General features: G+C 36.2%; 42 protein-coding genes (2 of these 42 running past the window's edge). 23 read left to right on the top strand and 19 right to left on the bottom strand.

Annotation, left to right across the window (positions count from 1 at the left end; translation table 11 throughout):
- Positions 1-630 carry the 5' portion of a VIT1/CCC1 transporter family protein gene (locus tag VB248_RS08555; RefSeq protein WP_323296341.1) on the bottom strand. The gene continues 54 nt to the left of window position 1, outside the view, so only the first 630 of its 684 coding nucleotides appear in the window; it begins with the start codon at positions 628-630; its stop codon lies off the left edge, out of view.
- Between the two features lie 172 nt (positions 631-802).
- A complete protein-coding gene (locus VB248_RS08550; RefSeq protein WP_323296340.1) occupies positions 803-2,248 on the bottom strand; it encodes a POT-type proton-dependent oligopeptide transporter in 1,446 nt (481 codons plus the stop codon).
- Between the two features lie 526 nt (positions 2,249-2,774).
- Between VB248_RS08550 and VB248_RS08545 the strand changes: the two genes are divergently transcribed.
- The 5 genes from VB248_RS08545 to lepB all read left to right on the top strand — a co-directional run bounded on the left by VB248_RS08545 (position 2,775) and on the right by lepB (position 7,540).
- Positions 2,775-3,554, top strand: coding sequence for a ParA family protein (locus VB248_RS08545; protein ID WP_323296339.1), 780 nt, complete (start codon positions 2,775-2,777; stop codon positions 3,552-3,554).
- 60 nt (positions 3,555-3,614) lie between these two features.
- Positions 3,615-4,556, top strand: a complete 942-nt coding sequence (locus VB248_RS08540) for a ParB/RepB/Spo0J family partition protein (RefSeq protein WP_323296338.1) — start codon at positions 3,615-3,617, stop codon at positions 4,554-4,556.
- A 120-nt stretch (positions 4,557-4,676) separates the two neighbouring features.
- Entirely contained in the window at positions 4,677-5,306 is a 630-nt protein-coding gene (locus VB248_RS08535; protein ID WP_323296337.1) for a DUF5683 domain-containing protein, read from the top strand.
- Positions 5,307-5,355: 49 nt separating this feature from the next.
- On the top strand, positions 5,356-6,072 hold the full coding sequence (dapB, locus tag VB248_RS08530) for a 4-hydroxy-tetrahydrodipicolinate reductase (protein WP_323296336.1): 717 nt from the start codon (positions 5,356-5,358) through the stop codon (positions 6,070-6,072).
- A 268-nt stretch (positions 6,073-6,340) separates the two neighbouring features.
- Positions 6,341-7,540, top strand: coding sequence for a signal peptidase I (gene lepB / locus VB248_RS08525; protein WP_323296335.1), 1,200 nt, complete (start codon positions 6,341-6,343; stop codon positions 7,538-7,540).
- Positions 7,541-7,664: 124 nt separating this feature from the next.
- Here lepB and aac(6') read toward each other — a convergent pair whose 3' ends face one another.
- Positions 7,665-8,102 carry an aminoglycoside 6'-N-acetyltransferase gene (aac(6'), locus tag VB248_RS08520; RefSeq protein ID WP_323296334.1) on the bottom strand — a complete coding sequence of 146 codons (438 nt, stop codon included), beginning with the start codon at positions 8,100-8,102 and terminating at the stop codon, positions 7,665-7,667.
- Between the two features lie 156 nt (positions 8,103-8,258).
- Positions 8,259-9,161 (bottom strand): 1-aminocyclopropane-1-carboxylate deaminase/D-cysteine desulfhydrase, encoded by a 903-nt coding sequence (locus tag VB248_RS08515; RefSeq protein WP_323296333.1) that lies wholly within the window; start codon positions 9,159-9,161, stop codon positions 8,259-8,261.
- A 40-nt stretch (positions 9,162-9,201) separates the two neighbouring features.
- Here VB248_RS08515 and VB248_RS08510 point away from each other — a divergent pair, with 40 nt between their 5' ends.
- The 3 genes from VB248_RS08510 to VB248_RS08500 all read left to right on the top strand — a co-directional run bounded on the left by VB248_RS08510 (position 9,202) and on the right by VB248_RS08500 (position 15,031).
- Positions 9,202-10,221, top strand: a complete 1,020-nt coding sequence (locus VB248_RS08510) for an RluA family pseudouridine synthase (protein WP_323296332.1) — start codon at positions 9,202-9,204, stop codon at positions 10,219-10,221.
- A gap of 252 nt (positions 10,222-10,473) precedes the next feature.
- Entirely contained in the window at positions 10,474-10,923 is a 450-nt protein-coding gene (locus tag VB248_RS08505) for a GNAT family N-acetyltransferase (protein ID WP_323296331.1), read from the top strand.
- A gap of 337 nt (positions 10,924-11,260) precedes the next feature.
- The gene (locus tag VB248_RS08500) at positions 11,261-15,031 is read left to right on the top strand and encodes a hydantoinase B/oxoprolinase family protein (protein WP_323296330.1); all 3,771 of its coding nucleotides are present in this window, start codon (positions 11,261-11,263) and stop codon (positions 15,029-15,031) included.
- A 113-nt stretch (positions 15,032-15,144) separates the two neighbouring features.
- Here VB248_RS08500 and VB248_RS08495 read toward each other — a convergent pair whose 3' ends face one another.
- Positions 15,145-16,161, bottom strand: coding sequence for a GntR family transcriptional regulator (locus VB248_RS08495; RefSeq protein ID WP_323296329.1), 1,017 nt, complete (start codon positions 16,159-16,161; stop codon positions 15,145-15,147).
- Positions 16,162-16,762: 601 nt separating this feature from the next.
- On the opposite strand from VB248_RS08495, the gene VB248_RS08490 reads away from it, so the two are divergent.
- From VB248_RS08490 to VB248_RS08460, 7 genes are all read left to right on the top strand, one after another.
- Positions 16,763-17,086 (top strand): hypothetical protein, encoded by a 324-nt coding sequence (locus tag VB248_RS08490; RefSeq protein WP_323296328.1) that lies wholly within the window; start codon positions 16,763-16,765, stop codon positions 17,084-17,086.
- A 310-nt stretch (positions 17,087-17,396) separates the two neighbouring features.
- On the top strand, positions 17,397-19,892 hold the full coding sequence (locus VB248_RS08485; RefSeq protein WP_323296327.1) for a YbcC family protein: 2,496 nt from the start codon (positions 17,397-17,399) through the stop codon (positions 19,890-19,892).
- A 9-nt stretch (positions 19,893-19,901) separates the two neighbouring features.
- Positions 19,902-21,770, top strand: coding sequence for a proton-conducting transporter transmembrane domain-containing protein (locus tag VB248_RS08480; protein ID WP_323296326.1), 1,869 nt, complete (start codon positions 19,902-19,904; stop codon positions 21,768-21,770).
- 63 nt (positions 21,771-21,833) lie between these two features.
- On the top strand, positions 21,834-23,420 hold the full coding sequence (locus tag VB248_RS08475; RefSeq protein ID WP_323296325.1) for a SulP family inorganic anion transporter: 1,587 nt from the start codon (positions 21,834-21,836) through the stop codon (positions 23,418-23,420).
- 77 nt (positions 23,421-23,497) lie between these two features.
- A complete protein-coding gene (locus tag VB248_RS08470; RefSeq protein ID WP_323296324.1) occupies positions 23,498-24,817 on the top strand; it encodes a hypothetical protein in 1,320 nt (439 codons plus the stop codon).
- Between the two features lie 334 nt (positions 24,818-25,151).
- Positions 25,152-25,484 (top strand): hypothetical protein, encoded by a 333-nt coding sequence (locus VB248_RS08465; RefSeq protein WP_323296323.1) that lies wholly within the window; start codon positions 25,152-25,154, stop codon positions 25,482-25,484.
- 126 nt (positions 25,485-25,610) lie between these two features.
- Positions 25,611-27,203, top strand: coding sequence for a SulP family inorganic anion transporter (locus VB248_RS08460; RefSeq protein WP_323296322.1), 1,593 nt, complete (start codon positions 25,611-25,613; stop codon positions 27,201-27,203).
- A gap of 41 nt (positions 27,204-27,244) precedes the next feature.
- Here the strand turns inward: VB248_RS08460 and VB248_RS08455 are convergent, their stop codons facing one another.
- Positions 27,245-27,697, bottom strand: a complete 453-nt coding sequence (locus VB248_RS08455) for a MarR family winged helix-turn-helix transcriptional regulator (protein ID WP_323296321.1) — start codon at positions 27,695-27,697, stop codon at positions 27,245-27,247.
- Between the two features lie 99 nt (positions 27,698-27,796).
- Positions 27,797-30,892 carry a lantibiotic dehydratase gene (locus VB248_RS08450; protein WP_323296320.1) on the bottom strand — a complete coding sequence of 1,032 codons (3,096 nt, stop codon included), beginning with the start codon at positions 30,890-30,892 and terminating at the stop codon, positions 27,797-27,799.
- Positions 30,893-31,163: 271 nt separating this feature from the next.
- On the opposite strand from VB248_RS08450, the gene VB248_RS08445 reads away from it, so the two are divergent.
- Positions 31,164-33,668, top strand: a complete 2,505-nt coding sequence (locus tag VB248_RS08445) for a cation-translocating P-type ATPase (RefSeq protein ID WP_323296319.1) — start codon at positions 31,164-31,166, stop codon at positions 33,666-33,668.
- A gap of 155 nt (positions 33,669-33,823) precedes the next feature.
- On the opposite strand, the gene sufB is transcribed toward VB248_RS08445, so the two are convergent.
- The 5 genes from sufB to VB248_RS08420 form a co-directional block, all read right to left on the bottom strand.
- Complete coding sequence (sufB, locus tag VB248_RS08440; RefSeq protein ID WP_323296318.1) at positions 33,824-35,272, bottom strand: Fe-S cluster assembly protein SufB; 1,449 nt, start codon at positions 35,270-35,272, stop codon at positions 33,824-33,826.
- 128 nt (positions 35,273-35,400) lie between these two features.
- Positions 35,401-35,871, bottom strand: a complete 471-nt coding sequence (locus tag VB248_RS08435) for an Lrp/AsnC ligand binding domain-containing protein (protein ID WP_323296393.1) — start codon at positions 35,869-35,871, stop codon at positions 35,401-35,403.
- A gap of 641 nt (positions 35,872-36,512) precedes the next feature.
- Complete coding sequence (locus VB248_RS08430) at positions 36,513-37,835, bottom strand: DEAD/DEAH box helicase (RefSeq protein WP_323296317.1); 1,323 nt, start codon at positions 37,833-37,835, stop codon at positions 36,513-36,515.
- Between the two features lie 278 nt (positions 37,836-38,113).
- Entirely contained in the window at positions 38,114-39,838 is a 1,725-nt protein-coding gene (locus tag VB248_RS08425; RefSeq protein ID WP_323296316.1) for a GMC family oxidoreductase, read from the bottom strand.
- Between the two features lie 106 nt (positions 39,839-39,944).
- On the bottom strand, positions 39,945-40,493 hold the full coding sequence (locus tag VB248_RS08420) for a gluconate 2-dehydrogenase subunit 3 family protein (RefSeq protein ID WP_323296315.1): 549 nt from the start codon (positions 40,491-40,493) through the stop codon (positions 39,945-39,947).
- A gap of 253 nt (positions 40,494-40,746) precedes the next feature.
- On the opposite strand from VB248_RS08420, the gene VB248_RS08415 reads away from it, so the two are divergent.
- Together VB248_RS08415 and VB248_RS08410 are read left to right on the top strand one after the other, a co-directional pair.
- Entirely contained in the window at positions 40,747-41,703 is a 957-nt protein-coding gene (locus VB248_RS08415) for a hypothetical protein (protein ID WP_323296314.1), read from the top strand.
- A 122-nt stretch (positions 41,704-41,825) separates the two neighbouring features.
- Entirely contained in the window at positions 41,826-42,665 is an 840-nt protein-coding gene (locus VB248_RS08410; protein ID WP_323296313.1) for an SDR family oxidoreductase, read from the top strand.
- A 127-nt stretch (positions 42,666-42,792) separates the two neighbouring features.
- Here the strand turns inward: VB248_RS08410 and VB248_RS08405 are convergent, their stop codons facing one another.
- Both VB248_RS08405 and VB248_RS08400 read right to left on the bottom strand, forming a co-directional pair.
- Positions 42,793-43,494 (bottom strand): SDR family oxidoreductase, encoded by a 702-nt coding sequence (locus VB248_RS08405; RefSeq protein ID WP_323296312.1) that lies wholly within the window; start codon positions 43,492-43,494, stop codon positions 42,793-42,795.
- A gap of 469 nt (positions 43,495-43,963) precedes the next feature.
- On the bottom strand, positions 43,964-45,487 hold the full coding sequence (locus tag VB248_RS08400; protein WP_323296311.1) for an APC family permease: 1,524 nt from the start codon (positions 45,485-45,487) through the stop codon (positions 43,964-43,966).
- An 87-nt stretch (positions 45,488-45,574) separates the two neighbouring features.
- Here VB248_RS08400 and VB248_RS08395 point away from each other — a divergent pair, with 87 nt between their 5' ends.
- Entirely contained in the window at positions 45,575-45,847 is a 273-nt protein-coding gene (locus tag VB248_RS08395) for a hypothetical protein (RefSeq protein WP_323296310.1), read from the top strand.
- A 109-nt stretch (positions 45,848-45,956) separates the two neighbouring features.
- Here the strand turns inward: VB248_RS08395 and VB248_RS08390 are convergent, their stop codons facing one another.
- Positions 45,957-46,385, bottom strand: coding sequence for a hypothetical protein (locus VB248_RS08390; RefSeq protein ID WP_323296309.1), 429 nt, complete (start codon positions 46,383-46,385; stop codon positions 45,957-45,959).
- A 760-nt stretch (positions 46,386-47,145) separates the two neighbouring features.
- Here VB248_RS08390 and VB248_RS08385 point away from each other — a divergent pair.
- Positions 47,146-48,891 carry a WD40 repeat domain-containing protein gene (locus VB248_RS08385; RefSeq protein ID WP_323296308.1) on the top strand — a complete coding sequence of 582 codons (1,746 nt, stop codon included), beginning with the start codon at positions 47,146-47,148 and terminating at the stop codon, positions 48,889-48,891.
- A 387-nt stretch (positions 48,892-49,278) separates the two neighbouring features.
- On the opposite strand, the gene VB248_RS08380 is transcribed toward VB248_RS08385, so the two are convergent.
- From VB248_RS08380 to VB248_RS08370, 3 genes are all read right to left on the bottom strand, one after another.
- Positions 49,279-49,752, bottom strand: coding sequence for a hypothetical protein (locus tag VB248_RS08380; protein ID WP_323296307.1), 474 nt, complete (start codon positions 49,750-49,752; stop codon positions 49,279-49,281).
- Positions 49,753-49,968: 216 nt separating this feature from the next.
- Positions 49,969-50,616: a Uma2 family endonuclease gene (locus tag VB248_RS08375; protein ID WP_323296306.1), complete on the bottom strand. Its 648-nt coding sequence runs from the start codon at positions 50,614-50,616 to the stop codon at positions 49,969-49,971.
- 66 nt (positions 50,617-50,682) lie between these two features.
- Positions 50,683-53,109 carry a zinc-dependent metalloprotease gene (locus VB248_RS08370; protein WP_323296305.1) on the bottom strand — a complete coding sequence of 809 codons (2,427 nt, stop codon included), beginning with the start codon at positions 53,107-53,109 and terminating at the stop codon, positions 50,683-50,685.
- A 260-nt stretch (positions 53,110-53,369) separates the two neighbouring features.
- On the opposite strand from VB248_RS08370, the gene VB248_RS08365 reads away from it, so the two are divergent.
- From VB248_RS08365 to VB248_RS08355, 3 genes are all read left to right on the top strand, one after another.
- The gene (locus VB248_RS08365; protein WP_323296304.1) at positions 53,370-54,278 is read left to right on the top strand and encodes an EamA family transporter; all 909 of its coding nucleotides are present in this window, start codon (positions 53,370-53,372) and stop codon (positions 54,276-54,278) included.
- A gap of 50 nt (positions 54,279-54,328) precedes the next feature.
- On the top strand, positions 54,329-55,243 hold the full coding sequence (locus VB248_RS08360; RefSeq protein WP_323296303.1) for an alpha/beta hydrolase: 915 nt from the start codon (positions 54,329-54,331) through the stop codon (positions 55,241-55,243).
- Between the two features lie 250 nt (positions 55,244-55,493).
- On the top strand, positions 55,494-57,368 hold the full coding sequence (locus VB248_RS08355) for a beta-galactosidase (RefSeq protein ID WP_323296302.1): 1,875 nt from the start codon (positions 55,494-55,496) through the stop codon (positions 57,366-57,368).
- A 54-nt stretch (positions 57,369-57,422) separates the two neighbouring features.
- Here the strand turns inward: VB248_RS08355 and VB248_RS08350 are convergent, their stop codons facing one another.
- On the bottom strand, positions 57,423-57,671 hold the 3' portion of the coding sequence (locus VB248_RS08350) for a RidA family protein (protein WP_323296301.1). 264 nt of this gene lie beyond the right edge of the window; 249 of the gene's 513 nt are visible here — the last part of the coding sequence; its start codon lies off the right edge, out of view; the stop codon is at positions 57,423-57,425.

The following is a 57,671-nucleotide window of genomic DNA, read 5'->3' as shown; positions in this document are numbered from 1 at the left end:
GATAAGCGTTACTTTGATAGCACCTGTTAATGGATTTTGTCCTGTTACTTTACTTTTGAAGAAGCCAAAAACAAAAAGCGTTATTAAAGTTACGATGATAGAATAGAGTAATCCCTGATGTGCATCTTCTACAAAAAAATAAGGGGCAAGCGGAATAATTCCACCAACTATATAAGCAACCCCAATCGTTAAAGCCGAATCTCTTGCACGATTGATGTCTGGTTTTTCTAAACCTAATTCAAATTTCATCATAAAATCCACCCATTTCTTTTTGTCTTTAGCGAGGGCTTCAACGATTAATTCTTGAGAGGCTTCATCCAAACCATAATCGGCAAATACTTCTCTTACTTCTTCTTTTTCTCTTTCAGGTACTCGCTCTACTTCGTCGTATTCTCTTTTTAATTCTGCTTCGTAATGTTCAACCTCTGTTTGTCCAGCCAAATAGCCACCCAAGCCCATGGCAATTGAACCTGCCACAATTTCAGCAATTCCTGCGGTAGTAATGATAGAAGTATTACTTACCGCACCAGACAAACCTGCTGCTAAGGCAAAAGGTACAGTAAGCCCGTCTGACATCCCAATGACGATGTCTTTAATAAAATCGGAGCTTTCTAAGTGTTGTTCTTCCATAATTTTAAGTTTTAAATAGCTATCAGCTTTGAGCTGTGAGCTTTGAGCTGTGAGCTACGAGCTATGAGCTATGAGCTACGAGCTATGAGCCTTGAGTTTTGATAGTGATATTAAGAAATAAAAATATAAATAAAAAGCTCAAGGCTCACTGCTCAAAGCTCATAACTCACAGCTACTCCGCCACTCCCACATATCGAGTTTCTTTTAATCTTGAAGCAATTGAAATATAAATTAAAAACGAAATAAACATCAATGCTGTAAAGAACCAATAATATTTAGCTCCGTCTAATTGTGCAAAGAAACCTTTGTTGGCAATGTTCTCGTTGATCAGCGATACCGCTAAGTTACCAATTGAAACGGTTGAATAAAAAATAGCCGTCATGGTTGATTTCATTGATTTCGGAGAATTTGTATAAGCATACTCCAAACCAGTGATTGAAACCAAAATCTCGCCCCATGCCAAAACCAAGTACGCTAATACTTGCCACCATACAGAAGGTTTTCCGCCTGCATCAATTTTTTCTTGGATTAAAGCAATGATTAAAAATGATAAAGCAGTAAGAAGAAAACCAACACCTAAACGACGTAATGGCGTAGTTTTAATGCCCAATTTCTCGAAGAAAGGATATACAAAATAAGTAAATACAGGAATAAAACTTACTAAGAAGAAAGGATTAAATACTTGTACTTGTTCTGGTAAAAACGAAAATCCTAAACCAGAGTTTAAATCTAATTTTTGTGCTTGAAGTACCCATTCAGATAAATTTTGGTCCCACAAAGCCCAGAAAATAGGAATAAAAGAAAATACAATAATCAAACGATAAACGGCTTTTACATCTTCTACTTTTTGTGGGTCGTAGTTTGCTTTTGCAACATCAAGCCAGTGTTCTCCTTTTTGTTTTTTGCCCATATTTACCAAAGCATTGAAAGAAATAAAGACAAAGTTATTTTTATTGATGCCCATTGGTGGTACTCTAACGTATTTTTTTCTGCCCGAAAAGAAAATAATCGTTGCCAAAGCCATTAAAATACCCGGAATACCAAAAGCCCATCCTGCACCATATTTATCGTAAACAATAGGAATCAATAGATTTGACAATACAGAACCAGCATTGATTGAGAAGTAAAACCAACCATAAACTTTCGACATAAAATGCTCGTTGGTTTTATCAAATTGGTCGCCAACATTGGCTGAAACATTGGATTTGATACCGCCAGCACCAGCCGCAATGACCGTCATCCCCAGTGAAAACAAAGCCAGATTGGTATCAAACATTGCCAACATTAAATGCCCAAAACAGTATAAAATAGATACATATAAAATCACTTTGTATTTTCCGAAAAACCAGTCAGCCGCAAGTCCACCCAAAATAGGCATAATATACGCCAAGGCAACAAACATGTGTACTTTCTGGTTCGACTGTGCCTCAGCGGTTTGTTGAAGTAGCGGATTTAGCGTTGGATTGAAGAACTGTGCAATCAAAAAGGTTGGAAGGATAGAACGCATCCCATAAAAACTAAAGCGTTCGGCGGCTTCGTTACCGATGATATACGGAACAGCTTTGGGATAGCTATTCGATTTTTGTACTACTTCCGAATCAGTGGAGTTTGATGTCATAAAAATAATTTTGTTAATCAGGAATGTGAATGAAATGTAAAAAAAATGTTAAGATTATTACTCTCAAAATTATGCTAAAATACATTTTTAAGCTTTGATAAACAATTCCTTCTTTCAGTATTTATTCCGTACTTACCAAATAATATTGCACTATATTGCTATATTTTATCAGAATTGAGCTTTTTCATTGTCTTAATCCAATGTTAAGACAGCTATTAAAAAACATTATTCACTAAAAGTATTCCGTAAAAAATCCTAATAAAGTTGGATTAATATAGGTAGAAATACGATAAATTGTAATTCGTGAAACATTTTGTGGAACACCCTTTGCTTATATGGTCGGAAAGGACGATATTTGAAGTCTGTTATTTGAGGTATTGGTAATTCGGAATTAGACCGTATGAATTAATAATGAGTATTCGCCCCAAATTAGTTGTATTTTGGAAGATGAATACTTTCAGTTTTCAGAGTATTCTATTTGCTATTACTTATTTACTAAAAAAACGTAACTCAGAAAAAGTCCAAGATGGGGAAAATAATTGCCATAGCCAACCAAAAAGGAGGAGTTGGAAAAACGACAACCACTATCAACTTGGCGGCAAGTTTGGCCGCTCTCGAATTCAGAACGCTCATCGTTGATGCCGACCCGCAAGCCAACTCTACTTCGGGTTTAGGATTCAACCCTAAAGAAATCGAAAATTCAATTTATGAATGTATGGTTGATGGCGTGAATGTGCAAGATATTATTATTGCCACAGACTTGCCTTACCTTCATATCATTCCTTCACACATCGACTTGGTGGGTGCTGAAATTGAAATGATTAATTTGCGTGATCGTGAACAAAAAATGAAAGAATCATTGAATACGATTATCGACAATTATGATTTTATCATTATCGACTGTTCGCCTTCTTTGGGTTTGATTACCATCAACGCTCTTACAGCAGCCGATTCTGTAATTATTCCAGTGCAATGTGAATACTTCGCCTTGGAAGGTTTAGGGAAATTGTTGAATACCGTAAAAATTATTCAATCAAGACTAAACACCAATTTGGCTATCGAAGGAATTCTTTTGACCATGTACGATTTGAGAGTTCGTTTATCCAACCAAGTAGTAGCAGAAGTAACGGCACATTTCCATAATATGGTTTTCAATACCATCATTCCAAGAAATATCCGTCTTTCAGAATCGCCAAGTTTTGGAGTACCCGCCATTGCCCACGACTCTGAAAGTAAAGGTGCAATCAGTTATCTGAATCTCGCTCGTGAGGTTTTGGCAAAAAATGGATACGTCACACAGGAGTAGATTTTTCTTTTAGGGCTTGTCCTATTTCCGAAAAATCTGTTCTTTATCACCATAGAAGCAATGAGTAAAGTAGAAATTCCCGCTGTAAAAAAACGTGTCGGACTTGGTAGAGGCTTAGGGGCTTTATTGCAAGATTCTGACGAAGTAAACAATGTCCAAAGCAGACCTCCTGCTGCACCGATGGAGCGTCCGAACAGATTAGAACAAATCAGTTCGATGAATGAAATTTCGGTTGATTTAATTGAAACCAACCCTTATCAACCTCGTACACATTTTGATGAAGAAGCACTGAACGAATTAGCGGATTCGATTAGAATTCAAGGGATTATTCAGCCGATTACGGTGCGTCAGCTTGCTCCGAATAAATTCCAACTTATTTCTGGAGAACGCCGTTTACAGGCTTCAAAAAGAGCTGGGCTCAAAAGTATTCCTGCGTATGTTCGTACTGCCGACGACCAGCAAATGTTGGAAATGGCATTAATCGAAAACATTCAGCGTGAAAATTTGAATGCTATCGAAATCGCTTTAAGTTACCAACGTTTGATAACCGAATGTTCTTTGAAACAAGAAGAATTGGGCGATAGAGTAGGAAAAAACCGTACCACAGTAAACAATTATATACGTTTACTAAAATTACCAGATGTAATTCAAGTGGCTTTGAGAGATACAAAAATCTCGATGGGACACGCCAGAGCCATCATCAATATTCCTGACAGAGAACAACAATTAGAAATTTTTCAGAAAACCATTGCCGATGATTGGTCGGTAAGAAAAGTAGAAGAAGCTGTACGTGAATTGTCGAATGCTTCATTGGTAAATTCAGCCAAAAAAGCAGCAGGCGGAGGCGTAAAGCAAGAAATCAGAAGTTTACAATTTCGTTTACAAGCCTATTTTGGGGCAAAAGTTACCGTAAAAGCAGACGACAAAGGCAAGGGCGAAATAAAAATACCGTTTACTTCGCAAGAAGAATTAGATAAAATTTTATTGGCAATTAAAGCTTAATTGAGATGACTTACAATGAATGTGAGAATTCATTGTAAGTCATTGCTCTTAAAAAATCTTAATTACCCTTCACCAGACGGAATATTAGCGGTAATTTTGCGTTGAAGTTGAAAACTTAAAATGAAGAAATTACTCGTATTATTATTTTTTTGTACAGGATTTTCAGTAGAAAGTCAGGCTCAGGTACTTCAAAAAAAGGCTGTTGAAAGTTTAAAAGATACTTTAGTAAGCAAAATAGCAAAAATAGATTCAGTAAAGAAACCCTATAAAATTATTCCAAGATTAGCCACTCTTCACTCATTAATGGTGCCGGGCTGGGGGCAAATTTACAACAGACAATATTGGAAATTGCCATTGGTTTATGGCGGTTTTGCTGTGAATATTTACTATATTATTACCAATCAAAAAAGATATACTTATTATAAACAGCAGTATATCAGCAACTTTCAAGTAACAAGCCCGCCATCGAGTGCAGAAATCTACCTTTACGGAGATACCAGCGGTATTCCAAGGGAATATACTTCTGCCCAACTCAATACAATCGTGAACGGTTACAGAAGAAATAGAGACGGCTCGTATCTATTTTTGGCAGTTGTTTGGGCTGCAAATATCATTGATGCAAACGTGACGGCTCACTTAAAGACTTTTGATTTGACAGACGATATTTCGCTGAAAATTCAACCAACACTTACAAGTCCTGATATGATGAATGCCGTTTATGGTGCTAAATTAACCTTTGCTTTTAAGTAAAATTCCTCTGGGAATATTCAATTATACAATCATTTTATTTGAAAATTTTATGAATATCGTATTACTCGGTTATGGCAAAATGGGAAAGGTTATTGAGAAAATTGCCTTAGACCGAGGGCATCAAATTGTTGCTCGCATTGACGTAAATAATCGTCAAGATTTTGACGCTCTTACTCTTTCACAAGTAGATGCTGTGATTGAATTTAGTCATCCTTCATCTGCTTTTCAAAATGTAAAAGCTTGTCTTGAAAAAGGTTTTCCTGTGGTTTGTGGTACAACTGGCTGGCTTGAAAATAAACCAGAAGTAGAAGCTTTGGCAATTGAAAAAGGCGGAGCATTTTTCTGGTCTTCTAATTATTCAGTAGGAGTAAATATCTTTTTCCAATTGAATAAAATGTTGGCAAAACTTATCAATCCGCAAAAACAATACACTGTTTCTACCACAGAAATACATCATACAGAAAAGAAAGATTCACCGTCTGGTACAGCCATTACTATTGCCGAAGGTTTAATCGAAAACCTTGATGGAAAAGAAAAATGGATAAATAATGAAATTCCAGCCGAAAACGAAGTAGCGATTTGGTCGGCTCGTGAAGGCAAAGTACCAGGAACACATATTGTAAAATACATTTCAGACATCGACCAAATCGAAATTTCACACGTAGCTCACGGTCGTCAAGGCTTTGCTTTGGGAGCAGTTTTAGCTGCCGAATGGATTGTAGGCAAAAAAGGCGTTTTCGGAATGGACGATTTGTTGGCTTTATAGCTTTGAGCGACGAGCTATGAGCTAACAGCTGTGAGTTATGAGCATTGAGCTATGAGTTTTTAAAAGTCAAATGTCATTGCTGAAATCTTAAAGCTCACTGCTCAAAGCTTACGAGTTATAAGCAGTGAACTATGAGCTTTTTAAAAGTCAAATGTCATTGCTGAAATCTTAAAGCTCATAGCTCACAGCTCATTTCTCACAGCTAAATTTGTAATTCTTTTTTCAACCTTACGACTAATCACTGGAAAACATTTCCACGCAATACAAAATGTCAGAAAAAACACAACCTAAACAAAAATCAGCTTTCCGTGAATGGATAGATTCCGTAGCTTTTGCGGTAGTAGCTGCCACTTTAATTCGTTTCTTCTTTTTTGAAGCATACACGATTCCAACGCCTTCTATGGAAAGCTCATTGATGGTTGGCGATTTTCTTTTTGTAAGTAAACTACATTACGGCGTTCGTACTCCTAAAACACCTTTGCAAGTACCACTTACGCATCAGAAAATTTGGGGAACAGATATTCCTTCGTACTTACGTTGGTTAGATTTACCGATTAAACGTCTGCCTGGTTTTTCAGAAGTAAAACAAGGTGATGCGGTTGTTTTTAACGTGCCAAATTATACTCCAGATGGTGATGCTCCCGTTGATTTAAGAACTTACTATATCAAGCGTTGTATCGGTACGCCAGGCAAAACTTTGGAAATCAGAGATACGCAAGTATATATTGATGGTAAACCAATGGAAAATCCTGCCAAATTACAACAGAAGTATTTGTTGTATGCCAAACAAGATTTACAGACTTTGAGTGAATCTGAAATCGGTACTTTTGAAGAAATGGGAATCGTGAATGGCGTAGATGCTACGGGAAGTGCCAATGAGAATATTTCTCTTCCGATGGGTAGCGACGAAATCAGTTGCCTTGATTCTACCAAAGGAAATTTTGTATATGTAGTAAATACTTATCAAAGCAATATTGATGAGTTGAAAAAGAAAAGCTGGGTAATAGATATTAAAAAAGTATCTATGGCTAAAAATACCAGCGAAAGCCCTGATAGCTATACCAACGACGGTGCTTCTACGCCAATGTTTGGTACTTCATATCACTGGAATAGAGATAATTTTGGGCCATTATTGATTCCGAAAGAAGGAATGACCATTAAGTTGGACTCTGGTAATGTTGATAAATATAAGTACATCATCAAATATTACGAAGGAAATAAAAATGTTGTAATTGATGGTCACAGAATTATGATTGATGGAAAAACAATCACTTCTTATACTTTCAAACAAGATTATTACTTTATGATGGGAGATAACCGTCACCATTCAGCGGATTCACGCTATTGGGGCTTTGTTCCTGCTGACCACGTTGTAGGTAAAGCTGTATTTATTTGGATGTCGCTTGACCCTAACAAATCATTCCTCAGTAAGATTCGTTGGAGTAGAATTTTCAGATTCGTAAACTAAGCATTTCTAATATATTGTTTTATACAAAAAGGGTTTAAAATACTGTTATCGGTATTTTAAACCCTTTTTGCATAATCAATAGTGAAAATACATGACTAAATGCTGGATGAAAATTGACTATTGATTAAAGATTTTTCACAAAACATACAATTCGATTTACTTCTTCAAAACCTGCTTTTTTATGAAAATCTATGGCTTTGGTGTTGTTCAGTTCGGTGTCTGATGCGAGTTGAGAACATCCCTTTTGTTTCGCCCAAAGTTCTGCCACGTTTATCAATTGTTTCCCGAATCCTTCACGCTGATAGGCAGCTTTTATATATAAAGCCTCAATGTAGGCAACAGGTAAATCGTCTGTTCCTTCAACATAATCATGTCGAAGGGTCAGGTGAATAAATCCGATATAAGTATTGTTTTCTTGTAAAAGATAGCAAATTTCATCATCAGCCTCAATGATATTTTTATAGGCTTCATACTCCTCTTCAAAATCACATTCAGTCCAAAATTCTAAAACAAGTTCAGTTAAATCTGTAAGATTATCCTGTGAAAGCTCTTCGATTTGCATAGTTTAGTATTTTATTAATGATGGTTTGAATGACCGAGAATAAGACAAGTAACGACAAGCCTAAGAGAATGTGAACGGTACATTTCAAAAATAGCCGTGATTTTTGGATAATTGATTAGACCAAAATCACGACTATTTTAATATTAATTATTGCTTCTACGAAGCATAACTTAACACAAAATTTTCTCGAAGTTCTTCACATCTTCCTTGTAACCCACCCGTATGTACGGCTACAATATTTGTGTTTCGAGGAAAATATCCTTTTTTGATTAAATCATAAATGCCAAACATCATTTTTCCTGTATAAACTTGCTCAAGTTGAATACTTGGGTTTCTCTCTTCAAAAGCTCTAATAAAAGAAATGAGTTCGGGCGTGGTTTTGGCATATCCGTCGAAATGGTACTGTTCGTTGAGTTCAAAATCTTTTTCAAAAGGCAAAATCTTTTCAATTTGTCCTTTCAATAAGCCTTTTCCTTTTAAAGAAGCAAAGCCAATGGCTTTAGAATTGCCTCTCAAGCCACTAACGATACCTGCCAACGTTCCGCCAGTACCAACTGCACTACAAACAAAATCGGGCTTGATTACCTCATAGATTTCATCCATCATTTCATTTACGCCTTTGATGGCTAAATGGTTAGTGCCGCCTTCGGGCAATACATAATACTTATCGCCGTACTGTTTGGTAAGTTTGTTCCTGAAACTGTAGTCCAGACGAGTGACGAAAATTAACTCCATTCCTTGTTCATGGGCAAACCTTAGCGTAGGGTTTGAGTACGGAGTAAGTTCATCACCTCTGATAATTCCGACGGTCTTGAAGCCAAATTCTTTTCCTGCGGCAGCGGTCGCATAAATGTGATTTGAATAAGCTCCACCGAAGGTCAGTAGTTTGTCATAACCCTGCAATCGGGCTTCGATGAGATTGAATTTTAACTTCCTCCATTTGTTCCCAGTGACTTCTGGATGGATTAAATCATCTCTTTTGAGATACAAATTTACACCATAAGGCGTAAGCAATGGGTCTTTTATTAATTCTAAAGGCGAGTGGGGTAATTGAAACATGGCGGTATTTGTTTAATTTTAGGTTTTTAATACCAAATATATGCAAGAAATAGAAGACGAAGAAGAAGAATTGTACCAACATCACCGTATAGAGGTGGACAAAGGACAAAGTTTACTGCGGATTGATAAATATTTAATGTCGAAACTGCAAAACGCTTCTCGCAATAAAATTCAGGATGCCATTGAGTCTGGGGCGGTGCGAGTGAACGATGTTATCATTAAAGCCAATTATAAAGTAAAACCTTTTGATATTATTACGGTTCTGTTGCCAGAACCGCCACGCAATACTGAAATTATTCCTCAGAATATTCCTTTAGATATTATTTACGAGGACGACGAATTGTTGGTAGTAAATAAACCTGCTGGAATGGTAGTACATCCTGCACATGGAAATTGGGAAGGTACTTTAGTAAATGCTTTGTTGTACCATTTCAAAAATTTGCCAACACATCGCAACGGCGAGATTCGTCCCGGTTTGGTGCATCGTATTGATAAAGATACTTCGGGTTTATTGGTAATTGCTAAAACTGATACAGCCATGACGCATTTAGCCAAACAGTTTTTCGACCACAGTATCGAGCGTACCTATAATGCTTTGATTTGGGGTGAACCAAAATCTGACGAAGGTACTATCACTGGACACGTAGGAAGAAGTTTGAAAGACCGCAAAATTATGACTGTTTTCCCAAATGGTGAAATGGGGAAAGAAGCCGTAACGCATTATAAAGTTTTAAAAAACCTGCGTTATGTGTCCTTAGTACAATGTAATTTAGAAACGGGTAGAACACACCAAATCAGGGTACATTTCAAACATATTGGTCATCCTTTGTTTAATGATATTACTTATGGTGGCGATAGAATTTTGCGTGGAACGGTTTTCTCGAAGTATGAACAATTTGTAAATAATTGTTTTAAAATTTGTCCGAGACAAGCCCTTCATGCCAAATCTTTGGGTTTTATACATCCCAAAACGGGAGAATTTTTACAATTCGATACCGAACTTCCCGAAGAAATGCAACAAGTAATTCAGAAATGGGATACTTATGTGAATAATGAGTAAGATGAGTTAAGAATTAGTAGTTTACGAGGAATTTTAAATGGCTGATTTAGGATTTCAGATGTCGGTTTTCGGTTTTTTAAAAAGAATGTCATTATATAAAATTTCCGAAATCCAAAATTCAAAATAGCTTTTACAATTTTTAATACTAATGGTGAAGATTTTGATTGGTAGTTTATGAAATATAAAAAATACTAATCACTTTTTACTAATTACTATTTAAGGCGATTTTTCATTTTAAAAAATTATATACTGATGTCAGTTATTATCAGAAAAGGTGTTCGTGAAGACGTACCTGTGATGTTTGAGTTGATTAAAGAATTAGCCCTTTATGAAAAAGCTCCAGATGAAGTAACCAATACCGTTGAGCAAATGTATATTGACGGTTTTGGCGAAAATCCAATTTTTGGTTCAATCGTAGCCGAGTATGAAGGTGAAGTAGTAGGAATGGCTTTATATTATTATCGCTATTCTACTTGGAAAGGCAAGCGTTTGTATTTAGAAGATTTGATAGTTTCTGAAAAAATGCGTGGCAAAGGTATGGGCGAAAAGCTTTTAGAAGCCATAATCCAACAAGGAAAAGACGACGCTTGTACAGGAATCATGTGGCAAGTATTAGATTGGAACGAGTCTGCCATTAATTTCTACAAAAAATTCGGAACAAGAATGGATGGAGAATGGATTAATGTGCATTTAGATTTTTGATTTTTTGGGACTTTAGGACTGGAGGACTTGAAGACTTTAGGTTTTGAGATTTTATGACTGAAGGACTTGAAGACTTTAGGATTTTTGGACTTTAGGACTTGGAGGGGCTGATATTCAGATGCTCCTATAATATGAGTTAATCCAAATACAGTTTAGTACTCTTAAAACTCTCTGTTTCTAGAATCTTAAAGTAGTAAAATCTCAAAATCTTTAAGTCTCAAAATACTAAAGTCTTCTAATCATAAAGTCCTAAAGTCCAAAAATCTTCAAGTCTTTAACTCCTAAAGTCCTCCAGTCCTAAAGTCTTTAAGTCCAAAAATCCTAAAGTCTTCTAAAAATGCAAAAAACCTACAAAATTTCAATAGATACTGGTGGCACTTTTACTGATTGTGTTGCTACTGATAACGACAGACTGGATTATCGTTACAAAATCTTGTCGAACAGTTCTTTGCGTGGAGAAATCGTTGAACAATTAAGTCCAGTTTTGTTCAAAGTAAAAGCCGCTTGGTTTCTCAAAAGAGATATTCTCAAAGGCTATACTTTACAAATTCTGAATGATACTTTTCAAGCAAAAGTATTGTCCTTTGAAGTCGAGACAAATCTATTAAGTATCGATACTCCTTTGCCCGAAAGGTTTCACAAGCAAGTATTAAGCTTTTCCCTCACTGCCTTTGAAGAAGCCCCCGTTTTAGGTGCAAGATTAATTACGCAAACAGGATTAGCCGAAACCTTTCCGCCAATTCAAATGAGAATTGGTTCTACCAAAGGCACAAATGCTCTTTTGGAGCAAAAAGGAGCAAAGACCGCTTTTTTTGTAACTGAAGGATTTAAAGATTTATTGGTGATTGGCAATCAGTCTCGACCAGATATTTTTGCTTTGAATATCCTTCGTCCCGAACCATTGTATAGCGAAGTAATCAGCGTAAAAGAGCAGATAGATAAAGACGGGAAAGTCATTAAAGCCATAGATACTTCATCGCTTGAAAGCCAAGCCCAAAGATTACTGAATGAAGGATTTACGGCTGTTGCCGTTTGTTTCAAAAATGCTTATCGCAATGATATTCATGAAAAAACAGCACAAGCCATACTCGGTAAATATTTTCAATTCATCAATATTTCTACTGAATTAAGTAAGCAAATCAAATTTTTGAATCGGGCAGAAACTACGGTAGTAAACGCCTATCTTTCGCCGATTATCAAAACTTATATTCAAAACATCAGTTCGCAAATTCCTGACAAGCATTTTAAAGTAATGACCAGTGCAGGAAGTTTGGTGAATGCCCATCATTTTCATCCTAAAGATAGTTTGTTTTCTGGACCAGCAGGGGGCGTAGTAGGTGCGTCTGTGATTGCCAAAGCGACAGGTTTTCAGAAAATCATCACCTTTGATATGGGTGGAACAAGTACAGACGTAGCTCGCTATGATGGAAATTTCGATTATCAATTTTCTCAAAAAATTGGTAACGCACAGATTTTCAGTCCTTCGCTGGCTATTGAAACGGTTGCCGCAGGCGGAGGTTCAATTTGTTCTTATGATGGCTTCAAACTAAGTGTTGGCCCAGAAAGTGCGGGTTCAATGCCCGGCCCAGCTTGTTATGGTGCTGGTGGCGAACTGACGATTACCGATGTAAATTTATTATTAGGTCGATTAGACATTCAACAATTTAGTATTCCTGTTTTTCCGATTAAAGCCGAACAAAAATTAGCGGAATTACTCGATAGCATTAGCTTGAAAACTGGGAAAAAAGTAGCTAAAGAAGAAATCTTGGAAGGCTTACGAGCCATTGCCAACGAAAAAATGGCTGAGACCGTTCGTAAGATTTCCATCGCCAAAGGCTACGCTCTTGATGATTACGCCTTAGTCGCTTTTGGTGGAGCTGGCGGTTTACACGCTTGCGGAATTGCTAATTTGTTGAACATCAATACTATTTTATTACCGAAAGATGCTGGCTTACTTTCAGCATTCGGTATTTCAAAAGCTCATGTAGAACGTTTTGCAGAAGTATCTATTCTTGAAATTTTTACAGAAAACTTGTCAGAAACTTTAGCTCAATCTTTCAAAAAAGCTGAAGAAGAAGTAATGCTACAATTAGAAAATGATGGCATCGAACGTTCTAATATTCATTTCAAAAATCATTATTTGTACTTGCGTTTCAAAGGTCAAGATTCAAGTATTGAAATAGAATGGCAGGGTTTTGACGAAGTTTTGGAGGCTTTTAAAAGTAAGTATAAAGCAATTTTTGGACATTGGATTGAAAGCAGAGCCATCGAAGTTGAAAGTATTAGAGTAATTGCCAGCGAGCAATCAGAGGAAGAAGAAAACTTTTTAAGTGAAAACATAGAAGTTTATCAGCCCGAAGCATCCCATTTTGTGAAGGCTTATTTCAATCAACAATGGGAAATGGTGCCTGTTTATTTAAGAGAAAATTTACAAGCGGGTGCAGTGATAAATGGTTTTGCTTTATTACTCGACCGTTTCAGTACGACCGTAATAGAACAAGGTTGGGAATTGACCGTAGATGCCAAAGGCACGGCAATTATTCAGAAAGAAAGCGAAAATTTACTTTCGCTCGAAATCAATAATCAGGAAACTCAGCTTGAATTATTTACCAATCGTTTCATGTCTATTGCCGAAAATATGGGTGTTTTATTGCAAAGAACCGCCCTTTCGGTGAATGTAAAAGAACGCTTAGATTTCTCTTGTGCTTTGTTAGATGCCCAAGGCGAACTCATTGCCAACGCTCCTCATATTCCAGTGCATTTGGGTAGTTTGGGTGTATGTGTGCGAAGTGTTTTGAAACAAATTGATATTCAGGAAGGCGACGTAGTTATCACCAATCATCCTAAATTTGGCGGTTCACATTTACCTGATGTTACTTTGATTTCTTCGGTTTATAGTGCTGAAAAACAATTGATTGGCTATGTGGTAAACCGTTGTCATCATTCCGAAATTGGCGGAATTCGTCCTGCTTCAATGCCACCTTATTCCAAGAATTTAGCCGAAGAAGGAGTCGTGATTTCGCCGATGTATTTAGTGAAAAATGGCGAAATACAGTGGAACAGTATCACAGAGATTTTGACCAATGCTACTTTTCCAACTCGTGCCTTAGAAGAAAATTTAGCCGATTTGAATGCAGCTTTAGCCGCAAATCGTAATGGCGAAGAAGCCTTACAAGCTTTAGTAAAAGAACACGGATTGGAAAAAGTACATTTTTATATGAATCGTTTGAAGACTTATTCTGAAAGTAGAATGAGAGAAAAACTTCAACAATTTGGTAGAGGTGTCTATAAAGCTGAGGAGTTTTTGGATAATAATGCCCCTTTGAAAGTACAAGTAAGCATTGAAGAAAATCACTGCACAATTGATTTTACAGGAAGTGCCAACACCGATTCTGGGAATCTAAACGCCAATATTGCCATCGTGAATTCTGTGGTAATTTATGTTTTGAGATTATTACTCAACGAAAAAATACCTTTGAACGACGGTATTTTAAAAGCCGTTGAGTTAATCATCCCAGAAAAATCTATTTTGAATCCTGAGTATTCAGATAATCCAGCGGAATGTCCTGCGGTAGTTGGTGGCAATGTAGAATTGAGTCAACGCCTAACCGATACTTTGCTAAAAGCTTTTGGCATTGTAGCCAGTTCGCAAGGAACGATGAATAATTTCTTATTTGGCAATGCTAACTTTGGCTATTACGAAACAATTTGTGGCGGTAGTGGGGCAGGAGAGGGCTTCAATGGTACTTCTGGGGTTCATACGCACATGACCAATACTCGCATTACCGATGCTGAAATTATGGAATTGCGTTATCCTGTTTACTTAAACCGTTTTGAAATTCGAGAAGATTCTGCGGGAGAAGGTAAGTACAAAGGAGGTGAGGGAATTATCAGAGAAGTAACTTTTCTGGAAGAAGTAGAAATTTCTTTGCTTCGTCAGCATTTAAAAACCCAACCTTATGGTATCAAAGGCGGAAAAGCTGGACAAGCAGGAAAACATATTTTGAACAGAAAAGACGGTACTTCTACAACCGATAATGAAGTAACTGCCAAAACGGGCGATAAGCTTACGATTTGGACACCTGGCGGAGGTGGTTTTGGAAATTAAAATAAAAAAAGTATTTCCAAAGGCTTGAAATAGTTGTTTGGAAATACTTTTTTTAATGCAAATAACTGATAATTAGGATTTTGAAGTACTAATCACCAATCACTATTTACTAACTACAATGAATTCCTTTTAATAAAATAACTTTTATTCACAAATCGACCTTTTTGTCTTGAGAGAATCATTTGTGCTGCTCGTTTTCCCATCAGTGAAAAATCATTTGAAATTACTGAAACGCCTTCTGCCAAAATTTCTTTGATTGGCGTATCATCATACGAAATCAGACCAATGTCTTGGCCCAGTTTCCATCCTTTTTTATTCGCCCAATTGATGAATCGCACTAAATCATTTTCTCTGAAAACTAAATAGGCATGGTCTTTTTGGAGGTGTTCTTCTTCTTCTAAATCTGAAATAATTTCATAAGCAATTTGATTTTCGTTACAAAACTTTTCAAAACCCTGAATAATTCCCACAGGAGTATATTGGAAACTTTTGCTACTGAGTACCAACGAAAAGGTTTCATATTTTTGAACCAAAGGCTTTGCTTCGTTCAGTCCTGAGTAAATATTTTTCTTGAAATCTTGACACAAGATTGAGTAATCTGAACCAAAACTTGGCACGTCGATGTCTAAAATTAACAGTTTTTCTTTAGGTATTTTTTGTAAAATATTACTTACATCTTCGTTGAAATGGGGCATTACTACGTAATAATTATATGAACCTAAGTGGTTGATAATTAAGTTTTCAAATACTTTGAAATTGTGATGATGAAAGAAAATGTTTACAGAAACATCTTCGCCCAACTCATTTACTAAATTATCGTACAAAATTTCTTTATAAGGTGTAAGGGCATCAAATAAAACAAATATGTTGAGCTGGCTACGAGTATCAGTATTCGATACATAAAAGCCTTTGCCATGATGTGAAGTAATAATTCCTTTTTCCCTAAGCTCGTCATAAGCTTTTGCCACCGTCATACGTGCCATGCCAAAGGTTTGTGAAACCTCGTTGATAGAAGGCAATTGTTTCCCTTTTACTAACTCACCTTCTTCAATAGCATTAATGATGTATTCAATAAGTTGTTGGAATTTAGGCTTGCTGGAGTTTGCTTCAATAGCAATAATGTTTTTCATTGACTATGGTGATAATATTGAGGTAATTACAGCAAATTAACAATAATTTTTTTCACAGCTAACATTCTCAACTTCTTTTTGATAATTTGGTTCAAAAAAAAATAAAAAAATTTTGAAACGATTTTTTTTTAATTAAATTTGTATCAACTTTAATTAGCATAGTATAGCATTGTTCTGGTTTATCCCAAAAATCATTCTTGCTCAACGATATTTGATAGCCCAAACCAACAAGTTGGTTAATGCTTTAAGTTTTTTGTTTATAAAAATGGTTAATGGTGTACAGTGTCTGTCGGAGACATAAACTTGTCTCCGCAGGCAATTGTCTTTAATCAAATGCCTTTCTTTAGTCTTTTATCTCTGAATATTTAACATATAGAAACTACTTGGATGCCAAGTAGTTTTTTTTTGCTTTAGATTGTCTTATTGATATTTTAATAAAATTTTACATAAATCAAAGAATTGTTTAATTTATGTAAAATAATTTATATAAAATTAGTGTTATTTCAATATGAAAATCATAAATTGGCACAGTTATCTTCCGTGCCAGTTCAGATTAACAAAGAATAGTTATATGAGGTTTTTCAAAATACTTTTTTTGTTGTTGCTTATAAGCTTCAAATTCATTGCTTCGCCAGTGAGTCTTGGAAGAAATTTGCACGACTTGAATAGCAAAAAGTATTTTTTCAAACAAGCACTCGAAAACTCTAAAACTCAATTATTTGGAACAGAGTTTAGCGAAAGCGAAGAAACTAATGAAGATACCAAAGACCTTGATGTTATTGTAAAAGTAGGTCTTGCCTTCAGTATCTTTTTTTCATTTCATGCCTTATTATTACGTTTAACGTATTTACCTTCTTGGGCTTTTTCTTCAAAAAGTCATTCTTGTCAGCAACTTTTTGTGTTGTTTCTTAATTTTCGTATCTGATATTCTTGGCCGTGTTCATCATTGATGATGATTGCGATGTTGCTTTTCTGGCTGTCGTAGCTACTCTTCGTTGCGTTGCTCAAAATTTGAGGTTTTTTGCTACGCTCTTTACAAATTCCAAAAACAATCAATAAAAAAATATTAAATCAAGCCACTGAGTCTGATGTAGATTTTGCTATGCACTGAATCTTCGTATGGCGAGTACTTGATGATTTGAATGTATGAACTTTTGCCCAAAACTTGTTTCAAGTTTCAGCGAATCGTTTGTACACAATTTTGCGGTAGTCTTAATTAAAATTATAGTACTTGTATGAAACCACATAATTCATCTTTCGATGAGCATGAAATTCTCCATGAACTAAAGCATTTTTTACCGGCACAAGCTCCGTTAAAAGACTTTGTTCATCACAACACGCTTCATGCTTTTCAACATCTTAAATTTTATAAAGCTATTGTTAAGGCTTCTAAGATTTTTGGCTATAAAGTATTCCTGACTTTAGACGAGTTTAGGGAACTTTATCAAACTAAAAAAATTGATGACAAGGTCTTAGACCGCATGATTATTCAACGTAAAGGAGTACATGCACTCGACGAGTGGAAAGAAAAAGTGCTTAATCATGAATATGATACTTATAATACTCCAAGAATTGGTTTGTTGAGAGCCAACTGGAAAAAAGTACATCATATTGATATGGATTTGTTGGTGCATCCTATTTTGTTTAGAATCCTTTGTAGTTTTCTCGACCAAGGAATTTCAATCTGGAGTTTCCCCAACATTCATAAAGGTTTCTTGGCTTCTATCAGAGAAATGGAACGTAATACGTTTACAAGTTTCTTTAAAACAGAAAGAGCCAGAGAATTACTTTTGAAAGGACACTGTAAAATTGAAGATTTACTGAAAATATTAGTGGGCAATGAGGCTCTGTTTAAACAATATTTATTCGACCAACAATTTGCACATCAAGGTTGGTCGGGGATGGTTTCAGTGGTTGAAGATGCTCCGCAAACTTTGTTGGATCGTAAACATATTTCAACCCATGATTTAATCATTTTTGAATTATTGCTTGAAATTGATGCTCTTGATTATAAGTTCGGGCAAAACTGGGCACCTTTAGGAGCAACTTTTCATGAAAAAATGCCAGATATTTTTGCAGAAGTACATGAAACAGAATTGAGCCAAGTACTGATGATGTGGCAAGATGCTTTTGAGTGGACTTATTACGACCAAGTATTGAAAGGTTTGAAAGTAGAGAAAACACCAAAAGCACAGCCGAAGTCAAAGAGTTTTCAGGCTTTATTTTGTATTGACGACCGTGAATGTTCAATTCGTAGGTATCTTGAAAAAATAGATGAAAACTGTGAGACTTTTGGTACACCCGGCTTTTTTGGAATTGAATTTTACTATCAGCCAGAACACGCCAATTCTTATACCAAGCAATGTCCAGCACCTGTTACGCCAAAGTATTTAATTAAGGAAGTAGGGACAAAGCAAAAAATCAATAAAGACGCACACTTTACCAAACATACGCATTCATTGGTAAGAGGCTGGTTGATTTCGCAAACACTTGGTTTCTGGTCGGCGTTTCGTTTGTTCGTAAATATTTTTAAACCTTCGATGAGTGCTGCGTCGGTGTCTTCATTCAAACACATGGATAAGCATTCGACTCTTACAGTTGAACATACACACGAAGACCACCGCAAAGATGGTTTACAAGTAGGTTTTACGGTAGAAGAGATGGCTCAACGTATCGAAGCACTGCTTAGAAGTATTGGTTTGGTAAAAGATTTTGCTCCTATCGTTTATGTAGTAGGTCATGGAGCAAGTAGTGTAAACAACACACATTATGCTGGTTATGACTGCGGAGCTTGTTGTGGGCGTCCTGGTTCTGTTAATGCACGAGTAGCCAGTTATATGGCAAATCATAAAGGCGTAAGAGCCATTTTAGCTAAAAATGGCATTGTTATTCCAGATGAAACCCAGTTTGTAGGAGCATTGCACGATACTACTCGTGATGAAATTGAGTTTTACGACGAGCAAATTCTTTCACAGAAAAATGCAGCCGACCATTTGATAAATGAAAAAATCTTTATGGAAGGTTTGGATTTGAACGCTAAAGAACGCTCAAGAAGATTCGAGTCGATTGATACTTCATTAGACCTTCAAAAAGTACATGATAAAATTCGTCTTCGTTCGGTTTCATTGTTTGAACCAAGACCAGAATTAAATCATGCTACCAATGCTATTTGTATTGTTGGAAGAAGAGAATTATCGAAAGATTTATTCTTGGACAGAAGAGCCTTCATGAATTCTTATAATTATAAAGTTGACCTCGATGGCAAGTACTTGTTTAATATTTTAAAAGCAGCTGCACCAGTTTGTGGAGGTATCAATTTGGAATATTATTTCTCAAGAGTAGATAATCAGAAATTAGGAGCAGGAACTAAACTTCCCCATAACGTAATGGGCTTGTTTGGAGTAGCCAACGGAATTGATGGTGACTTGCGTCCGGGTTTACCAAGTCAAATGATTGAAGTACACGACCCAATTCGTATGCTTTTCATTGTTGAACATTTCCCAGAAGTAGTGTTAGAAACAATTCAGAGAGCTCCAGAAACTTATGAATGGTTCAGTAACGAATGGGTGCATTTGGTGGCTGTAAATCCTGAAACTCAAGAATTATTCACTTTCAAAGATGGCAGGTTTGTGCACTATCACCCACTTCGAGAAAGTATTGAAGCAATGGCTGAATTAGAGCCTTTATTCGAAACACATCAAGAAAATATTCCAGTTTATTTAATCAAATAAGAATACAATATGACTCAGATACTTCAAATTTTTATTCTTATACCCGTCATAGGTTTTATTATAAGTTTATTAATTCCTGCTAAAAAGGAAGGCGTACTTTCGTGGGTGGCATTCTCGACAGTAGGGCTATATTTATTATTTTTTATTACTTTTTTAGGCTTTTGGTTTGTGGACGGACATCCTACACTCAACCTCAAGGAAATTGTACTTTTCAAATCAAAAGAATATGAATTCTTGATAGACTTTTGCTTTGATAAAATTACGGTGGTGTACTTATTAGTTGGTGCTTTTCTTACTTTCTTAGTAACGATTTACAGCCGTTATTATCTTCACCGTGAGAAAGGCTACAAACGTTTTTTCAATACCATTTTGTTTTTCTATATCGGCTTCAACATCGCTATTTTATCAGGCAATTTTGAAACTTTATTTATCGGTTGGGAAATTTTGGGTATTTCATCCTTCTTATTGATTGCCTTTTACAGAGACAGATATTTACCTGTAAAAAATGCTATCAAAGTATTTTCGGTGTATAGAATTGGCGATATTGGTTTGATACTTGCCATGTGGGCGAGCCACCATTTATTTCACGAGAATATCACTTTCTTGAAATTATTGAATGATGAATTAGTAAGCGAGCATTTGCAAAACCACAGTTTTATCGGTGTCTTTATTTCATTGATGATTTTGGTAGCGGCTTCTGCCAAATCTGCTCAATTACCTTTTTCATCTTGGTTGCCGAGAGCAATGGAAGGTCCAACGCCATCAAGTGCTATTTTCTATGGCTCTTTATCGGTGCATTTAGGCGTATTCTTATTGTTAAGAACTTTTCCTTTCTGGGAACATCAAACTTCAGTTAGAGTACTAATTGCTTTATTAGGTTTATCAACCAGTATTGTAGCTTCTACCATTGCCAGAGTACAGTCTTCTGTAAAAAGTCAGATTGCTTATGCTTCAATCGCCCAAATTGGTCTGATTTTCATTGAAGTATCCGCAGGTTTTGAAGTATTAGCATTGTTTCACTTTGCAGGAAATGCATTCTTGAGAACTTACCAATTATTGGTTTCTCCTTCGGTGGTGAGTTATATGATTCGTGAGCAATTCTACAATTATGTACCTCGTCCGCAAACTATTGAAGATTCATTTCCTAAAAAAATAGAGTACTCTATTTATGTAATGAGTTTGAAAGAATGGAATTTAGACTTATTCATGGATTACATCGTTTGGATTCCACTCAAAAAAGTAGGTAGAAAGTTAGACTTCCTTACGGTAAATAAATTGCTGCTACTTTTTATTCCTGCCTATGTCATTGCTTTTGTTTTGCTGTTCAATCAAGGCAGTTTAACGCCTTTGTTGCATCAATATTTACCGAGTTCATTTGCTTTGATTGGCTTGGTAATGGTTTTGAAATCTTTTTCGGAAAGAAAAAGCCCAAGAATGAGCTGGCTTTTAATATTGATGAATCACTTTTGGATTGCCTTAGCGATTTCTTTCAATGAACATTTCCAAACAGAAGAAGCTATTTTTTATCTCAGCGGAATCGTCATTATGGGTTTGATTGGCTATTTAACTTTAGGTCGATTAGTTTCTTTAGAAGGAAGCGTTGACTTGAATGGTTTTAGTGGTCATGCTTACGAGCATCCAAAATTGGCGATGGTGTTTTTGTGGGCTTGTTTAGGTGTAACGGGTTTCCCAATTACTTCTACTTTTATTGGCGAAGACTTAATCTTTAGTCATATCCACGAAGACCAAATTTTCCTTGCCTTCTTTATTTCATCAAGTTTCATTATTGGTGGTATTTCAGTGATTCGACTTTATGCTCGAATTTTTCTTGGGCCACACATCAAAACGTATCACGAAATTCCTTATAAATCTTCATAGCATACCAATTAGTCATTTAATCCCTAAAAATTATAACGTATTCAAAGTACAAACATTAAAAAAATGGAAGCAAATAATAAATTAAAGACTCCACTTGATGGGTTAGCAGGCTTGAAAGAGAATTTCTCTACGGATGCAGTATCAGGCTTTATTGTATTCCTTTTAGCACTTCCGCTAAGTTTAGGAATTGCCAAAGCTTCTGAGTTTCCCCCAATTATGGGTTTAGTTTCCGCAATTATTGGAGGTATCGTAGTCAGTTTCTTGATGGGTTCAAGATTAACAATCAAAGGTCCTGCGGCAGGTTTAATTGTAATTGTGGCAGGTGCTGTTAATGAATTTGGTGGAGGCGAAACGGGCTGGCATTTAGCTTTAGGTGCAATGGTAGTAGCAGGTTTAGTACAGATAGTATTTGGTGTATTAAAACTTGGAAAATTAGCCGATTTCTTTCCACTTTCAGCAATTCACGGAATGTTGGCTGCGATTGGTTTAATCATTATCGCTAAACAAATTCCAGTATTATTAGATGTTGCTCCAGCAATGACAAAAGGAAAAGGGCCGCTTGAATTAATTGCTTCTATTCCCACTTTCATTGCTAATCTCGACCCTAAAGCCACAGCCATTGGTGTTGTTTGTTTAGCCATTATGCTTTGTTGGCCAATGATTAAAAATCCAATTATCAAGAAAATTCCTGCTCCTTTAGTAGTATTAATTATAGCGATTCCGGCTGAATTAGCGATGGATTTTCAAACTACTGAACCTGCTTACGCTTTAGTACACATTGGTAATTTGTTAGAAAATATTAAAATCAATGTTGATTTTGGAGGATTTGCTCAAACAGGCTTGTTTATAAAATACGTAGTGATGTTTGCTTTGGTGGGTACTTTAGAGTCTTTGCTTACCGTAAAAGCGATTGATATGTTAGATCCATACCGTCGTAAATCGGATGCTAACAAAGATTTAATAGCCGTAGGTGTTGGTAATACTTTAGCCGCTATTTTGGGTGGTTTACCAATGATTTCAGAAGTAGCTCGTAGTTCGTCGAATGTGAATAATGGTGCAAAAACACGTTGGGCAAACTTTTTCCACGGATTTTTCATTTTAGGTTTCGTTTTGTTAGCCTCACATTTAATTGAATTAATTCCGAATACAGCTTTAGCGGCTATGTTGATTACTGTGGGTATTAAATTGGCTCATCCAAAAGAGTTTGTACATACTTTCAATATTGGTAAAGAACAATTATCAATCTTTTTGATTACGATTTTCTTTACTTTATACGAAGATTTATTGGTAGGTATTGGTGCTGGTATTGCTTTGAAAATCATCATTCACTTGTTCAATGGTTTACCGCTTAGCTCATTATTCAAAGCTCCAACATTGGTTTCTTTTGAAGGAGATGAGTACTTGGTAGAAATCGACAAATCGGCGGTTTTCACTAACTACTTGGGCATTAAATCTAAATTGGATGCTATTCCTTCTGGATTTAATGTGACGATTGATTTGAAAAATACAAAAATAGTTGACCACTCTGTAATGGAAAACTTACACCATTTCGAGCATGACTATGTTGAAAATGGCGGTACAGTAAAAATTATAGGACTCGACGAGCATAAGCCTGTTTCTTCACATAAATTGGCGGCAAGAAAAGTTTAAGCTTGATACTCATTTTAGATTAATCATACAGAGTAGTCAATTGATTACTCTGTATCTCCAACATTCTCAGAATTTCCATGAAGAAAATACTTTTTCTCGTGGGTGGTCTTTTATTGTCCATCACGAGCTATACACAGACTTATAAAGACGGAAAATTTTATCTTAATCAAGACGGTTCACAATTTTTAAAAATGACTTTGATGAACCAAACTTGGCTACGCCACAATGAAAACAATCCTGGTTCAACAACCAACGGTTTTGATAAACCTTCTACTACTGATATCGGGATTCGTCGTTTGAGATTGCAATTGTTCGGGCAAATTTCCGACCGTACTTATATCTATTTACAGATTGGGCAAAACAATTTTAATGCTTTATCTGACCGCAAGCAGGGATTTTTTATCCATGATGCCCTTGGTGAATTTGCAGTGGTAAAAAATAAATTATCATTTGGTGGAGGTTTGACAGGTTGGAGTGGATTAGCTCGTTTTGCGGCAGCGGCTGTTGGTGGACAGTTGGGCGTAGATGCACCTTTGTATCAACAAGCAACTAATGACGTAACTGACCAATTTTTGAGAAAACTGAGCGTATATGCCAAAGGGAAACTCGGGGCTTTTGATTATCGTGTAGCGATTTCTGACCCAATGGCTATTCAAAAATCGGCAGGTTTTAATGCAGCTACGGCTTTGACGAAAAACTCAAACTTTTCGACAATGCCTCCTAAATTCCAAACACAAGGATATTTTCAGTATCAGTTTTGGGATAAAGAATCGAACATGAATCCCTATATGGTTGGTACATATCTGGGAACAAAGAAAGTATTCAATGTTGGGGCTGGCTTTATTTATCAGCCAGATGCCATGTGGCATTTAGCGGATAACGGAAAAGATACACTGAAAACTGCGATGACTTTACTGGCGGTAGATGTCTTTTATGATGCACCCATCAACAAAGAAAAAGGTACAGCTTTGAGTGCTTACGCAGCTTTTACTGATTACAATTTTGGTAAAAATTATATCAGAGAAAGTGGTCCTTTGAACCCTTCAACAGGGAATGCCAATGCCTCAGTAATGAATGGTGCTGGAAACAATGCCCCATTGTATGGCACAGGACAAACTTTGTATGGACAAGTAGGTTACAAAATGGCGAATAACTTAATGGGCAAAGCAGGTACTTTAATGCCCTACGCCAGTGTTCAATATTCGAATTATGAAAAACTCTCTGATGCAATGCTGTTTTATGATGCGGGGATAAACTGGCTATTATCAGGGCATACTTCTAAACTTACTTTGGCTTATCAGAGCCGACCTATTTTTACAAGTAATGCTGCTGGCGAGTATCACGCAACAGATAGAAAAGGAGGAGTAATCTTACAATATCAGGTGTTTTTTAATTAAGATATTACTAACACACCTTAATTTTTTAGTTTGTATGTGGTTTAATATTGGATTGGGTTGTCGGCTTCGGCAGCCCAATTTTGTTTATTTTATACTATCTTTACATTCACTGTTGGTTATTTTTTCTGCAAATCAATTAGTTAATTTTTGAATACGACGTTCAGTAGCTCTCTTACACACTTTTATTAAATTCATAATGTATAGATGTTTATCACTTTTTTTATAAAAACTTTTATTTAAAAGTGATAATTTCGGAAAGTCAATCTGTAATTGATTTTTAACAATGAATCCTAAAGCACACTTTCATATTTTTTTGCAAACAATTTGTTTGGTCTTGACCTTACACATAGTGGCTTTGAGTGTGGGAGGGAATGATTATTTACGCCTATTTTCTTCAAAAATTAAATTGACGAACGTAATCAGCAAAGTTGAAAACGAGCAAGATTCAGACACAAGCGATAACCTTCCTGAACTTGATAATGACGACGATTATCCAACTTTAGGGATAGTTTTACCTTTACAAGTATTTGAAAAATACCTTTTAGCGAATATTAGTCATCTACATTCTTCTATTTCTCTTTTCTCGGATTACTCCACCAAAATACTATTGGGTTTTTCTGACGTGATTTTACAACCCCCAAAAGTGACAAGCTGTTTTCTTTCCTAAAAAATTATTGATTTAATGGCAAATTATGTATTACGAACTTTAGTTTGTAATGGTAAAATATTGTATATCAGTATTTTATATTTTGCTATTCTCAAATCTTATTTATTTTCTGTTTCCAAAAAAATCATGTATAAACTAAAATATTATCAATTGTCTTTACTAAAAACAGATTGGAAATCTGGAATTTCCGTGTTTTTAGTAGCCTTACCGCTTTGTTTAGGAATTGCTTTGGCTTCTGGTGCACCGCTTTTTGCGGGCTTATTATCTGGAATCATCGCAGGAATCGTTGTTACTCTTTTGTCTGGCTCTGAAATTTCAGTGAGTGGACCAGCCGCAGGGCTTACTGTAATTGTGGCAACAGCTATCAAAGATTTAGGTTCATATCAAGGTTTTTTAGTAGCGGTAATTTTGGCAGGATTTTTACAAATTGCCTTGGGATATCTGAAAGCAGGCAGATTTAGTGCTTACTTTCCTGAGAGTGTTATTAAAGGAATGTTGGTAGCGATAGGTATGGTAATTATCCTCAAGCAAATTCCTCACGCCTTAGGCGACGATCAAGACTATGAAGGCGAGTTTGAGTTTGAACAAAGTTCTGATAATCAGAATACCATTACTGAATTAATTCGTTCGGTAATTGATTTCAACGATGGAGCTGTTTTAATTGCTATTACTTGTTTGGCTTTATTGATTGTATGGGATTTTGCCTCTAAAAAAAATATTACTTTTTTCAAGCTATTTCCATCAAGTTTAGCCGCCGTTTTGATGGGAGTAGGCATCAATGAATTATATAAACTTTATGCTCCTACTTTATATTTAGGCAATTCACCGATTCACATGGTGTCGATTCCTATTTTCAAGAATTTAAATGATTTCAGCAAAGCATTGGTTTTTCCTGATTTTTCATTTTTAACCAATCCTCAAATTTATAGCATTGCCATTACACTGGCAGTTGTGGCAAGTTTAGAATCCTTACTCAGCCTCGAAGCAGGCGATAGCATCGACCCACAAAAAAGAATTTCTTCATCTGATAAAGAATTAATTGCTCAAGGAGTAGGCAATACTTTGGCTGGCTTTTTAGGAGGCTTGCCTGTTACTTCGGTCGTTGTGCGTACTTCTGCCAATGTTTATTCTGGGGCAAAAACAAGAATGTCGTCTTTGGTACATGGATTTTTATTACTTGCCTCAGTGTTTCTGATTCCAAGCTTGATGAATAAAATTCCTTTATCAGCCTTGGCCGCCATTTTATTAATGGTAGGCTATAAATTAGCCAAGCCTTCTATTTTCTTTAAAGTTTACAAAGAAGGTTACGACCAATATATTCCTTTTGCTGTTACGGTACTTGTCATTATCTTCAAAGACCTACTTTTTGGCATCTTTATCGGTACTTTTGTAGGTTTACTTTTTGTGGTTTTTACCAATTTCCGCTCAGTAATTTCTGTTGTTCGTGATGGAAATAATGTACTGATAAAATTTAATAAGGATATTTCTTTCCTGAATAAACCCAGAATCAAGAATATTTTGATGGATTTGAAAGAAGGTGATGATGTTTTTATTGATGGCTCAAGAGCAAACTTTATCGACCACGATATTTATACCATGCTTTACGATTTCAAACGAAGTTCAAAAGCCAGAGGTATTGAACTTACTTTCAAAAAAGTAAACCGAAAAATACAAGGCGACATCAATCAGTATGAAGCAGATGTAGAAACACTGCATTAGACAGTAAAAAGGCTTGCTTATTCAAACGAATAGGCAAGCCTTTATTTCCCAGATGAAACGTTTAGATAAATAGAATCAAGAATTCTTACGAAAGTTTTATAATCTTCGTCCGATAAATCGCCCCAACCTTGTCGGCGTACTTCTACGACAATGGGATATGTTTCTTCAAATTTTTCACGACCAGCGTCAGTGAGTATAATGTTGAAGCGTCTGCGGTCATTTACTGCCATTTTACGTTCAGCCAGTCCTTTTTTGACCAATAAATCAATAATTCTGGTAACAGTCGGAGCATCCTTAACGGTCATTTCTGCCAGTTCATTTTGGCTAATTCCTTCTGTTTCATGTCTTTTCAAGTGGTCGAGCAAAACCCATTGGTCAACAGTTAAATCAATATTTGAAGCATCTAATTTTTTTTGAAGATTTTGACGAATCTTTTTGATGGTGGTGTCTATTTTGAAAAAATACGCTCTATTATCAGCAGGATTTGTCGTCATAAATATTGAATAAAAAATGTTAAGTACATTAGTTGTTTTAGCAATTGTTAGTATTCAAATTTACAACAAAAAAAATCAAAAAATTAGATTCTCTCTTCTCTATATTTTATGTGGGGTTTTAGTTTTTGCGATACTTGCTTGGTAAAAACGATACATAAAATCATAAATCAATAATTCATGGAATCTTTGATTATCAGCGATGGCTCTATTGATAGAAAGATGGATTTGCGATGATACAAAAGCCAATAATTCCCTATCATTTTTTTGTACTTTTATTTGCTCGATACTCTTGGCGGTTTGAGTCGATTTGAATGCTAAAATCTCAGAGAAAACTTGGTGTTCTGCTGAATTGTTATCTAAAATGGACTCAATATTTTTTCTATTTTCTCTGAAACGTTTGTCAATTTGGAGTTTTAATGATTTATCTACTTTAAATTCTTGGCTAAAACTTTCTTTCAAAAACTTCATTAAGTCCAATTTTTGAAGTAAAGTAAAACCAAAGTCATCCAGAAAAGTATCAATAAGTTGTATCGCAAATTGCCAGCGAAGATGCTCTCGCTCGTCGCCCCAACTTTGCTCAAGCATACTGATAACCGCCAAACTATCTTGAAAGAAAATATCTTCGGCATACTCAATCGCTTCAATGCCGTAGCGTTCAATTTCTCTTTGATAAGTATCAAATTGTGTTTTCCAGATAATATTTTCTTGTTCAAAAGCTTCGATACTTTCTTTTAAAGCTAAGATTACTTTTCCAATTTCTGTTTGATTGACGAGATGCAATCTCAAACGAATGTGTTTTTCAGGGTCGAGGTAGCGAATGAAAAACCATTTATCTATCAGATTTTCTTCTAATAAATTTTCTAAAACAGGTTTGATGCTTTGTGCTAAAATATCATCAGCCGTTTTTGTGCCAGCGTAAAATTTGAGATAAATCCATTCCGAACCTAATGAAAAATTTCTTTCAACAGAAGTTTCTGTACTGTTAGTTTTATCAAAAACTTTTCCTTCATAAACTGTTTTTTTATTCAGCAAAGACGCAATAAACTGATTACAAAAAGGCATTCCCTGTTCGTCTCGAATGATTGCTTTTTCTGGGAAGAACAAGTACTCTTTTAGCTCAATTTTTTCACGATTTTTAATGGCATCCAACCAAGTTTGAATACTCAAAAGATTGTCGGAATCAACCAATAATTCATTGTCAAAGTCAGCTAAAACAAAGCGTTTGGGAAGATTCCATTTTTCTTTAAATTTCTCAAAATCAGCTATTAAACTTTCTTTTTTGCTGCTTAGAAGATGTCTGAAATCTTCTTTTTCAAAGTGCCAAGTAGCGGCTTCTAAAATGATTTTTTTATAAGTAAGTCTGGGTGAAAATTTAATTTTTGGGACAATATTTTGCCAATTAAATTTCAATTGACAGTTTAATCCTTGTTGCTGTAAATCACATAAAAAATGATAAATCGGTAAAGTATCAGCAGAGTAATTATGAGCATTACTAAGTCGTGGAATGATTTCTTTATTGAGTTTTTTTGAACGTAAAACAATGCGATTTTCGATGCTATCTACCGATACTAAAATGTCGTCTAAAGTAATTTGTTGCTTTTTAGGTAGCGAAGATTTTGCCAAATAAGGAATCTCAAAAGACCAAAAAGCAGGATGTAAAAGGATATTCCCAATTCTATTTTCTGGTAAATGAATTACTTCAGCGAAAACAACATTAGGGTTTAAGGCTTGTTCTTTCTGGGTAATTTCATTTACCAAAGCTTTTACATTTTCGTCGGCATGAGCGAATCTTCCCAAAGCACTTACGGCATTTGAACCGCCAACATTTTCGAGATAAATCGCCAAATTTTCATCACCTGTCAATCTGAAACTCAATGAAATTGAAGTGGGTGTTTTGATATTTTTTTGTGCAAAAGCTCTCAGCGTTTTTTCGGATAAACTTACTTCATAGCTATTTTTTTTGAAAGCGTTCAGCCATTCTTGCAATAAGTACTGTTGAAATGGGTTTAGTGACCAAGAAATACTTTGATTCTCATCTTGGGAAAATACAAAACCATCAGCCAAAGGAGTATTATGTTTTTTTCCCGTTTCACCATAGCCGATTCCCGTTTCTGTGTCTAATGCCAATAAAATAGGTACTTCTTGGTTTTGGTATCGTTGCGTAAATTTTTGGATAAAATGCTCTTGGTTTTTATTTGGAGTGGCTTCACTCAAAGGAATCAACAACTCCAATATTTCTTGTAATTGTTCTTGTAATTCAATTTGAAGTGTATTTTGCTGAAAAACTTTTACCAAATCTGTTTGAAACAATTTTCCTTCATCAATCGGAATTGTAAATTGCTCAAGGGTTTTGATAATCTTTTGATAAGCATTAATCTCATTAATTTTTTGATTATCAATTGTTTGTAATTGTGCCATGATACTTTCGAGAATACTTGAAAATGTATCATCAGCTTCTATTTTCTTTAAAGTATTAATTACATCTTGAACAAATGAAGTACTGGTGATGGCAGGTTCGAGCTCATGAATCATCAATTGAGCATCAATTAATTGAACAATAAAATCTTCGGCTTCTTCTTCTGTAATGTCCTCATCAATCAATTGCGGAATAATTTCTTCAATTTTAGCTCCATTTTTACAAGCCTCCAATACCAAAGCAATGTACTCTGAATACTCAAAAGCTGAAAGTTGATGCGTTCTTTTTCCATCTAAATACTTATATTCAACATAGCGAATTTCTGAACCAATTTGATAAATACTTGAGTTGGGAAAGAAAAGTAATTGCTTTTTAATAGCTGGAATTTCTGCCAAAAACTGGGCTAAAGCTCCTGCAAAGTGCATATCCAAACGAGTACTTCTCTGTATATCGGTACTTAGTATCAATTCCGTTTTTTCATCCCAATTCACTACGGCACAGCCTGCAAACATCCCAAAAGGCGTACATCTGCTACTCATTCGACTGTAATACTTCGTTAGCGAAAAAATGATTTTTTGTACTTTTTTAGGGTCGTTGATAGCACCTTGTTCCCACAATTTTGCTTCATGAAAAAGTAGGGGAGAAGCCAAGTAAAGAGCCTCCGCAAAGGGCGGATGTGCCATCATGTTTTTTAGAAACGATTCCGAAATATTATCAGCAAAGGGTAGGGCGGGAGTTCTGACAATCAGTTTTTTCAGAAATTGATATGTATTCGACATTAATTGAGACGCTAATTGGTTTGACGGTTTTCCAAAATTAACCTTTAAAGCGGAAAATTGTATCTTTAAATGTTGGGTTTCCATGATTTTCTATTCATGATGAGCCTAAAACACTTAACATCAGTTATGTTTATGAGTTTACTCATAAATACCCAAGCCTTTCAAAAGTATCTTGTGGTTGTAAATTTTTAAAAGTATATTTAAGTATTGTCCTCAGTATTTTTCACTTCTAATTTACGATTCACGCAAGCTTCCCTAAATTATTGAAAATATGCAAGCAAATAATTTTGATGTTAGAGGTTTAACTTCAGAACAAGTACAAAAAGCCAGAGATAAGTACGGAATCAATCAGCTAAAGTACAAACAAGTAAATGGTATTTGGCACGACATCGTAAGTTTGGCACAAGAACCGATGATTATTTTGCTGTTGGTAGCAGCGGCTATTTATTTAATCGGTGGCAATATTGGTGATGCTATTTTTCTGGCTTTCGCCATCGTTTTTGAAGTAGCGATTTCATTGTATCAAGATTCCAGAAGTCGAGATGCTTTAAGCAAATTGAAGGAGTTTTCGCAGCCTAATTGTAAAGTCATTCGTGACGGTGAAGTACAAGAAATTAAAAGTGAAGAATTAGTCATTGGCGACAGCGTGATGCTTGAAGAAGGTTCTTCGATTCCGGCCGATGCTGAAATCGTTTATTCCAATGATTTTTCGGTAAACGAATCTATTTTAACAGGAGAATCTTTGGCAGTATTAAAGTTTTCCTTGAAAGAAAACAATCAGATTTTTAAAGGAACAGCCGTGGCAAGTGGCATGGCAATAGCAACGGTAACAGCGATAGGAAACGAAACCAAGCTTGGGAAAATCGGGAAAAGTTTGGAAAGTATCGAAGAAGAAAAAACACCTTTAGAATTACAAATCAACAATTTTGTAAAGAAAATGGTGATTATCGGTGCGGTTGTTTTCATTATTGTTTGGCTGATAAATTACCTGCACACACATTCGGTTTTAGATAGTTTGCTAAAATCGCTAACGCTTGCGATGAGTATCATGCCAGAAGAAATTCCTGTGGCTTTTACTACTTTCATGGCTTTGGGGGCTTGGCGTTTAATGAAACTGGGCATTGTAGTGAAGCAAATGAAAACCGTTGAAACCTTGGGAAGTGCTACGGTAATTTGTACTGATAAAACAGGCACGATAACTGAAAACAAAATGACTTTGGCTAAACTGTTTGTACTCAGTACGCAAAAAACTTCTAATCCTGATGATAACGACCAGTTGAACGACGAGGAAAGAGACCTGATAAGTGTAGCAATGTGGGCAAGTGAACCTATTCCCTTCGACCCAATGGAAATAGCTTTACACGATGCTTATACCAAATTGATTGATAATGATATTCGCCCACAATTTCAATTAATTCATGAATATCCTTTAGGAGGCAAACCGCCGATGATGACCCACATTCATCAAGACCAATCGGGTAAGCGTATTATTGCCGCCAAAGGAGCTTTAGAAGCCATGATAGAAGCTTCTAATCCCTTGAATCATGAGGAAAAACAACAACTTGAGCAAGCCGTTGAAAATTTCTCGAAAGAAGGTTATCGAATTTTAGGCGTAGCCGAAGCAGATTTTATTGGTGATGACTTTCCAGAAGCTCAACAAGATTTCCCTTTTACTTTGAAAGGAATTGTTGCATTTTACGACCCACCGAAAGCCAACATCGAAAAAGTATTGAATGATTTTTACAAAGCAGGCATTACCGTAAAAATTGTTACGGGCGACAATGCAGCTACAACTGCTGCCATTGCCAAACAAATTGGTTTCAAAGGCTATGATAAAAGTATTACAGGCGATGAATTGATGAAACTTTCTGATGAAGACTTGCAAAAAGAAGTAAGCAAGATTCAAGTATTTACTCGGATGTATCCAGAAGCGAAGCTTAGAATTATCAATGCTCTGAAAAAGAACAACGAAATTGTAGCCATGACTGGCGATGGCGTAAATGACGGCCCAGCCTTGAAAGCTGCTCACATCGGTATTGCAATGGGCAAAAAAGGTACTGAAATTGCTAAAGAAGCGGCATCTTTGATTTTGTTGGAAGACGATTTATCGAAAATGGTAGAAGCAGTGGCAATGGGCAGAAAAATCTATACAAATCTCAAAAAAGCCATTCAGTACATCATTTCAATTCATATTCCTATCATCCTTACGGTGTTTATTCCTTTGGCTTTGGGCTGGTTGTACCCGAATATTTTTTCACCAGTTCATGTAATTTTCTTAGAATTAATCATGGGGCCTACTTGTTCGATTATTTATGAAAACGAACCACTTGAAAAAAATCTGATGACCAAAAAGCCTCGTCCTGTAACCGATACTTTTTTTAGTTGGAAAGAACTCGCTACCAGTATTGTTCAAGGTTTAGTCATTACTTTAGGAACGCTTTCGGTGTATCAATATGCTGTTGCTCAAGGTTTTGATGAAGCCATTACTCGAACGATGGTTTTCACCGTACTGATAGCAGCTAATATTTTATTGACTTTGGTGAACCGTTCTTTTTACTATTCAATTTTTACAACGATTCAATATAAAAATAATTTAGTGGTTTTAATCATCGGTTTAACGATGCTTTTGATGGCAATACTTCTTTTTGTTGAGCCTTTAACACATTTTTTTGGTTTTGAAATGTTGAATCTAAGCCAAATTTCGATAGCTATACTAACAGGATTTGTGAGTGTAATTTGGTATGAAGTAGTGAAAGGAATAAAACGTTTGAAGTAAACTTGAGAAGTTCATAAACAAAAAAGCTACTGTGTGAACAGTAGCTTTTTTGTTTTTTCTATTTGAAAAATGATGTCAATATAATTTGAATGATGAGTGATTTAAACTGAAGTTTAAATCACTCATCATTCAAAACTCAAAATACCTCATTCAAATTATCCAACTGAACCTTCTAATGAAACAGCTAAAAGTTTTTGAGCTTCCACTGCAAATTCCATTGGTAATTGGTTCAATACTTCTTTAGCATAACCGTTTACAATTAAAGCAACGGCTGCTTCGGTAGAAATACCACGTTGGTTACAGTAGAACAATTGGTCTTCACCAATTTTAGAAGTAGTAGCTTCATGTTCTACGGTAGCAGTTTTATTTTTTACTTCAATGTATGGGAAAGTATGAGCTCCGCAACGGTCGCCCATCAGCAAAGAATCACATTGCGAGAAGTTACGAGCGTTGTCAGCACGTTTCATTACTTCTACTAATCCACGATATGAATTCTGAGATTTTCCTGCTGAAATACCTTTAGAAACAATTCTTGACTTGGTATTTTTCCCAATATGCACCATTTTAGTACCTGTATCGGCTTGTTGCATATTGTTGGTAACAGCTACTGAATAAAATTCTCCGATTGAATTATCTCCCTTCAAAATTACAGAAGGATATTTCCAAGTAATTGCTGAACCAGTTTCTACTTGTGTCCAAGAAATTTTAGAATTTGCACCGTCACAAATACCACGTTTTGTTACGAAGTTATAAATTCCGCCTTTTCCTTCTTTATCGCCCGGATACCAGTTTTGTACTGTTGAATACTTCACTTCTGCATCTGCATGAGCAAAAATTTCAACTACCGCTGCGTGTAATTGGTTTTCGTCACGCTGAGGGGCAGTACAACCTTCTAAGTAACTTACATAAGAACCTTCGTCAGCTACAATCAAAGTACGTTCAAACTGACCAGTACCTGCGGCATTGATACGGAAATAAGTAGAAAGTTCCATTGGGCAACGAACACCCTTTGGAATATAACAGAAAGAACCATCAGTAAATACAGCGGCGTTGAGGGCTGAAAAGAAATTATCTTTTACTGGCACAACTGAACCTAAGTATTTTTTAATTAATTCTGGATGTTCTTGAATTGCTTCAGACATCGAGCAGAAGATGATTCCTCTTTTTGCTAAATCTGCTTTGAAAGTAGTTGCTACCGAAACCGAGTCAATAACGGCATCAACTGCCACGTTTGACAAACGTTTTTGTTCGTTTAATGAAATACCTAATTTCTCGAAAGTACGACGCAACTCTGGGTCAATATCATCTAAAGATTCTAATACTTTCGCTTGTTTAGGAGCTGAATAATATTTTATTGCTTGATAATCAACAGGTTGGTAATGAACATTCGACCACTTCGGTTCTTCCATCGTCACCCAAGTACGATAAGCACTTAGGCGTAAATCTAACATCCATTCTGGTTCGTTTTTCTTTTTAGAAATGAGTCGAATCACATCTTCGCTCAAACCTGCTGGTACTTCGTCTGTCTCGAAATGACTTTCAAAACCATATTTGTACTCCGAGGAGGTTACTTCCTCTAATATATCAATTTCTTCTTTTGCCATTGCTTTAAGTAGTAATTATCTTACAAAAATAAACCAAAAACTTGAAGAAAAGTTCTGTTGTTTAGAATTTTTCTAAAAAGGGTACACAAATCTTCAATGATTGAGGCTTCTGCCAAGCTCAGATTTTACTATTTTATTCCAAAAGGAACAGAACGGTTTACAGTTTCTTCTAATGAAATAAATGTTTCCGTTCTCTGAATCCCCTGTACTTTCTGAATTTTATCATGTAGTACTTCTCTCAAGTGAACAGTATCTCTACAAACAATTTTGGCAAAAATGGAATAAATCCCCGTTGTATAATTAATACTCACCACTTCTGGAATTTTCATTAAATGTTCCGCTACTTCTGCGTACAGCGAACTTTTATCTAAATAAATCCCCAAAAATGCAGAAATATCCCAGCCTAACTTTGTATGGTCAATTACTAATTGCGAACCCTTTACTATACCCGCCTGTTCCATTTTTCCCATTCTAACATGAACAGTACCGCCAGAAACATTAATTTTTTTACCAATTTCTGTATATGGAGTAGTAGCATCAAGCATCAAAAGCCCTAAAATTTTCAAATCTGTTTCATCAATTTCTACATTTTTTTCCATGTCATAAGTATTTAAACTCAATAAAGATTTAAATTTTTTCAAAAAAAGATACTTTTAAAAAGTAATTATTAACAATATTGTAATATTAATAACGTGAAATTAAAAATAATGTAAATTTTTAGTTTTTTTTATGTAAAATTTGCAAAACATTTTAAAACCTTATAACTTTGCATTGTCAAGTTGAAAGAAACACAATGACAACCACACTGTAGGGTGATGAAATTTGGCAGACGTACCCTCCTGTCTCGGGGGTGGTGAACATGAAATAAAGTAAGTGTAATGCCCATCGCAAGATGGACTGGGGTTGACCACCAGACTTTGTACTTTACCTAATCACACCGTGGAGGTTCGAATCCTTCTCCTACAGCCAATTATTTGATTTTTTTGAGAATAAATTGCTTGTTGAAGCGAAAATTATTATTACCTTTATTCTCAGATTATCAAATTGACTACAAGATATCAAGTAGTTTTATTTGGTTTTTAGTTTGTTGATGAAGTGTAATTCAAAAAAGCAGTCTTTGTAAGTCTGCTTTTTTTGTTTTTTATATTACCTCAAAACAATTTTTTTAAAAGTGACTGATAAAAAACTAAGGAGTTTTCTCTAAGTATTTGCTATCAATCACTTTTGGGGTTTTTCGGGTTTAATCACGCTTTCTGTAAGCTCTTCCGTACTTCTTTTTCATTTCTTCAGCGTGATTTCTTCTTACATTCACTTTTTTATTTTTTTCTGATTTCTCATGAAAGGCAGCTCCAGCGTCTTCTCTTTTTGGTGCTTTCACTTGAATCGTTTTCATGGCTACTCGCTCTACTTCTTCAGGCAAAATTTTTGTTGAAAGTTCTACTTCTTCGGGTAAAGCAAGCAATGGAATCTGATAATTCATCAAATTTTCGATGGTATTGAGGTATTCCTTTTCTTTTTCAATAACAAACGAAATCGCTATGCCTTTTCTTTCTTTTCGCCCTGTTCTTCCTATTCTGTGAATATAATTTTGTGGAGTTTCGGGTAAATCGAAATTAATTACATGACTAACTTCTGCTACATCCAAACCTCTGGCAATTATATCGGTAGCAATGAGTACTCTGCATTCGCCTGAATGAAATTTATTTACACTGTCAAAACGGTGTTTTTGAGCTTTATTCGAGTGAATGACGGCAATTGTGTCATTTTGTTCTGGATTCATTTGCTCGTACAAAACATCTGCTAAGTGTTTGGTTGATACAAAAACCAATACTTTGCTCATGCTTTCATCCTTTTCCAAGAGTAAATTCAAGAAATTAACTTTGGTGAAAAAATTCGGTACTTCGTAGTAAGATTGACTGATATTTTCGAGTGGAGTACCAACTGGTGTAGCTTCAACTCTTATTGGACTATTGAAATAGTCTTCAATTAATTGTTCTACTTCTTCGTTGAGTGTAGCAGAGAAAAGTAAATTTTGTCTTCGCTGAGGCAATCTTTCAAAAACGTGTTTCAATTGAGCTCTGAATCCGAGATTTAACATTTCATCAAATTCATCAATTACTAATTTTTTTACAGATTTGCCAGAAAAAGCACCTACCGAGATTAAATCCACTAATCTGCCGGGAGTTGCTACTAAAATATCTGCTCCTTCTAATAAATCTGCTACTTGTTGTTTGGTATTTACGCCACCATATACGCCCAAAACTTTATAACTCATGTAAGTCAAGAGTTTTTGAGCTTCTTCAACAATTTGAACAACCAATTCACGAGTTGGCACAATGATGACTAATTGTGGTTCTCTTTCTTTAGAAAACTTCATTTGGCGAATACAAGGCAATAAATAAGCGTAGGTTTTGCCTGTACCTGTTTGTGCAATTCCGCAAACATCTTTCCCCGACATTACCACAGAAAATACTTTTTCTTGGATAGCCGTTGGTGAAGTAAAGCCCAAATCGTCGAGGGCGTTTAATAACTGTTTATTTAAATTTAATTCTTCAAAAGTCATAATTCATCTTAATTATTCTACAAAGGTAGTTTGAAACTTTATGAAAGATAAATTAAAGGAGAAATATCGTATTGAGCTTTCGGCGTTTAACAAGATTTTTATTTACTTTACGCTGAGGAGTATGTGAAAAATAACAGTCCTTATCGGAAAATTCACAATTCATCACTCATAACTCTTACTTACTAAAGCAAAAAGTCCTCAATTAATTAAAATTGAGGACTTTTTGCTTATTCTAATTGTTTTCTGAAATCCAAAATCAGACATCAGAAATCAAAAATCTATTTCAAATCACCTTTTTTCAAAGCATCAACTGCGAAAGCTGCGGCTCTTGCAGTAAGTGCCATGTAGGTAAGTGAAGGGTTTACGCAAGAAGCAGAAGTCATAGCAGCACCATCTGTAACGAATACGTTTTCAGCACCCCAAACTTGGTTATTTTTATTTAAAACAGAGTTTTTAGCATCTGTACCCATACGAGCAGTACCCATTTCGTGAATACCGATACCCAAGTGTTTAGATTGGTCGTCGTAAGGACTAACGTTTTTGAAACCAGCTCTTTCCAACATTTCTGCGGCGTCGTTTTTCATATCAACACGCATTTTCAATTCGTTGTCACCATAAGCAGCGTCAAAAACAAATAATGGCATACCCCATTTGTCTTTTTGGTTAGGGTCAAGTGTCATTCTGTTTTCTGGATTTGGAATTACTTCACCAAAACCACCGATATTGAATGTCCATTTGCCCGGATAGCTTAATGAATCTTTGAATTCAGCACCAACACCAATTTCGCCAGCACCACGTCCCCAATCTTCACGAGAACCGCCACCTTGATAACCGAATCCACGAACATAATCACGTTTGTCAGAACCCCAGTTACGGTATCTTGGAATGTAAATACCATTTGCACGACGACCGTAGTAATAATCGTCTTCCATTCCTTCAAATTCACCAGAAGCACCTACTGCCAAGTGGTGGTCCATGATGTTACGTCCTAATTGGTCTGATTCGTTACCCAAACCATTTGGATGGCGTTTTGATTTTGAATTTAGAAGAATACCTGTTGATGGGAATGCAGAAGCATTTAAGAAAATGATTTTTGCAAAGTACTCAATAGATTGTAAAGTATTTTGGTCAACTACTCTTACACCTACGGCTTTACCTAAATTATCGTCAAAGATTATTTCTTGAACGATAGCGTCTGGACGAAGTGTAAGATTTCCAGTTTTTACAGCAGCAGGAAGTGTTGAAGACTGAGTTGAGAAATACCCACCATAAGGACAGCCCATCATACAACGGTTACGGAATTGGCACTGCGAACGACCCAAATCATAAGCAATTTTAGATTCACCTGTTAAGTGTGCAGTACGTCCCATAATTACGTGACGAGTACCAAATTCTTTTTCAATTCTTTTTTTGAATTCCTTTTCCAAGGCATTCATATTCATTGCTGGCAAGTAAAAATCACTGTGCGGCAATACGTCTAAATTATCTTTATTTCCGCTGATACCTGCAAATTTCTCAACGTGGTCGTACCAAGGAGCTAAATCTTTGTAACGAATAGGCCAGTCTGTACCAATACCTTCTTTAGCGTTTGCTTCAAAGTCGGCTTCATTCCAACGATATGACTGACGACCCCACATAACAGAACGTCCGCCAACGTGGTATCCACGAATCCAGTCGATTGGCTTTTTCTCGATAATTGGATTGTCTTTATCGTTTTCAAACATATCTCTCCAAGGTTCATTTACTGTATAACCAGTACGAACGCCAATGAAATATTCTTCAGCCGATTTGTTATCAACTCTACCACGGTGAGGGAATTCCCACGGAGCTTTGGTAGCGTTGTGATAATCCTGAATATGTTTGAGGTCACGACCTCTTTCGAGCATGATAACTTTTAAACCTTTTTCTGTTAATTCTTTGGCAGCCCAACCGCCTGATATTCCTGAGCCAACAACGATGGCATCGTAGGTATTTGCTTTAGTTCCTTTTCCTGTAATTTCCACTTTCGTATGAATTTGTAATTGAGTGAATGATGAATTAGTGATTTTGATAAGTAAGCGATACTTAATTCACTAATACGGTTTTGTAAATGTCAATGAGTAAAATGTATTAGCTCATTGCCCAAGCTTTCTGACCTTTCTGTAATTTAATAGGTTCATACTTGCCCGGTACTTCCAAAAACTCTAATGCTTTAGTAGCACCAGGTTCAGAGGTAAAGTAACCTAAAACCGTTAAGTCTTTCATGATTTTCCAAAATTCAGAGCGTTCTTTGGCAGCGTCTTCAGCTTTGATTAAAGCTAATTTTTGAGCAGGAGTCGCTTTAGCAAAATCAGTACCATTTGCTTTTTCTGAATCTTCATTCAATTTGTCCAAGCCAGCAAAAAAAGCTTTTTGTTGTTCTTCTTTGAAGCAATCTTTCAACATCATTTGAATAAATTCAGGTACTTTAGCTTCAATGGCACCGGGAGTTGATGTTTTTGGTAGAATAATCTCAGCAATTTCTGCCAACATCGAACTTTGTTCTTCAGAGAAGCTGAGTGCAGTACCTTCTGAACCAGCACCAGACTTACAACCTTCTAAAACTGTTGCCAGTGTACTTGCCGAAAGGATTCCTCCCATCATCAAAGCCACTCTGGCAATTGCGTCTCTTCTTTTCATGTATATCTAAATTTTTGTTTACAATTCAGTTAATTCGTAAAATTACATTTATATCGTAGATTCTTGTATTTTTTTTTGACAAACTGCAAAAATCAAACCATGTAAAACAGTATAGTACTCTTTTTGCCAAATAAAATTGGGTTTTGATACTTCTAATACAGGGTATCCGCATTAAAAATAACTTAAAAACGTCTTTAAGGCTTGTTTGTTTTATTTTTATGTAGCTTCTTGCAACGAAAAAAAATATCCAACAATGAAAATTAAGTTAATATTGATTCTTTTCTGTTTGACATTCTCTTTTGGAATCAACGCACAGAAGAAAAAACCAGCCAAGAAAGCTCCAAATGCCAAAGTAGCTAAAATTGATTCTACCGAACTTCTTAACAAAAACCAACTCAAAGCAGGTATCAGTCAAGCAAAAGACGTTTTGGAGGCAAGTCTCAACCCTAAAGACCAAACTGCTAACCAAAATGGTGAAAAAAGATTTTATGATGCTTACAAACTCTTTTTGCGTGCTGGTGACGAATTGTTTTTAGAACATTCTTCTACTGCTTTTAGAGTAATGTTGAGCCTAAAAACACCTGCTAAAGACAAGCAAGAACTTAGTTACGACTCTCAGCCATTTCAAGGAAATAGTTTCAATAAATTTCATTACGTTGCCCCAGTAACGGGTACTTATACTTTGTTGGCGACTTCAATGGACGCTGGACAGTTGGGTAAGTACAGAATCGAGAAAACTATTACAACGGCCAATGCCATTGAAGCTGATTTAGACCCTGCTTTTGCCAAGCAATTCAAAGCATTGGTAGCGGCAAGAAAAGATAATTTCAAGAGTATCACGGGTGAAAAATTAAAAACTGACAAGAAAGAAGTTAAAAAAGATAAAACCGCTGGCGTAGAACGTTTTAAAACTTCTTTTGAATTAGTGGCTGGAAAACCTGCTCAGATTATCCAAGAAAATGCAGGACAAGCTTCTAATTTTAAAACGGTTTTATTTGAAACTGAAAATGAGGAGGAGGCAAAAACGTATTTTGAGCAACTGAAAAAACAGATTCAAGTACTTTCAAGAAATTGGACTGAACAAAGTAATACGGATGTGGCTTATAGCTCATCGTCGGATACTGATTTTATTACTTTAAAAGTAAACACCATTCCGCCTGCGAAGAAAAAACAAAAACCTCTTTTTCAGGTTGAATTTGTCTATAATTAATCCTTGATTTTTGAATTATAAGTATCAAACTTGCGTTTTGGTATTACTGATGGCATGAATAAAAACTGTTTGTTTTTTCATGCCATTTTTTATACAACATAAAACCTGAAAATACATTCACTATGCAAACAGCTTTGATAACAGGGGCAAACTCTGGCATTGGTTTGGCTACGGCAAAGGCTTTGGTTCTTGAAAAATTTGAATTGATTTTATTAGTTAGAAGTAAGGAAAAAGCAGACGCTACGTTGAGCGAAATTTTAAAAGTTGCCCCAAACACAAAAATTGACTTTTTCTTGGCAGATTTATCTGACTTAGCTTCGGTGAAAAAAGCTGCCGAAGAGATAAAAGCCAAGTACGAAAAAATCGACCGCTTGATTAACAATGCTGGTTACTCGCCTGTGGGAATTTATTTTACCAAAGATGGTTACGAGAAATCATTTGTGGCAAATCATTTAGGACATTTTGTGCTGACTTTGAATCTGATTGATTTACTCAAAAAATCTCCTGAAAGTAGAGTCATCAATGTGTCTTCTGCGGCTCATGCTTTAGGAAAAGTAGAGCGTCTTTTTCAGAAAAACAATACAAAGCTGTCTGACATGGGGGCTTATGGCGATGGAAAATTAGCCAATATTTTATTCACCAAAGGTTTGGCAAAGTATTACAAAGATTCTTCGATAACGGCTTACAGTCTGCATCCGGGCGTGGTGAAATCCAATTTCGGAAGTGATATGAACGGATTATTGAAAGTAGGTTTTGCTTTAGCTCGTCCGTTTATGATTTCGGTAGAAAAAGGTGCGGCTACTTCCATCTATTTAGCAACGACAGATTTACAGGATTTAAGATTCAGAAATGGCTATTACTTCACCAAATCAAAACCAGCTTCTACGCTAAACAATGGTATCACACCCGAAAGTATAGAGTGGTTTTGGGAGAAAAGTTTGGAAGCGGTTAAGGAGATATGAGTTTTGAAATATGAATTATTTAAACCTTCTTCTTATAAGGTATGGATTATTTCACCAACTAAGAAGAAGGTTTAAAATGGGTTTACTAAAATATTCACAACTCACTCATTCACTCAATCACAATTAATTAAGCTGGCATCGTTGGGCGGACTTCTATTTTACTTGGTAAAGTTCTTGCTGGCATTTTGATTAAATCTGCTACAATTTGCCCAATGTCTTCTGGTTGAATTTTCCACGCATCTTTTTCAGAAGGCGTATGTCCGTTGAAATGTGTCGCTACCGAACCTGGCATTACGGTTGTTACTTTGATGCCGTCTTTTCTTAAATCCATCATGATAGCTTGCGAAAAACCTACTACACCAAATTTGCTTGCATTGTATGCACCGCCGTTCGCAAAGAAATTTGTTCCTGCCAAGCTTGAAATCGTGATAAAATATCCTTTTGTTTCTTTCAAAGCAGTGTAAGACGCTTTGATGCTATTGAAAGTACCTGTTAGGTTGATGTCAATGGTTTCTTGCCATTGTTCAGCAGTCAGGTCTTGAATAGGAGCGAAGTGTCCGACACCAGCGTTGGCAATCACATAGTCTAAGTGTCCCCAAGTTGCGATGATTTTCTCTACCGCATTGGTCTGTGAAGCCAAGTTTCTTACATCTGATTCAATGCCAATGGCAAATCCTTCATTGATTTTATTCAATTCAGCAGCGGCTTCGTCGGCACTAGTTTGTGTACGACTGGTAATTGCTACTTTGATTCCTTCTTTGATGAGTACTTCGGCAATGCCGTATCCGATTCCTTTTGAACCTCCTGTGATAAGAGCAACTTTTGTCATGTTGATAAAATTTAAAATAAGTATCACGGATTTCCAATCCGTATTTAGTGCTGACGGATTGGAAATCCCTTGTACATTCAACCTCTGTACTGGTGAAAAAGTTTCTTAGCGAGTAGGTTGCTCAAGATGAATAATAGGATGGAACAAATAAACATGAGTCATCCCGAATTTTTCTTAAAATAGAGACTTACATAAAGTTCAAACAGGATAGCCTCGGAGAGGCAAAATATCGGTAGGAGAAACATTTATGGTAAAACATCCCCTTCAAGCCCCATCGGGGCGGAATATTTCGCCCCGATGGGGCTTGAAGGGGATAAAACAAGACATATCTACCGATATAGTGTTCCTAACGGAACTATAATCAAACAAAAAAGCGGTCAAAATTAGTTTTTCGACCGCTTTTTTGTGATTTTAAAATTCGGAATGACTCATGTTTAATGCTTTTCTACGGATTGGAAATCCGTGGTACTTATTTTTTCTTTTTCCATAAATAGAAAACAGGAATACCTAAAGCTACAATGCCAACGCCTGCCCATGAAGGAATAGGTTTGTAAATCAATAAATTGATACAAAGACCAGCCGCAAACAAAAGATAAATCGCTGGAATGACTGGATAACCAAAAGCTTTGTAAGGTCTTTGTGCATTCGGTTGTTTTTTACGCAAAACAAAAACCCCGAAAATCGTAAGGATATAAAATACCAAAATGGCAAAAACTGTATAGTCTAACAAATCGCCATAAGTACCACTCAAACACAATAAACAAGCCCATCCGCACTGAATCCATAATGAAAATGCAGGTACTCCTTTTCTATTAAGTTCGCCCGCTTTTTTAAAGAAAAGTCCGTCTTTCGCCATCGCATAATAGACTCTCGCTCCTGATAAAATGATACCATTATTACAGCCAAAAGTTGAAATCATAATAAAAATAGCCATGATGATAGTCGCAGGATTTCCGAAAATCATCTCTGCGGCTGCCGTTCCTACTCGGTCGTTGGTAGCAAACATAATTCCTCTTGAAAGCGTATCTTCCGCATTCGGATGTCCTTGCACAGGCAAAAGCATCAAGTAAGCAACGTTAGCCAAAATGTATAAAGCACTTACCGTTAGTGTTCCGTACAATAAACTTAATGGAATATCACGCTTTGGGTTTTTCATTTCACCTGCCGTGTAAGTAACGTTATTCCAAGCCGAAGAAGAAAACAAAGGACCAATCAAAGCCAAGCCCATTGCCGACCATAAACCTATGCCCGACAAGTATTCGTAATCCATGATTTTGCCGTTTTCCCAAATAATTTTTACGGGACTCCAGAAATCAATAGAATTGATTGCCCACATTCCTTTTTTAGGGTCTGAACCCACGATGATTCCGACAACAGCCAAGCCCAATAAAGCTCCGATTTTGGTAACTGTAAAAACTAATTGTACCAATTTTGCATTTTTTACGCCTTGTACATTTACAAAAGTCAACAATAAAATGAGGGCGATAGCTAATAATTGTTGCGTATCAAAAAATAAGAATTGGTGTTTTTCGTCAGTGCCAATAATATCAGGCAATAAAACGCCTGTGTATTTAGCAAAAGCCACGGCTACGGCAGCGATAGTACCCGTTTCGATAACCAAGAAGGTTGTCCAGCCAAAAAGAAAACCCGTTAAAGAATTATAAGCTTCACGGAGGTAAACATATTGTCCGCCAGCGTTGGGCATCATGCCAGCCAACTCGCCATAAGACAAAGCCGAAATCAGTGTGATAACGCCAGTAATTCCCCAAGCGAGCAATAAATAACCGGGAGAACCTAAATTTCGAGTAACATCTGCGGAAACGATAAAAATACCAGAGCCAATCATAGAGCCAATGACAATCATAGTAGCATCCAATAGACTAAGTTCTTTTTTAAGTTCCTGTGAAGTAGTGGGAGAAGTATTTTTTTCCATTAAGGATTGATTGGTTTTTTGGTTGATTAACAAACTTAACGAAAGAAGGCTTGATTTCAAAATTTGATTTTCTGCCTTTGAGCGAGACGCTCTTTTTTCTTTTGGGTAGTAGGAGAACCTACTACCAGTGGCGGGTACTCAGATTTCTTGAGCTTCAATACAGGTTGGGCGAGCTGTTACTCCGATTTTCTGGGCTTCAATACAGGTTGGGGGAGCTATTACTCCGATTTTCTGAGCTTAAATACAGGTTGGGCGAGCTATTACTCCGATTTTCTGGGCTTCAATACAGGTTTGGCGGGCTGTTACTCCGATTTCTTGAGCTTCAATACAGGTTGGGTGAGTTGTTACTCAGATTTTCTGGGCTTCAATACAGTTTGTGTGAGTTGTTACTCCGATTTTCTGAGCTTCAATACGGTTTAGCGAACTGGTCGTAGAAATGCTTTGCTTAATCTACGATTAGTTGTGAACCAAACAAAAACGCCCAATCTTTAACCTAAAGATTGGGCGTTTTTGTTTATTATCAATTAGCTTATTGTTTACATCCGCTATAATCTACCGTAAAAACGTAGTTTTTATCGCTCAAACGTTTTATATTAGGATTGTTTACATGGTCAGGTTTGTAAGACGCTCCCGTACCTAAGTCAACAGCAACGCCCACCAATCCCCAAGAAATTAGACTTAGAACAAAGTTCCCAGTTCTAAAGGTATTATTAAATGTTTGAGTTTGAGGAGGACAACCTTCTTGTTTCAATTCAACGTTTAGAGGTCTGTTTCTTGGAAAAAGCCCTGTGGCTTCACCATTACCTAATTTTTGTCCATCTACATAAATTTCAGCATTGGCATGGTCTTTTGCCACTATTTGTGCTTGGTATTTACTACCCCCAAACATTACGCCACAGCTATTAAGCAATACAACACAGGCTCCCATAGAAAGGAATAGAGTAAGTTTTTTTTTCATGATTGAATTTTGATTGAAGTAATAGAATTTTCATTTGTAAGACAATTACATTTATTGATTCCCTATACACAAGTGACAAAAAATGCTTTACAAACGCAATTTATTCAATAAATTCAGTTTATCACCTCTTATTAGTGTTAAATTATCTGTTCCCAAGGGTACATATTTTCAAGCATTATGGTATTAATACAATCCAATTTACGACAGTGAACGTAACAAAATACAACTTACTGTTATTATGGAATTTGTATTTACGTGCCATAGGATTAAAAAGTTGAACTGTTTTTTGGTGGGCGAGCGAGACGCTCTTTTTCTTTTGGGTCGTAGGAACGCTTCGCTTAACCTACGACCAGTGGGGGAGCGAGACGCTCTTTTTTCTTTTGGGTCGTAGGAACGCTTTGCTTAACCTACGACCAGTGGGAGACATTGTGCTAAAGGTTAGCTAATACTGTCAAGCTTTTTTAGGATGGGACAGGAAAAACCTACGACCAGTTCCAGCAATCATTAACACAGAATTGGGTGATAGAAAACACTCTCTCTATCATTCCTTGTTTTGTCTTTGCAGGCTGCAATTAAATTGATTATAATTGAGTTATTTCTTATATTGTCGAATCATTCTATTTCATTAATCCTAAAAATTCAAATGATATTATACAATAAGTTTATGAATCTACGAATTCTATTATTATCCTTTTACATCTGTTGCCATTTTCTGAGCCATGCCCAAGACCCTGTAGGAGCCAGAAGATTTACCAATCAGATGCTACATAATGATTTAATTAGCTCTGTTGCTTTTAGCCCCAATGGCAAACAGATGCTAAGTGGGAGTTGGAATAATTTAGTTAAACTATGGGATGTACAAACAGGTAAAGAGATAAGAACCTTCATCGGACATACTGGATGGAGGCTATGTTGGGTAGGTTTTAGTCCAAATGGAAAGCAAGTACTGAGTTGTGGTGGGGATAAGACCCTTAAACTATGGGATATACAATCAGGGAAATTGATAAGAACCTTCATTGGACATACTGACTGGGTAACTTCTGGAGCCTTTAGCCCCAATGGTAAGCAGATATTGAGTGGTAGTAATGATAAAACTATTAAACTCTGGGACGTACAAACAGGGAAAGCGATAAAAACTTTTTTAGGGCATAGTGAACATATTCAATCAGTCGCTTTTAGCCCCAACGGGAAGCAGATACTAAGTGGTTGTAATGACAATACTATTAAACTGTGGGATGTACAAACAGGTAAAGAGATAAAGACCTTTACAGGGCATAGTTATCTTGTTGGCTCGGTTACTTTTAGCCCCGATGGTAAGCAGATACTGAGTGGTAGTAATGATAAAACTATTAAACTCTGGGATATACAAACAGGGAAGGAATTAAGAACCTTTACAGAACATGGAGATTTAGTCCTCTCTGTTACTTTTAGTCCCAATGGTAAAAATATCCTGAGTGCCAGTAGTGATAATACCGTTAAACTCTGGGATGTACAAACAGGGAAAGCAATAAAAACCTTTGTAGGACATAGTAGTGATGTTAGCTCTGTTGTTTTTAGTCCAGATGGCAAACAAGTGTTGAGTGGGGGCTATGATAAAATCATGAAGCTGTGGGATGTACAAACAGGTAAAGAGATAAGAACTTCACTAGGGCATAATGATGGTGTTGAATGCATGAGTTTTAGCCCTGATGATAAGTATCTGTTGACAGGAAGTTATGACAATACCGTTAAACTCTGGGACGTACAAACATGGAAAGAAATAATGACTTTTTCAGGACATACTGCTTATGTAAAATCGGTGAGTATTAGTCCTGATGGCAGACAAGCGCTGAGTGGATCTTGTGATAATACCCTTAAACTTTGGGATATAAAAACAGGGAAAGAAATTAAGACATTTATTGGTCATAAAGATTGTGTAAATTCGGTTGCTTTTAGCTCTGATGGCAAGTATGGACTAAGTAGTAGTACTGATTTTACTCTTAAACTTTGGGATATACAAACTGGGAAAGAGGTAAGAACCTTTACCAAGCAAAATGACTGGATGACACCTGTTGCTTTTAGTCCTGATGGCAAGCAAGGATTGAGTGGTGGGTCAGGATCGGCTGGTAGTATGCTTACACTTTGGGATATAGAAACAGGTAATCTGATAAAAACCTTGAGGTGGCATAAGGGCCAAATTAGTGCCGTTGCTTTTAGCCACGATGGTAAACAAATACTGAGTGGCAGTCAAGATAAAACACTTAAACTGTGGGATGTACAAACAGGTAAGGAGATAAGAACCTTTGCAGTACAAGGTAGTTGGATTACCTATGTTGCTTTTAGCCCCAATGGAAAACAAGTACTGAGTGTAAATTGGGATAATACTGTTAAACTCTGGGATGTACAAACAGGGAAGGAATTAAAAAGCTGGAGTTTGTCTATGCAGATTCGGCATATTTCCTTCTCTGTAGATGGTCGTTTTGTTAACGTAGGTACACCTGCGTATTGGATAGATTTCCCTATTTAGTACGATACTATCATACCTCAAAAGAGTATTACCAATAACTAGAGCGAGAGATTATTTTTAACTTGTCAAAACAAAATTATTTTAAAAGATTTCTCAAACTAGTCGTAGGTTCACCTACAACTCAAAAGAAAAAAAAGCGTCTCGCTCGCAAGTATCTTATAATACACAAAAACTGAGCTTCAATACAACATTTGCGTATCGAAGCTCAGTTTAGCTGAGTAACAAGTCTGAATTTCGGAGTACTTACTCAGATTTTCTGAGCTTCAATACAGTTTGTTTGAGCTGGTACTCAGATTTTCTGTATTGTTACTCACCAAATCTGTATTGCCATACAGAAAATCTGAGTTACGATACAGTTTCGGTGAGTTAAGACTCAGCTTTCGTGAGTTACTCGGTTTTTGGCTTTTTCTTTGGCTTTGATTGTGCTTTGTACCTTAGTCCAATCCTTGAAACAAGCTCTTGAATAGCCCCATCTTCTTTGGCGGCTCTTTTTAGTAAATCATACACTTTATCGGAACTAACCATGGCATCAGCACTTGCTGCATTCATGGTATCATCAATTCTTGCTAACAAATCTGCCACCGCTATGCGAATACTCCATAGCTGACCAATCAAATTCACGTCCCTTTCAAATTCGGGTGCATCAAAATCCCTTGTCAACTTATCAGGATACTTTTTAGCTCCTTCTAAGCAAAGGCTAACATACTCCACACTGGCAGGTCCCATAGTCCTTTTAGGCCCTTGGTCTGTTGGTGTACTAATCAAAAAAGGTAAATGGGTTTTCACTTCTTCGAGTGAGGCGAGGGCAGCTGTTTTGTCTGCTTCAGGCAAGACAGCCGAGATTCTGTTTTGAATAGACATAATAGTATATTTAAAAGGTAAAAACTCTATTTAATGCACATTATCAAGGTGTTATGATTGTTTTTGGGCTTAAACAAACCTAAAAAATAAGTGTTTATTTCACAAGTTTTTAGCTTAGTTTCTTACAAAAAACTTATTATACGGTAATTAAAAGAAACAACAAAGCCCAATTATTCAAAAGAATAATTGGGCTTTGTTGTGAAATACTGATAGTGTTTATCCCTCAAACTTAATTTTATGATAAATATCCGCTAAAGAAATACTGTGGTTTTCTACAGGAAGGGCATCTTCAAGGCTATAAAAATCTTGATTAATCCATGTGTTGGGGTTTTCGGAACGGATAAAAGTTGAAACACTTACTTTTTCTGGATTAATGTAAATCACTTGTTGAAGGCTACTCATTAATTTGTATTCCGACAGTTTTTCTGATAAATCAAAGGCTTTGCTAGCTGGTGAAAGTACTTCTACGATAATGTAGGGATTAGTAATAATGGTTCGAGAGTTTTCTTTAAAAACAGGATTTCCTTTTACAACCATTACATCGGGCATATAATAACCTCCTTCAAATTTGGGAATTTGTACACCTGAATTACTGCCCAGAATATCAAAATCCTCTTTTTGTAAATTGAATAATTGGAAAAGTAATCCGATAAAAGTAGCAGTTATTTTTTCATGCCAATAAGAAGCTAATCCCATAGTAATTATCTCGTTTTCGTGATATTCAATTTTAAAAGGCAATTCCTCTGTCACTGAGAAATATTCTTCCTCTGAGGCAGGAATACGTACCAATTTCTGAGTATTCAACTCCGTTAAAATGGTTTCTTTCAAGTTTTTAGCAATCACCATAGCCTTGTTTTTTATCAAATTTAAACAATTTTGTTTTAGCTTTGACAAATGTTAACATTTGTCAAAGCTAAAATATCAGTCAACCTAAAATTCATCTTCGCAACCAATCGGAGCACCCGGAGGCAATTCTTTATGAGCCGTTACTTTGGCTGCCGAAGGATTTTTCATTCTTTCTAAAGCATAATCCAAATGTGCTTGATAGCTGGCATCTTTTACGCTTTTCTTAGTTTCTTCGATATAGGCTTTTAATTCTTTCAAACTTTTGCCCATCAATGCTTTTACTTGGTAATTCGCTTTTTCGTTTACGCTCAATGCCAACAAATGTGTCAGTAAAATTTGTTCAGTTTGGTATTGTACTTCTAATGCTAAACCTGTTTTGCGTGGTGCTTTCCAAGTATTTTCAATTAATTGCGTATTGAGTTCGTCTAAAGTAATACCTTCGCCACGAGCCGCATATTCTATCATTCTTGAAGCACGTTCTGGTTGTAATAAAAATTGCAAAGGAAAATCTGCCGCCGATTCCGCTGCTGAAAGTGCATCAAAAGCTAACCCCGTTCTTTTCTTAAACAATTCTCTTGAAGCATTATAACCAGCAGGACGAGGAGGAATTAATTTAATAATGTTTTCTGGAAGCGTTAAAACCTCGGGACTCAAACATTGAATCGCCGCTTTTAAAGCTTTTTGTTGTGTTTCTTTAGAAACTAAAATCGTTGGAATTTGTCCATCACCACGCACTGCATAGCGATAATCAACACTTCCGACAATTTTAGCTACGGCTTCAATTTGGTAACGATGTAAATTATACACTGGCACTAAAGCATCTTCTAAAAATGCCATTGGTACACCTTCACGAATGGTTTTTTCGCCAAAGTTTGCCAATGCTTTTTCTCTTACTTTCAACAAAGCGTTTAGGTTTTCGATTGGGTCTTTGCCTTCATCCCAAAGATGAGCATTTGGACTTGCTGAACCCGCAGGACGAGCATCTTGGTCGGTCAAAAACAATAAACCTTTGTTGCGTGCTTCCTGTAAAATTTTATTCAAACCAGCTTTTTCATCTGTTCCATTCGGGAAATCTTGGTAGCCAAAAGCGATAGAAGCTTTGTCCCATTCGCCAATACCCACAGCATAAGCATCCGATAAATCAATTTCACCTTTTGCGTTTAAACTTACTCTTGGATGCGGATAATCCATCACCGAAGCACGGTTATTTGTACTTGCCGAATAGTTGTGCATGATGCCCAAAGTATGCCCAACTTCGTGAGCGGCTAATTGTCTAAGACGAGCCAAAGCCATTTTTAACATTGGATCTTTTTCTGGGTCTAATTTCTTGCCACTTTCAAAAGGAGAAAGCAAACCTTGTGCAATCAGATAATCCTGACGAACACGTAAAGAACCCAAAGTAACATGACCTTTCAAGATTTCGCCAGTGCGTGGGTCTATCACCGAAGCACCATAGGACCAACCACGAGTAGAACGATGCACCCAGTTGATAACATTGTAACGAACGTCCATTGGGTCGGCATCGTCGGGTAATAATTTTACTTGGAAAGCATTTTTATAACCAGCCGCTTCAAAAGCCTGATTCCACCAAGAAGTTCCTTCCATCAATGCCGAACGAATAGGTTCTGGCGTACCATTATCTAAATAATAAATGATGGGTTTTACGGCTTCCGAAACTTTGGCATTCGGGTCTTTTTTCTTCAAACGATGTCTAACTGTATAATACTTCTCAACAGGTTCGCTTACTGGTGTTGAATAATCGAAATATGAAATCGCATTGAAACTTGAACGTGGATCAAATTCTCTTTTTTCAAATTGATTATCGGGTAATTGTACAAAACTGTGGTGCATTCTCAAGGTAATTGCCTCAGCACTTGGCGTAACAGATTTTACAAATCTACCTGCATCACTTCCCCCTGTAAACGTTAGGCTTACTTCAAATTCTGAGTTTAAAGGAAAATTTTTGGTACGTTCAAAATACATGGCTGAACGAGATTTATCTAAAGAGTACGAACCTTCGCCCATGCCTTTGATGCGGTCGGTAACGCCCATGGCATCTTGCATTAATAAATCAGTGATTTCTACCAAGTACTTGCCGTTTTCTTCGGCTTCAATGGTAAAACCTGCTAAGGTCGATTGAGCGAAAGATTGCATCACGGCACGCTTTTCATTGGCATCGTTTGTAATGGCACGGTATTTTAAATTGGGTTGAATCAATAAAATTTTTCTACCTACTTTATTGAAAAATACTACTTTTTCATCGCCCAATAAACCACGGTCGAGACCGATGTCGTTTGAGCCTAAACCCGCAGGCAAAGAAGTGATATACAAAAATTCTTGGTTTAGGTTTGATACTTCCAACCAAACTTTTCCATTGTCTTCATCCCACCAATAATTCATAAAACCTTCGTATTTTTTGAAGGAAGCAGTCTTTTCAGTAATACTTGGGAGTTTGTCGGCAAAGGTTTGAAAGCAAAAAAAGAGTAGGATTAATAAAGGTAATTTTTTCATGTTGGATGAATTAATAATTGTTTGTTGAAAATATAAAAGACCGTATAGAGTGCGGAATTATGAACGGTCTGCCGTAGCAGTGTGGAGTGTTGAGTACAAAATATTGAATATTAATTTATTAAAATTTAAAATTCTAATAAAAGTTTCAATTTTAATAATCGCTTGTTAGTCAGATATTTATACTCAAAACTCCACACTCATAATTCCACACTTCCACATAAGCCTTCTTAAATTTCGTGAAAAAATCTCAAATTTGAGGTATGAATCAACAAAATCAATCATTAAAAATCTGGGCTGGACTTATCACGCTCTATATAGTTTGGGGTTCAACGTACTTGGCTTTGCGTTTTGTCGTAGAAAATGTACCTTCTATGATGGCTTCTGGTCTTAGAAATTTTCTGGCAGGGACAGTACTTTTAGTGTTTTCATTACTGACAAAAAAGTATCAAAAACCCAATGCCAAAATGATAAAAACTACTTTATCCTCTGGTTTTTTGATGCTTACTTTTGGCAATGGTTTGTTTACCATTGCCGCAAAATGGATGCCTTCAAGTTATTCAGCCTTGTTTTCTGCTTTAGGCCCCGTGATGTTGGTTTCATTACTTTGGCTGGTGGATCATGAAAAACCAAAGCCTAAAATTATCCTTGGAGCGGTTTTGGGCATTATCGGCGTTGGCATCTTAATGAGTCTGAAAAGTTTAGCTCTCAAAGGTGCTGAAAGCTATTATATTTATGGCGTTTGTTGTTTGTTTTTTGCCACTTTGGCTTGGAATATTGGGGTTGTTATTATCAAAAAAGCCAACTTACATGAGTACAAAGCGGCTCAAATTTCAGGAACGCAAATGTTCATGGGTGGATTTTTCTCTTTGCTAATCAGTTTTTTCATTGGCGAATTTCACCAAGTATCACTTTCAGACATTCATCCAAAAGCCTATATTTCTTTTGCTTTTTTAGTGGTTTTTGGGTCTATTTTAGCTTTCTTGGTTTTTAACTGGCTGTCGAAAGTAACTTCACCGACTTTGGTGGCTACTTATACTTATGTCAATCCTTTGGTAGCGATGTTTTTGGGCTGGTTATTGGCAGGCGAGCAATTGCATCCAATGATGCTTTTGGCAGGTGGAATCATTGTAACGGCTGTAATTTTGATTACGACAAGTAAGAATAATTGAGAAGGTAAATTCATTAATATTAAACAATCATTTCTTTCAAAACCAATTACATGAAAAAGCTATTTTTAACCTTAACTATGTTAGCCACTATGAATTTTGCTCAGGCTCAACAAGAATCGCCTTTATACCCCAATGGCGTTCCTAACGCCAAACAAGTACCGAATACCCAAAAATCTGTGACGGATGCCAACGGTATTTTACGAATTTCAGAAGTAACAGTTCCTACGCTAACGGTGTATCCTGCGAATCCTGCAAAAGCTAATGGTACAGCAGTAATTATTTTTCCGGGCGGCGGTTATACGATTTTGGCAGCAAGTCACGAAGGTTCGGATGTGGCAAAAGTACTGAATGATATGGGCGTTACGGCTTTTGTTTTGAAGTATCGTTTACCAAACGACAATGCTCAAATAGACAAAACGATTGCACCTTTGCAAGATGCCCAACAAGCCATTAGAAGTGTAAGAAAAGATGCTATTAAGTACGGAATTAATCCCAACAAAATTGGTATCATGGGCTTTTCGGCGGGCGGACATTTGGCGGCTACAACGGGAACGCACTTTGACAAACAAGTAGGGGAGTTGGCAAGTGAAATTTCGGTTCGTCCTGATTTTATGATTTTGGGTTATCCAGTAATTACTTTTAAAGAATTTGGTCATGCTGGTTCAAGAGAAAAATTGGTTGGCAAAAATCCAGACCAAGCTTTGATTGATGAGTATTCAAATGAATTGCACGTTACTAAAGAAACACCGCCAACATTTTTGGTACATGCAGGCGACGACATGGCTGTACCCGTAAAAAATTCATTAGTTTTTTATGAAGCCTTACAAAAGAATGGTGTTCTTGCCGAATTGGTGATTTATCCAAAAGGAGGACATGGTTTTGGTTTGAACAATAAAACCACTAAAGAAAAATGGATGGATAACGTAAAGAATTGGATGGATTCTTTGGGATTATTGACTAAGTAATTTTTTGCTAAATATAAAACAGAATAGTAAGTGTTTAATTATAAATCAGCACTCACAATTCAGCATTCATACTTATTTACATTGAGCCGTGAGCCTTGAGATTTTGTCAAGCTCACGGTTTTTTTATGTATTTTTTTAAAATCATTAGCTACAAAGGGTACTTAAAGCTAAACTGTTCCTTATGAATGTGTGAGAAAATTTTCTATAAAACAGTAATTAATTACACAATCGAATAAAATTTCAATGAGTTATGATGAATTTATCAATTTTTAAAAGCCAAATTAAAGTAAGTGTAATAGCTTGTTTACTCTTATTTGGCTTACATTTTTTGTCTTTTGCCCAGCAAAAACATAGTTTTCAAATCAAAGACGGAGCTTTTTTGTATGATGGAAAAGCCACGCAAATTCACGCTGGCGAAATGCACTTTGCCCGAATTCCTAAAACTTATTGGCGACATCGTTTACAAATGTTGAAGGCAATGGGATTAAACACCGTAGCCACCTATGTTTTTTGGAATTACCATAATACTGCTCCGGGCGTGTGGGATTTCAAAAGCGAAAGCCGAAATCTGCCTGAATTTCTACGCATTGCTCAAGAAGAAGGAATGTTTGTAATACTCAGACCCGGCCCTTATGCTTGTGCAGAATGGGAATTTGGCGGTTATCCGTGGTGGTTGCAACAAAATCCAGCCTTAGAAATTCGTACTTATAACAAAGCTTTTTTAGATTCTTGCCAAGTATATATTCATCAGTTGGCTTCGCAAGTAAAAAATTTACAAGTAAGCAAAGGCGGACCAATTATTATGGTGCAGGCTGAAAATGAATTTGGTTCTTATGTAGCTCAAAGAAAAGACATTCCACTTGAACTACATAAAAAATATAATTTGGCTATCAAACAAATGCTTTTGGATGAAGGTTTTGATGTACCATTGTTTACTTCTGATGGTTCTTGGCTTTTTGATGGCGGTTCTTTGGAAGGCGTTTTACCAACAGCCAATGGCGAAGGCGATGTAGTGAATTTGAAAAATGCCGTCAATAAGTATCACCAAAATCAAGGGCCATACATGGTGGCAGAGTATTATCCCGGCTGGTTGCATCACTGGGGAGAGCCTTTTCCAAATGTATCAAGCGAAGAAGTAGTGAAACAATTGGAAACCTATTTGAAAAATGGAGTAAATTTTAATATTTACATGGCTCATGGCGGAACAAATTTCGGTTTTACGGCTGGAGCAAATTATAATGAAGAACATGACATTCAGCCAGACCTTACTACTTACGACTACGACGCTCCCGTAAGTGAAGCAGGTTGGGCTACGCCTAAGTACTTGGCAATTCGTGAATTGATGAAAAAATATGTGAATTATCCAATTCCTGAAATTCCTAAACCATTGCCAGTGGTTAATTTAGGCAAAATTCAATTGACAAAATCCGTGGATTTATTGACCTTAAAAAATAGTTTAACGCCAATAAAATCTGATTCAGTACTTTCTTTTGAAAAACTCAATCAAGGATTTGGGTATGTTTTGTATAGTAAAAAGTTTACGCAACCGATTCAAGGAAAGTTGACTTTGAACGGTTTGAGAGACTTTGCCGTGGTTTATGTGAATGGCAAAAAGAAAGGAGAACTCAGCCGAATGGATAAGCAATACTCTTTGGATATTGATATTCCTTTTAATGGTACTTTGGAAATTTTGGTAGAAAATATGGGTAGAATTAATTATGGTGCAGAAATCGTGCATAATGAAAAAGGCTTAATTACTTCACCAAAAATTAATGATATTCCGCTAAAAGGCAACTGGGCGATGTATCAATTCCCTTTTGCGACTATGCCGACGCTAAAAGAAAACTCATCACTTGCCAAAGAAGCCAGACCAGCTATTTATGGAGGAACTTTTGAAGTAAAACAACTCGGAGATGTGTTCTTGGATATGCGTACTTGGGGAAAAGGAATTGTATTTGTGAATGGTCAGAACTTAGGACGATATTGGAAAGTTGGTCCGCAACAAACCTTGTATTTGCCAAGTGCATTTTTGAAGAAAGGGAAAAATGAAATTGTTGTTTTTGAACAATTAAATGAAAAAACACAAGCTGAAATTCCGACTTTAGCAGAACCCATCTTGAAATAATCTTATTTTGGTTTTTGTTAGCAAAATTTGATTTTGCTAACAAAAACCAAAAATTTACTCTACTTCTACAATCATCTCGATTTCTACTGCCATATTCATCGGCAAAGTATTTACGCCAATGGATGTTCTTGCGTGTTTACCTTTTTCTCCAAAAACCTGTACCATCAGGTTTGAAGCACCATTTATTACTTTGGGTTGCTCATAAAAATCGGCTTCACTATTCACAAATCCATTGATTTTTACAATTCTTTTTACTTTGCTCAAATCGCCAAGATAAGCTTTCAAGATTGCTAAATGATGCGT

Source organism: Arcicella rigui (assembly GCF_034929435.1).
In the GTDB taxonomy this organism is placed as follows: Bacteria; Bacteroidota; Bacteroidia; order Cytophagales; family Spirosomataceae; genus Arcicella; species Arcicella rigui.
Note: the sequence above shows the minus strand (reverse complement) of the source record. Positions and strands in the feature narration are given on the sequence as shown.

What these genes read in the sequence shown, in the direction of transcription:
- VB248_RS08455 (WP_323296321.1), bottom strand. Translation starts at nt 27,697, where the DNA reads ATGACGACAAATCCTGCTGATAATAGAGCGTATTTTTTCAAAATAGAC.
- VB248_RS08355 (WP_323296302.1), top strand. Translation starts at nt 55,494, where the DNA reads ATGATGAATTTATCAATTTTTAAAAGCCAAATTAAAGTAAGTGTAATA.
- VB248_RS08550 (WP_323296340.1), bottom strand. Translation starts at nt 2,248, where the DNA reads ATGACATCAAACTCCACTGATTCGGAAGTAGTACAAAAATCGAATAGC.
- dapB (WP_323296336.1), top strand. Translation starts at nt 5,356, where the DNA reads ATGAATATCGTATTACTCGGTTATGGCAAAATGGGAAAGGTTATTGAG.
- VB248_RS08445 (WP_323296319.1), top strand. Translation starts at nt 31,164, where the DNA reads ATGCAAGCAAATAATTTTGATGTTAGAGGTTTAACTTCAGAACAAGTA.
- VB248_RS08390 (WP_323296309.1), bottom strand. Translation starts at nt 46,385, where the DNA reads ATGAAAAAAAAACTTACTCTATTCCTTTCTATGGGAGCCTGTGTTGTA.
- VB248_RS08365 (WP_323296304.1), top strand. Translation starts at nt 53,370, where the DNA reads ATGAATCAACAAAATCAATCATTAAAAATCTGGGCTGGACTTATCACG.
- VB248_RS08410 (WP_323296313.1), top strand. Translation starts at nt 41,826, where the DNA reads ATGCAAACAGCTTTGATAACAGGGGCAAACTCTGGCATTGGTTTGGCT.
- VB248_RS08385 (WP_323296308.1), top strand. Translation starts at nt 47,146, where the DNA reads ATGCTACATAATGATTTAATTAGCTCTGTTGCTTTTAGCCCCAATGGC.
- VB248_RS08545 (WP_323296339.1), top strand. Translation starts at nt 2,775, where the DNA reads ATGGGGAAAATAATTGCCATAGCCAACCAAAAAGGAGGAGTTGGAAAA.
- VB248_RS08475 (WP_323296325.1), top strand. Translation starts at nt 21,834, where the DNA reads ATGGAAGCAAATAATAAATTAAAGACTCCACTTGATGGGTTAGCAGGC.
- VB248_RS08435 (WP_323296393.1), bottom strand. Translation starts at nt 35,871, where the DNA reads ATGGAAAAAAATGTAGAAATTGATGAAACAGATTTGAAAATTTTAGGG.
- VB248_RS08540 (WP_323296338.1), top strand. Translation starts at nt 3,615, where the DNA reads ATGAGTAAAGTAGAAATTCCCGCTGTAAAAAAACGTGTCGGACTTGGT.
- VB248_RS08420 (WP_323296315.1), bottom strand. Translation starts at nt 40,493, where the DNA reads ATGAAAAGAAGAGACGCAATTGCCAGAGTGGCTTTGATGATGGGAGGA.
- VB248_RS08370 (WP_323296305.1), bottom strand. Translation starts at nt 53,109, where the DNA reads ATGAAAAAATTACCTTTATTAATCCTACTCTTTTTTTGCTTTCAAACC.
- lepB (WP_323296335.1), top strand. Translation starts at nt 6,341, where the DNA reads ATGTCAGAAAAAACACAACCTAAACAAAAATCAGCTTTCCGTGAATGG.
- VB248_RS08405 (WP_323296312.1), bottom strand. Translation starts at nt 43,494, where the DNA reads ATGACAAAAGTTGCTCTTATCACAGGAGGTTCAAAAGGAATCGGATAC.
- VB248_RS08360 (WP_323296303.1), top strand. Translation starts at nt 54,329, where the DNA reads ATGAAAAAGCTATTTTTAACCTTAACTATGTTAGCCACTATGAATTTT.
- VB248_RS08415 (WP_323296314.1), top strand. Translation starts at nt 40,747, where the DNA reads ATGAAAATTAAGTTAATATTGATTCTTTTCTGTTTGACATTCTCTTTT.
- VB248_RS08535 (WP_323296337.1), top strand. Translation starts at nt 4,677, where the DNA reads ATGAAGAAATTACTCGTATTATTATTTTTTTGTACAGGATTTTCAGTA.
- VB248_RS08485 (WP_323296327.1), top strand. Translation starts at nt 17,397, where the DNA reads ATGAAACCACATAATTCATCTTTCGATGAGCATGAAATTCTCCATGAA.
- VB248_RS08480 (WP_323296326.1), top strand. Translation starts at nt 19,902, where the DNA reads ATGACTCAGATACTTCAAATTTTTATTCTTATACCCGTCATAGGTTTT.
- VB248_RS08500 (WP_323296330.1), top strand. Translation starts at nt 11,261, where the DNA reads ATGCAAAAAACCTACAAAATTTCAATAGATACTGGTGGCACTTTTACT.
- VB248_RS08450 (WP_323296320.1), bottom strand. Translation starts at nt 30,892, where the DNA reads ATGTCGAATACATATCAATTTCTGAAAAAACTGATTGTCAGAACTCCC.
- VB248_RS08470 (WP_323296324.1), top strand. Translation starts at nt 23,498, where the DNA reads ATGAAGAAAATACTTTTTCTCGTGGGTGGTCTTTTATTGTCCATCACG.
- VB248_RS08430 (WP_323296317.1), bottom strand. Translation starts at nt 37,835, where the DNA reads ATGACTTTTGAAGAATTAAATTTAAATAAACAGTTATTAAACGCCCTC.
- VB248_RS08380 (WP_323296307.1), bottom strand. Translation starts at nt 49,752, where the DNA reads ATGTCTATTCAAAACAGAATCTCGGCTGTCTTGCCTGAAGCAGACAAA.
- VB248_RS08515 (WP_323296333.1), bottom strand. Translation starts at nt 9,161, where the DNA reads ATGTTTCAATTACCCCACTCGCCTTTAGAATTAATAAAAGACCCATTG.
- sufB (WP_323296318.1), bottom strand. Translation starts at nt 35,272, where the DNA reads ATGGCAAAAGAAGAAATTGATATATTAGAGGAAGTAACCTCCTCGGAG.
- VB248_RS08510 (WP_323296332.1), top strand. Translation starts at nt 9,202, where the DNA reads ATGCAAGAAATAGAAGACGAAGAAGAAGAATTGTACCAACATCACCGT.
- VB248_RS08495 (WP_323296329.1), bottom strand. Translation starts at nt 16,161, where the DNA reads ATGAAAAACATTATTGCTATTGAAGCAAACTCCAGCAAGCCTAAATTC.
- VB248_RS08505 (WP_323296331.1), top strand. Translation starts at nt 10,474, where the DNA reads ATGTCAGTTATTATCAGAAAAGGTGTTCGTGAAGACGTACCTGTGATG.
- VB248_RS08460 (WP_323296322.1), top strand. Translation starts at nt 25,611, where the DNA reads ATGTATAAACTAAAATATTATCAATTGTCTTTACTAAAAACAGATTGG.